At 43.4% G+C, this 57671-nt stretch carries 63 protein-coding genes and 1 tRNA gene (2 of these 64 cut by a window edge); 8 read left to right on the plus strand and 56 right to left on the minus strand.

Annotated features, from left to right (window positions below):
* The 4 genes in view from BM008_RS12520 to BM008_RS12535 are tightly spaced (at most 21 nt apart) and all read right to left on the minus strand, a layout consistent with a single transcriptional unit that may run on beyond the window.
* Positions 1–713, minus strand: the 5' portion of a protein-coding gene (locus tag BM008_RS12520; RefSeq protein WP_091937539.1) for a DNA-directed RNA polymerase subunit D. Its footprint begins 82 nt before the window's first position; 713 of the gene's 795 nt are visible here — the first part of the coding sequence; the start codon lies at positions 711–713; its stop codon lies off the left edge, out of view.
* A gap of 21 nt (positions 714–734) precedes the next feature.
* Entirely contained in the window at positions 735–1118 is a 384-nt protein-coding gene (locus tag BM008_RS12525; RefSeq protein ID WP_091937541.1) for a 30S ribosomal protein S11, read from the minus strand.
* 1 nt (position 1119) lies between these two features.
* Positions 1120–1680 (minus strand): 30S ribosomal protein S4, encoded by a 561-nt coding sequence (locus tag BM008_RS12530; protein ID WP_091937543.1) that lies wholly within the window; start codon positions 1678–1680, stop codon positions 1120–1122.
* Between the two features lie 13 nt (positions 1681–1693).
* Positions 1694–2140: a 30S ribosomal protein S13 gene (locus tag BM008_RS12535; RefSeq protein ID WP_091937545.1), complete on the minus strand. Its 447-nt coding sequence runs from the start codon at positions 2138–2140 to the stop codon at positions 1694–1696.
* Between the two features lie 514 nt (positions 2141–2654).
* On the opposite strand from BM008_RS12535, the gene BM008_RS12540 reads away from it, so the two are divergent.
* The 3 genes from BM008_RS12540 to BM008_RS12550 all read left to right on the plus strand — a co-directional run bounded on the left by BM008_RS12540 (position 2655) and on the right by BM008_RS12550 (position 5320).
* On the plus strand, positions 2655–3155 hold the full coding sequence (locus BM008_RS12540) for a PEF-CTERM sorting domain-containing protein (RefSeq protein WP_091937547.1): 501 nt from the start codon (positions 2655–2657) through the stop codon (positions 3153–3155).
* Positions 3156–3466: 311 nt separating this feature from the next.
* The gene (locus tag BM008_RS12545) at positions 3467–4252 is read left to right on the plus strand and encodes a hypothetical protein (protein WP_143072355.1); all 786 of its coding nucleotides are present in this window, start codon (positions 3467–3469) and stop codon (positions 4250–4252) included.
* A 3-nt stretch (positions 4253–4255) separates the two neighbouring features.
* Positions 4256–5320 (plus strand): disk-shape morphogenesis protein volactin, encoded by a 1065-nt coding sequence (locus BM008_RS12550; protein ID WP_091937551.1) that lies wholly within the window; start codon positions 4256–4258, stop codon positions 5318–5320.
* A 40-nt stretch (positions 5321–5360) separates the two neighbouring features.
* Here BM008_RS12550 and BM008_RS12555 read toward each other — a convergent pair whose 3' ends face one another.
* From BM008_RS12555 to iorA, 37 genes are all read right to left on the minus strand, one after another.
* The gene (locus BM008_RS12555; RefSeq protein WP_091937553.1) at positions 5361–5630 is read right to left on the minus strand and encodes a hypothetical protein; all 270 of its coding nucleotides are present in this window, start codon (positions 5628–5630) and stop codon (positions 5361–5363) included.
* Between the two features lie 86 nt (positions 5631–5716).
* Positions 5717–5803, minus strand: a tRNA-Ser gene (locus tag BM008_RS12560).
* A gap of 9 nt (positions 5804–5812) precedes the next feature.
* Positions 5813–6835: an RNA-guided pseudouridylation complex pseudouridine synthase subunit Cbf5 gene (locus BM008_RS12565; protein WP_091937555.1), complete on the minus strand. Its 1023-nt coding sequence runs from the start codon at positions 6833–6835 to the stop codon at positions 5813–5815.
* A 21-nt stretch (positions 6836–6856) separates the two neighbouring features.
* Positions 6857–7384 (minus strand): (d)CMP kinase, encoded by a 528-nt coding sequence (gene cmk, locus BM008_RS12570; RefSeq protein ID WP_091937558.1) that lies wholly within the window; start codon positions 7382–7384, stop codon positions 6857–6859.
* 1 nt (position 7385) lies between these two features.
* Positions 7386–8006 carry a DUF106 domain-containing protein gene (locus BM008_RS12575; protein WP_091937560.1) on the minus strand — a complete coding sequence of 207 codons (621 nt, stop codon included), beginning with the start codon at positions 8004–8006 and terminating at the stop codon, positions 7386–7388.
* A gap of 22 nt (positions 8007–8028) precedes the next feature.
* Positions 8029–8676: an adenylate kinase gene (locus tag BM008_RS12580; RefSeq protein WP_091937562.1), complete on the minus strand. Its 648-nt coding sequence runs from the start codon at positions 8674–8676 to the stop codon at positions 8029–8031.
* Between the two features lie 10 nt (positions 8677–8686).
* A complete protein-coding gene (gene secY / locus BM008_RS12585) occupies positions 8687–10165 on the minus strand; it encodes a preprotein translocase subunit SecY (RefSeq protein ID WP_091937564.1) in 1479 nt (492 codons plus the stop codon).
* 132 nt (positions 10166–10297) lie between these two features.
* The gene (locus BM008_RS12590) at positions 10298–10741 is read right to left on the minus strand and encodes an uL15m family ribosomal protein (protein WP_091937566.1); all 444 of its coding nucleotides are present in this window, start codon (positions 10739–10741) and stop codon (positions 10298–10300) included.
* Between the two features lie 5 nt (positions 10742–10746).
* Positions 10747–11208, minus strand: a complete 462-nt coding sequence (locus BM008_RS12595) for a 50S ribosomal protein L30 (protein ID WP_091937568.1) — start codon at positions 11206–11208, stop codon at positions 10747–10749.
* Position 11209: 1 nt separating this feature from the next.
* Entirely contained in the window at positions 11210–11845 is a 636-nt protein-coding gene (locus BM008_RS12600) for a 30S ribosomal protein S5 (RefSeq protein WP_091937570.1), read from the minus strand.
* 8 nt (positions 11846–11853) lie between these two features.
* A complete protein-coding gene (locus tag BM008_RS12605) occupies positions 11854–12375 on the minus strand; it encodes a 50S ribosomal protein L18 (protein ID WP_091937572.1) in 522 nt (173 codons plus the stop codon).
* A gap of 2 nt (positions 12376–12377) precedes the next feature.
* Complete coding sequence (locus tag BM008_RS12610; RefSeq protein ID WP_091937574.1) at positions 12378–12836, minus strand: 50S ribosomal protein L19e; 459 nt, start codon at positions 12834–12836, stop codon at positions 12378–12380.
* Between the two features lies 1 nt (position 12837).
* Positions 12838–13227 (minus strand): 50S ribosomal protein L32e, encoded by a 390-nt coding sequence (locus BM008_RS12615; protein WP_091937576.1) that lies wholly within the window; start codon positions 13225–13227, stop codon positions 12838–12840.
* Between the two features lie 9 nt (positions 13228–13236).
* A complete protein-coding gene (locus BM008_RS12620) occupies positions 13237–13770 on the minus strand; it encodes a 50S ribosomal protein L6 (RefSeq protein ID WP_091937578.1) in 534 nt (177 codons plus the stop codon).
* A gap of 15 nt (positions 13771–13785) precedes the next feature.
* On the minus strand, positions 13786–14178 hold the full coding sequence (locus tag BM008_RS12625) for a 30S ribosomal protein S8 (RefSeq protein WP_091937580.1): 393 nt from the start codon (positions 14176–14178) through the stop codon (positions 13786–13788).
* Between the two features lie 10 nt (positions 14179–14188).
* Positions 14189–14341, minus strand: coding sequence for a 30S ribosomal protein S14 (locus BM008_RS12630; RefSeq protein WP_091709280.1), 153 nt, complete (start codon positions 14339–14341; stop codon positions 14189–14191).
* Complete coding sequence (locus BM008_RS12635) at positions 14342–14839, minus strand: 50S ribosomal protein L5 (protein ID WP_091937793.1); 498 nt, start codon at positions 14837–14839, stop codon at positions 14342–14344.
* Between the two features lie 4 nt (positions 14840–14843).
* A complete protein-coding gene (locus BM008_RS12640; RefSeq protein WP_091937582.1) occupies positions 14844–15554 on the minus strand; it encodes a 30S ribosomal protein S4e in 711 nt (236 codons plus the stop codon).
* Between the two features lie 4 nt (positions 15555–15558).
* The gene (gene rplX, locus BM008_RS12645) at positions 15559–15912 is read right to left on the minus strand and encodes a 50S ribosomal protein L24 (RefSeq protein WP_091937584.1); all 354 of its coding nucleotides are present in this window, start codon (positions 15910–15912) and stop codon (positions 15559–15561) included.
* 10 nt (positions 15913–15922) lie between these two features.
* Positions 15923–16321, minus strand: a complete 399-nt coding sequence (locus tag BM008_RS12650) for a 50S ribosomal protein L14 (RefSeq protein ID WP_091937586.1) — start codon at positions 16319–16321, stop codon at positions 15923–15925.
* Complete coding sequence (locus tag BM008_RS12655) at positions 16318–16647, minus strand: 30S ribosomal protein S17 (RefSeq protein ID WP_091937588.1); 330 nt, start codon at positions 16645–16647, stop codon at positions 16318–16320. The genes BM008_RS12650 and BM008_RS12655 overlap by 4 nt, the downstream gene beginning before the upstream one ends.
* Before the next feature lie 5 nt (positions 16648–16652).
* Entirely contained in the window at positions 16653–16964 is a 312-nt protein-coding gene (gene rnp1, locus BM008_RS12660; RefSeq protein WP_091937590.1) for a ribonuclease P protein component 1, read from the minus strand.
* 1 nt (position 16965) lies between these two features.
* Complete coding sequence (rpmC, locus tag BM008_RS12665) at positions 16966–17169, minus strand: 50S ribosomal protein L29 (RefSeq protein ID WP_091937591.1); 204 nt, start codon at positions 17167–17169, stop codon at positions 16966–16968.
* Positions 17169–18086, minus strand: a complete 918-nt coding sequence (locus tag BM008_RS12670) for a 30S ribosomal protein S3 (RefSeq protein WP_091937593.1) — start codon at positions 18084–18086, stop codon at positions 17169–17171. Before BM008_RS12670 ends, rpmC begins: the two co-directional genes overlap by 1 nt.
* Positions 18086–18541: a 50S ribosomal protein L22 gene (locus BM008_RS12675; RefSeq protein WP_091937595.1), complete on the minus strand. Its 456-nt coding sequence runs from the start codon at positions 18539–18541 to the stop codon at positions 18086–18088. Before BM008_RS12675 ends, BM008_RS12670 begins: the two co-directional genes overlap by 1 nt.
* Positions 18542–18551: 10 nt before the next feature.
* Positions 18552–18965, minus strand: coding sequence for a 30S ribosomal protein S19 (locus tag BM008_RS12680; protein WP_091937597.1), 414 nt, complete (start codon positions 18963–18965; stop codon positions 18552–18554).
* 14 nt (positions 18966–18979) lie between these two features.
* The gene (locus BM008_RS12685; RefSeq protein WP_091937599.1) at positions 18980–19693 is read right to left on the minus strand and encodes a 50S ribosomal protein L2; all 714 of its coding nucleotides are present in this window, start codon (positions 19691–19693) and stop codon (positions 18980–18982) included.
* Between the two features lie 11 nt (positions 19694–19704).
* Positions 19705–19953 carry a 50S ribosomal protein L23 gene (locus tag BM008_RS12690; protein WP_091937601.1) on the minus strand — a complete coding sequence of 83 codons (249 nt, stop codon included), beginning with the start codon at positions 19951–19953 and terminating at the stop codon, positions 19705–19707.
* A complete protein-coding gene (gene rpl4p / locus BM008_RS12695) occupies positions 19950–20711 on the minus strand; it encodes a 50S ribosomal protein L4 (protein ID WP_091937603.1) in 762 nt (253 codons plus the stop codon). Before rpl4p ends, BM008_RS12690 begins: the two co-directional genes overlap by 4 nt.
* A gap of 5 nt (positions 20712–20716) precedes the next feature.
* Positions 20717–21730 carry a 50S ribosomal protein L3 gene (rpl3p, locus tag BM008_RS12700; protein ID WP_091937605.1) on the minus strand — a complete coding sequence of 338 codons (1014 nt, stop codon included), beginning with the start codon at positions 21728–21730 and terminating at the stop codon, positions 20717–20719.
* A gap of 566 nt (positions 21731–22296) precedes the next feature.
* The gene (locus tag BM008_RS12705) at positions 22297–22563 is read right to left on the minus strand and encodes a hypothetical protein (protein ID WP_091937607.1); all 267 of its coding nucleotides are present in this window, start codon (positions 22561–22563) and stop codon (positions 22297–22299) included.
* A 5-nt stretch (positions 22564–22568) separates the two neighbouring features.
* The gene (locus BM008_RS12710; RefSeq protein ID WP_091937609.1) at positions 22569–23657 is read right to left on the minus strand and encodes a PASTA domain-containing protein; all 1089 of its coding nucleotides are present in this window, start codon (positions 23655–23657) and stop codon (positions 22569–22571) included.
* 16 nt (positions 23658–23673) lie between these two features.
* Positions 23674–24081, minus strand: coding sequence for a hypothetical protein (locus BM008_RS12715; protein WP_245748042.1), 408 nt, complete (start codon positions 24079–24081; stop codon positions 23674–23676).
* Positions 24082–24152: 71 nt separating this feature from the next.
* Positions 24153–24761 carry a hypothetical protein gene (locus BM008_RS12720; protein ID WP_091937611.1) on the minus strand — a complete coding sequence of 203 codons (609 nt, stop codon included), beginning with the start codon at positions 24759–24761 and terminating at the stop codon, positions 24153–24155.
* A gap of 215 nt (positions 24762–24976) precedes the next feature.
* Positions 24977–26095 carry a VWA domain-containing protein gene (locus BM008_RS12725; protein WP_177188066.1) on the minus strand — a complete coding sequence of 373 codons (1119 nt, stop codon included), beginning with the start codon at positions 26093–26095 and terminating at the stop codon, positions 24977–24979.
* Positions 26096–26418: 323 nt separating this feature from the next.
* Entirely contained in the window at positions 26419–27015 is a 597-nt protein-coding gene (locus tag BM008_RS12730) for an indolepyruvate oxidoreductase subunit beta (protein ID WP_091937613.1), read from the minus strand.
* On the minus strand, positions 27012–28841 hold the full coding sequence (iorA, locus tag BM008_RS12735) for an indolepyruvate ferredoxin oxidoreductase subunit alpha (protein ID WP_091937615.1): 1830 nt from the start codon (positions 28839–28841) through the stop codon (positions 27012–27014). Before iorA ends, BM008_RS12730 begins: the two co-directional genes overlap by 4 nt.
* Positions 28842–29050: 209 nt before the next feature.
* On the opposite strand from iorA, the gene BM008_RS12740 reads away from it, so the two are divergent.
* Positions 29051–30112 carry a hypothetical protein gene (locus BM008_RS12740; protein WP_091937617.1) on the plus strand — a complete coding sequence of 354 codons (1062 nt, stop codon included), beginning with the start codon at positions 29051–29053 and terminating at the stop codon, positions 30110–30112.
* Between the two features lie 256 nt (positions 30113–30368).
* Here the strand turns inward: BM008_RS12740 and BM008_RS12745 are convergent, their stop codons facing one another.
* Positions 30369–31112 (minus strand): PEF-CTERM sorting domain-containing protein, encoded by a 744-nt coding sequence (locus BM008_RS12745; RefSeq protein WP_091937619.1) that lies wholly within the window; start codon positions 31110–31112, stop codon positions 30369–30371.
* A gap of 404 nt (positions 31113–31516) precedes the next feature.
* On the opposite strand from BM008_RS12745, the gene BM008_RS12750 reads away from it, so the two are divergent.
* The 3 genes from BM008_RS12750 (at position 31517) to cca (ending at position 35496) form a co-directional block, all read left to right on the plus strand.
* Positions 31517–32872, plus strand: a complete 1356-nt coding sequence (locus BM008_RS12750; protein WP_091937621.1) for a glutamate-5-semialdehyde dehydrogenase — start codon at positions 31517–31519, stop codon at positions 32870–32872.
* A gap of 46 nt (positions 32873–32918) precedes the next feature.
* Positions 32919–34043 carry a glutamate 5-kinase gene (proB, locus tag BM008_RS12755; protein ID WP_091937623.1) on the plus strand — a complete coding sequence of 375 codons (1125 nt, stop codon included), beginning with the start codon at positions 32919–32921 and terminating at the stop codon, positions 34041–34043.
* Between the two features lie 106 nt (positions 34044–34149).
* Positions 34150–35496, plus strand: a complete 1347-nt coding sequence (cca, locus tag BM008_RS12760; protein ID WP_091937625.1) for a CCA tRNA nucleotidyltransferase — start codon at positions 34150–34152, stop codon at positions 35494–35496.
* 30 nt (positions 35497–35526) lie between these two features.
* On the opposite strand, the gene BM008_RS12765 is transcribed toward cca, so the two are convergent.
* The 8 genes from BM008_RS12765 to BM008_RS12800 form a co-directional block, all read right to left on the minus strand.
* Positions 35527–36363 carry a DNA-3-methyladenine glycosylase family protein gene (locus tag BM008_RS12765; protein ID WP_091937627.1) on the minus strand — a complete coding sequence of 279 codons (837 nt, stop codon included), beginning with the start codon at positions 36361–36363 and terminating at the stop codon, positions 35527–35529.
* A 1-nt stretch (position 36364) separates the two neighbouring features.
* A complete protein-coding gene (locus tag BM008_RS12770) occupies positions 36365–37714 on the minus strand; it encodes an ADP-dependent glucokinase/phosphofructokinase (RefSeq protein ID WP_091937629.1) in 1350 nt (449 codons plus the stop codon).
* 13 nt (positions 37715–37727) lie between these two features.
* Positions 37728–39203 (minus strand): ADP-specific phosphofructokinase, encoded by a 1476-nt coding sequence (pfkC, locus tag BM008_RS12775; protein WP_091937631.1) that lies wholly within the window; start codon positions 39201–39203, stop codon positions 37728–37730.
* A gap of 84 nt (positions 39204–39287) precedes the next feature.
* On the minus strand, positions 39288–40229 hold the full coding sequence (argC, locus tag BM008_RS12780; RefSeq protein WP_091937633.1) for an N-acetyl-gamma-glutamyl-phosphate reductase: 942 nt from the start codon (positions 40227–40229) through the stop codon (positions 39288–39290).
* Positions 40230–40329: 100 nt separating this feature from the next.
* A complete protein-coding gene (locus tag BM008_RS12785; protein ID WP_143072356.1) occupies positions 40330–41676 on the minus strand; it encodes a WD40 repeat domain-containing protein in 1347 nt (448 codons plus the stop codon).
* A gap of 33 nt (positions 41677–41709) precedes the next feature.
* Positions 41710–42786: a WD40 repeat domain-containing protein gene (locus tag BM008_RS12790; RefSeq protein ID WP_091937637.1), complete on the minus strand. Its 1077-nt coding sequence runs from the start codon at positions 42784–42786 to the stop codon at positions 41710–41712.
* Between the two features lie 286 nt (positions 42787–43072).
* Positions 43073–44257, minus strand: a complete 1185-nt coding sequence (gene argJ / locus BM008_RS12795) for a bifunctional ornithine acetyltransferase/N-acetylglutamate synthase (RefSeq protein WP_091937639.1) — start codon at positions 44255–44257, stop codon at positions 43073–43075.
* 11 nt (positions 44258–44268) lie between these two features.
* The gene (locus BM008_RS12800; protein ID WP_091937641.1) at positions 44269–44736 is read right to left on the minus strand and encodes a CBS domain-containing protein; all 468 of its coding nucleotides are present in this window, start codon (positions 44734–44736) and stop codon (positions 44269–44271) included.
* Positions 44737–45027: 291 nt separating this feature from the next.
* Between BM008_RS12800 and BM008_RS12805 the strand changes: the two genes are divergently transcribed.
* Complete coding sequence (locus tag BM008_RS12805) at positions 45028–48783, plus strand: NosD domain-containing protein (protein WP_177188067.1); 3756 nt, start codon at positions 45028–45030, stop codon at positions 48781–48783.
* A gap of 87 nt (positions 48784–48870) precedes the next feature.
* On the opposite strand, the gene BM008_RS12810 is transcribed toward BM008_RS12805, so the two are convergent.
* The 6 genes from BM008_RS12810 to BM008_RS12835 all read right to left on the minus strand — a co-directional run.
* Positions 48871–49329: a hypothetical protein gene (locus BM008_RS12810; protein ID WP_091937645.1), complete on the minus strand. Its 459-nt coding sequence runs from the start codon at positions 49327–49329 to the stop codon at positions 48871–48873.
* 224 nt (positions 49330–49553) lie between these two features.
* Positions 49554–50732: an ACR3 family arsenite efflux transporter gene (arsB, locus tag BM008_RS12815; protein ID WP_091937646.1), complete on the minus strand. Its 1179-nt coding sequence runs from the start codon at positions 50730–50732 to the stop codon at positions 49554–49556.
* A gap of 432 nt (positions 50733–51164) precedes the next feature.
* Entirely contained in the window at positions 51165–51713 is a 549-nt protein-coding gene (locus BM008_RS12820; protein WP_091937648.1) for a ferredoxin domain-containing protein, read from the minus strand.
* Positions 51714–51808: 95 nt separating this feature from the next.
* Complete coding sequence (locus tag BM008_RS12825; protein ID WP_091937650.1) at positions 51809–52861, minus strand: GTP-binding protein; 1053 nt, start codon at positions 52859–52861, stop codon at positions 51809–51811.
* Between the two features lie 126 nt (positions 52862–52987).
* Positions 52988–56809, minus strand: a complete 3822-nt coding sequence (locus BM008_RS12830; RefSeq protein WP_177188068.1) for a PAS domain S-box protein — start codon at positions 56807–56809, stop codon at positions 52988–52990.
* Positions 56810–56894: 85 nt separating this feature from the next.
* On the minus strand, positions 56895–57671 hold the 3' portion of the coding sequence (locus tag BM008_RS12835) for a PQQ-dependent sugar dehydrogenase (RefSeq protein ID WP_091937654.1). It continues 408 nt past the right edge of the window; only the last 777 of its 1185 coding nucleotides appear in the window; the start codon falls outside the window, past its right edge; the stop codon is at positions 56895–56897.

Here is a 57671-nt window from a genome sequence, read left to right on the forward strand (position 1 = left end):
GTGTAAGAACCATCGGATTCCATAGTGAAAATGAAAGAATTTTCATCTTCTGACACAGTAATTGCATCAATATCACAGACTGATGCACAGAGTTTGCAGAGTATACATTTAAGGATGTCGTCGCCGGATATTTCTGCGCCGTTCGGACCAATGTGAATGATATCTTTTGGACATTCCTTCACACATGCGCCGCACTCGTCACAGTTCTCGAACTTGACAACGGGCATATTCTTGTAGCCACATGCCACACCAGCTTGCCATTTAGCATGTTGATGACCATACCCCATGTGGGCAATAGCCTCAAGCACTACTTTCTGGCCTTCCTTCAGATCAATGATAGGAATGTTCTGGTCAGCTGGCTGGACGGTCTCATCAGATGAGACAAAGTCGCCCGAATATACCATTCTCGGACCTTCTGCACTGAGGGTCAGGGATACCTTGCATGCAGGGCATTCTGATCCACATGTGCACTCTTCTACAGGTACGAACTCCTCAATGTTTGTCGTCAAAGGAATAAGGCCAAGCCTTAAAGCTAACTGCTCATCAAAGAGGACTGACGTATTGTTGTAGATGTTCACATCATCGATAGCAATAGTAGGTACATCGGAGAGCGCTGCCCTCCTTATACCATTAGCCAAAGCTGCACTTGCATCTGATAATATGAACTTCGCAGACCTCTCTGACAGCTCAAGTATGTCTACTTCCATTGTCATGAGTTCATATCCATTTAGTATTTATACTCTTCTACCGCCCTTTGGACGTGTACCATCGTGTGGAACAGGAGTTACATCCTGGATCCTACCGATCTTGATACCTGCTCTTGCGAAAGCTCTGATAGCAGCCTGTGCTCCAGGACCTGGGCTTCTCTGCTTGTTGCCACCAGGTGCACGCACCTTGATGTGGACGCCTTCGATGCCCTTATCCTTAAGGGTATCTGCAAGCTGGCTTGCCATCTGCATAGCAGTGTATGGGGAACTTTCATCACGTGCTGCCTTTACAACCATTCCACCAGAGGATTTGGCGATGGTCTCAGCACCTGTGATATCAGTTACTGTGATGATGGTGTTATTGAATGAGCATTTAATGTGAGCTACAGCCCATATTCCATTTGGTGCCATATTATTCCTCCGTTCCTGCTACTGCTGAAGCGATCTGTGCAGGCCTTTCTGGGTGTGACTCACCAGTGAGTGGTGAATTTCCATAATAGTCAATGTTCATCTCATCTGCTTTTGCGATGAGCACACCAGGAATTGTTACTTTCTGACCATTTATTGAAATGTGACCGTGTGTAATGAACTGCCTTGCCTGTTTTGGAGTTCTTGCAAGACCAAGCCTGTATACCTGTGTCTGCAACCTGCGCTCAAGAATTGCTTCGGTCTGAAGTGCAAGAATATCATCGATATTTGCATCAGCTGAAAGGATAGAGAATCTTCTGAGCCTTTCAAGGATCTGATCAGATTCGGTCTTGAGGTGACCTGCAAGTTCTGTTTCTGCAGATTCTGCAAGGATCCTACGTGCGTCTGCCCTGTATCTTCTCAAGATACTGACTGCCTTCCAGAGTTCCTTCTTGTTACGGAGACCGTACTTTTTAAGAAGCTCTACCTCTGTGGCCATCCTGGCTGCCTGCCAAGGGTGCTTAGGAGTATCATAACTCTTTCTCTTTTTACCTGGATATCCCATAAGATCACCTTAATTATTTCTTCTTGCTTACGCCAATGGTTGAGCCACGCCTTCCTGTGGACTTTGTTCTCTGACCTCTGACCTTAAGACCTCTCTCGTGCCTGAGACCACGGTATGCCCTAACCTTCTTAAGGTTGTTCAGGTCTTCCCTGAGGGTCATAATGATATCCTGGCCAAGGAGATGCTTGTCATTTCCGGTAAGTGGGTCTGCAGTTCTGTTAAGCATCCAGGTTGGAAGGTTCTGCTCGAAATTAGCAATAGCTGTGTCGAGCTTTGCAACATCCTCATCAGAAAGATAACCAATGGTCTCTTTCGGGTCGATACCTGTGCTTTCAACTATAATTCTTGATGTTCTGAGCCCTATACCGCGAATACCGGTCAGCGCATACATTACGGGCTGACTACCCTGAAGGTCAGTATTCATGATACGGACTAAGTGTCTTATTTCTTCATCTGCCATTATTTTTCCTCCTTAGGGACGCAAGCGCCCTGTAGCCTCGGAACATAGGTCCCGACACACCCCATCATCACAATGGAGCAGGCATTTCTAAAGATTTTAGAATAACTCGCCTGTATATACTATCTGTCATATTTAACACTATTGTGCAAACGTAAATAGGAATACAAGTGGACTCTCTCTATAGGTTGATCACTTAAATACTTTCCCATATAGGAAAAAGAACATTGTGCCAAAAGATACAAAGGACAATTTTGAAAACAAATGAATGATCAGAAGGAGAACAAGTCTTCAATTTTATTAAATCTGTGCGCACAACATGAGGACTAGCCACTTGAATCCATAAAGAATTATACATATGAGTATTAATATATAAAAATAGCTAATGGCAGAAATCACAAATGTTCAGTAGGTATAAATAGGTCAAATTACCAAATATAAAGTGGGATATTATATAGGGAATTTATTCCCAAAAAACGGGAAAATCCGTACTGACAAGTACGGGGGGGTAAAATAAATGAAGAAATTAGTATTAGTTGCAATAGTAGCTATGATAGCTTTGGTAGGAACCGCTAGTGCTAACTACGGAGCTGACCTTGCCGACAGTAGTGGAGTTATTCTGCCACTGACAGTTTCCCAGGTCGTTGGAACTCCAGTAGATTACAGCATTATATTAAGTGATTTTACCGGAGAGACCGTATATTATACCATAGGATTCAATGATACAGGATTGGACGTGCAGATACTCAAACAAGGAACATATGTCAATGCTGCTAGTTTCACAGACTATGATATTGTACGCGTAACAATTGAACCTGGCGCACAACAGGGTGATCAATTCAGTGCAAGGATCGATGTTTGGAAAGATGATCCATCACAAGTAATAAGATCAGTTACATTCTGGGCATCTGCATCACAGAACTTTAACGCACAGATTCCAGAGTTCCCAACAATTGCACTGCCAGTAGCTGCAATACTCGGTCTTGCATTCTTCATGCAGCGCCGCAAGGAAGAGTAAGTATTAAACTTACTCCCATTATTTATTTTTTGATCATATATAAACCAGATAGCTACTGCTTTAGCTAATGCCACACAATTTAATTGTGCTATTTCAAAATGCACTATAATCAACTGAGACTCTGCAACATACCTGTTAATACGTGGTCTCAAGCTTTTCACGCTGAACCCATACCTTGCAGTTTAGTTAGTGTAAATAAATGATCACATTTAAGCCAACAAATAAATAATCACGCATAAATAAATACAATTGTATAAAAGTTCAACTTATACACAAAGAACATATATTAATAAACCTATTTTATTCCTGAAATGGAATCGAAACTCAGATACTACTTTGGATCGATGGTATTCTTATCTGGCCTTATACTTTCCATAAGTGCAATTGGATTTGCTATAATGGTCCATCTTAGGAGAACATCCGATCCATCGGAAATAATTACCACTTATGGCCTTCTGGGTGTTGGACTTTCCTTCATATTATTAGGCATTAACCTGATGATAAGTCAACGCAGACCTTACGGCGTCTATAGTAACTGGGTAATGATATTCGGGTTCCTGTCTTCAATTTTCGGCGTGATTTTCTTTTCAACGATCTTTTCAGATGCATGGGTATATCCCAATGTTACATACGTATCCTTCGCATATGCATCAGGTATTTGCCTTCTTTCAGGTAACGCATTTGGAAACGCGGTTCTGAGACTCATAGAGGAACGCTCCAGACAATTACTTGAAACAGATCCTATCGATCTGTATACAGAAGAGGATATTGAAAAAGAAGTGGAAAGGACACTGAACGAATCCTTGTCTGATAATACCAGATTCTCTTCATTCAACATGGGTATCAAAGAAGATACAACAAACTTTGTCCATGGAAAAGCATTGAAAGAAATGGCACAGACAAAAATTGAGGTCCAGGATAGTATAAGGGAAGTCGAGTGTCTGCAAAGCACGATCAGTGGAAAGGTCAAAGTGGATGATTATGGCATAGATCTGACAACAAAAATGCTGAGTGCAACCATGAAGCAAAGTGCAGAGATAGAAAATAGAAAGTTATCGAATAAGATCAAAAATAAAATAGACTTTATTAGGAGATAGAACATGGCAAAAGGACTTGATGTAGGAACAATGAATATTATATGTGCAGAGAAAGGGAAAGGAGATTCGATCGCATTTGCACAGCAGAGAAACGCTTTTTTAGAGATGGAAGCTGGAGATCTGGCACAGAATATGCTTGATAGTGCCAAGATATTGTATACCCAGAAGGGCGACACGATCAACGTACTTGGAGAGGATGCATTCAAATTTTCCAATGTATTCAATAAAGGGATAAGAAGACCAATGAAACAGGGAATTATAAGCCCTGATGAAAAAGAATCTATCCCAATGATCAAACTGATAATTGAAAGAGTAATTGGTCAGCCTGAGAAAGATGGAGAGATAGCATATATTTCAGTCCCGGCTGCCCCTGTTGACAGCAAAGTGAACGTACTATACCACAGCAAGACCGTTGAAGCTCTGGCAAGAAAACTTGGTTACGAGACAAGTCTTATCGATGAAGGCCTGGCAGTTGTATTCTCAGAACTCGGAGACTTTAATTTCACAGGCATAGGAATCAGTGTAGGAGCAGGCATGACGAACATAACTGTCGCATACCTTGCCACACCTATTGTATCATTTAGCATTACAAGAGGCGGGGACTGGATCGATGAACAGGTATCCAGTGCAACTGGCGTTGCGATCGAGAGAATTACATCAATAAAAGAAACCGATTTCTCATTTGACTCGGATTATGAGATAGGAAGCGTACAGGGTGCACTTGCCCTTTACTATGATGCTCTGATAACATATATAATTGGAAACCTGAAAAAGAAGTTATCTGAAGTTGCACCGCCTGATGCAGAGTTCCCTATCGCCATTGCAGGCGGCAGCAGTCGTGCAAAGGGATTCATGGAAATGTTTGAAACCAGAATATCTGAAGCAAGCCTTCCAATAAACATCTCAAAAGTGAAAAAGAACAAGTATACACTTTCAGACTCTAAGGACCCTATATACTCAATTGCAAGAGGATGCCTTATCGCAGCTCTGACAAGAGAAGATGCTGAATCAGTAGAAGAAGTTGAAGAGAAAGCCACTAAGGCTGAAAAGAAGGCTGCTGCAGTTTGAGCACCTTCATTTTTCTTTTTTTATCATACATTATTTATTTTTAGAACAACTGTTTTTGAATGTCCTTTAACAATTCCCTTGCTACATGGTCAGCAATTTTCCTGTTCAAAGCCTCTGAAGGATGAACCTGGTCCAGGTTGTTGTTGCAGAGCGGGCATTCTATGCACTCATATAGTGCCATACTGTCATCCACCACGTTGGAAAATGAGATTGTTATCTCTCCCTCACAATCAGGACATGTCACCAACGTTTCGCCACCAGGACCTACATCCATATTCTCTTTTATGTGGAATACCTCTACTTTACTCATAATGTAGCCTCATTCATTGAATAGTATGGAGAATAATTCGTAAGATCATTTAGTAACTAATGTAAGATATAGATTGAAAAAAGTTATGGCGCCGAGAGGGGGATTCGAACTCCCGAGGGGCGGATGCCCCACAAGCTTTCCAGGCTTGCGCCCTACCGCTAGACTATCTCGGCACACGTATTTTATTCTGTGTTATCTGGCTTGCTGTGCCAGCCTTGCGGATAAGTGCCAGCATCTATTATTACTCTTTCGGTCGTAGCCACGATCCCGTGAGTATTTTGAAGCATTTCATCAGTACTCATAAGAGATCTGCACAATGCCACAGCTTCTCCTTTTAAAGTAAAGAGGCAAATATCATCATCTTTGTTGATATTCTTGTCAAAACTCAGTATACCGGGCACCGCAATTGCCGCACCACGGCACACCGCATCTACTGCGCTGTCACGAATAATGACCTTAGGAAGATGTGAAAGACCTTCCTCCATAGGCCGGATAACCTCACGCAGGAATGATTCATCATTCTCTTCTTTCAAGAGAACATAAGCATCTTTCAGATCATGGAGTGTGACAAGAGTGTCTTCCCTGAAAGGACCGGTCTTGGTCCTGCGAAGTTCCTGCATATGAGCACCACAGCCCAATGCAACACCAATATCATGGCATAACTTGCGCATGTAAGTACCCGCCTCACAGCCAACACGCATAAGAACAGACTTTTCCTTTACGTCAAGGACTTCCAGATAATAGATCTTACGCACACGTACCGCACGCTTGACAGCAGAAATGATAGGTGGCATCTGAAATAACGGACCAGTGAAATCCTTGCAGACCCTGCGGACCTTTCTCTCAGGAACCGCCTCATGCAACGTCATCAAACAGATGTATTCCTTACCTGACAAACGAAGAGCAGAAACTGTTTTCGTAGCCCTCCCCAGCATGATCGGCAATACGCCGGTCACAACAGGATCCAATGAACCGGAATGACCTGCTCTGTTCAGCTCAAGAATATCTTTTACCCACGCAGTGACCTCATGACTCGTAGGTCCCGCAGGCTTATCAAGATTTACTACACCCATCTCAATATATTGCTTCATTGGACGTTCGTAAGGAGAGCAACCATGCAAGAGACTTGTTGTTGCCTCAGCTTTATGGACTAGCTCCCTTTTTTGCTCAGAAGGTAAAATACAAGTATCAGTATGAGATCTCATTAGAACCGCCAGAATATATGATCAGAAGTAAGAACTATTATCTATCGCACAGGAAATAATATTTGTTATCTGGAACTGGTCCCATTTCTCTGAATCTATCACAAGGTCATAGACAGACAGATCATTTATCTCAATTCCATGTATCATCTTGTACCTGATAGCCTCAGATGCCTCACGCTCAATGGTCTCATTGAGCTTATCCTCAAAAGAACCACTTTCCCTGCTGACAATACGCTCTACACGAGTATTGACAGAAGCTTTTATCCACACTTTGAGAGCCTTTTCAGCCATGTGACCTGCAAGTCTCCCTTCAAGAATGATATTATCACGGGTATTGGCGATCTCTTTCTGACGTTCATCGATCTTAATATCGATACTATCATCAGATTCGGCCAGTTCACCGAATTCGGCCAGGGTCATACCATATTCCTTCGCAAGGGAACGAAAAACCTCTCCTGCGGAGATCATCCCAAGACCATACTTTTCAGAAAGTAAACGGGAAACAGTGGTAGTTCCACTGCCCGGAAGGCCGCTGATAGTCAGTAACACCTTATACGCCACCGACATCCAGAGCCTTTCTTATCAACTGACTTACAGCCAGTGAAGCAATAAAATACCAGAAGATCCAATGCTGGAACGGGCCGATCAGAGGATCGGTCAGTATTTGTTCTCCCCAGAAAGGGAATACAAGAGAAGCTGCTTCATGGCCTTTGATATAATGATAAGCCCACATGAACAGCGGAAGGGATATTACACTGATGTATGCCATTGGCTTGAACTGCTGCTTTGACATCTCCATCTGGTCGTCCATCATCCCTTTACGCTCCTCTTCCATCTTCTTCATAAGAGCAGTATTGTTAGAAAGCTGGGCTTCCCTGAACTCTTTCTGGAATCCCTTCATCTTTTCCTGCGTATTACGCATCAGATCCCAGTCAATAGTATATTTCTGGATAAGTGATGCATAAAGAGCAGTAATAGAGGCCATTATGAAAAGGACAATGTGGAAATTACTTGCCCCAAGAATGGTCACTACCGGATCCATTATGACACTCATGGCACTTCCGAGAGAGTCTCTGAAGTCCTGCCCAAGTATCATGATACCCACCATTAAGGAAATACCAAAAGCAAGCAGGAATTGATCAAGTTTCTTCTTGAATTGTTCTGTAACCAAGGGATAGCCTCTTTATGTAGTTTTATTTGTATTGATCCATTATCTTACAAACATCAGCAAAGACAGCATCTACAGCACCTGCGCCGTTGACATTTACAAGAAGTCCTGCATTGTCGTAATAATCGATCAATGGTTTTGTCTTATCATTATAGACGGCAAGTCTCTGGCGTATAACCTCTTCCTCGTCGTCATCCCTCTGATAGAGTTCAGCACCACATGCGTTACATACACCTTCCTTCTCAGGAGGGTTGAACATTACATGATAGCTTTCACCACAAGTGCAGCTGCGACGTCCACTGAGCCTTTTAACGAGCTCCTCGTCACTTACCTCGATATTGATAACAGAATCAAGGGGCTTACTTATCTCAGAAAGGATATCTTTGAGAGCATCGGCCTGTGGAATGGTCCTTGGATAACCATCAAGAAGATAGCCAGCTTCACAATCTGGTTCTGTAAGTCTGTTCCTGATAAGTCCTATAAGGACCTCATCAGGGACAAGTTCACCTTTGTCCATGTATTGTTTTGCTTTCAATCCAAGCTCGGTCCCATCACGGACATTTGCTCTGAGAATATCACCTGTAGAGATATGAGGGATATTATAATGCTTTGATAATTCCTTTGCCTGGGTGCCTTTGCCAGCACCCGGTGGGCCAAATAATGCAATATTCATGATATACACCTTATTCTTGTCCGAAGAAGGACCGTACCATCGGATGCATCTCCATCATCTGCTCAGATGCTATATCCTCATACAAACGATATACAATACTTACCGTAAGCAGAAGACCAGTACCACCTGCACCTCCAAGGGTACCAAGCAGACTTGCGACCAATGTAAGGAAACCAATGAAAGCACCACCAATTACGGTTACTTTCGGGATATACCTTAACATGACCTTCTCGATACTTCCGATATTCCTTCTGAAACCTGGGATCTGCATCCCTGAGTTAAATATCTTTTTAGCTGTTGGTTTTGCACCCATTCCCGTCGTCTCGATCCAGAACAGTGCAAACACAATACCTCCTACTATCAGGAACACAGCATCTGTTAATACGTGCAGACCGATCTGCCAGAAAGCAGGAACAGGTGCACCATAACTTGTGAATGATTCCCTTACAAGAGAAGGTATCCAGTCATATGGACTGTGGATTGGAGCCAGATAATACATAATACCATTGATAGGAGTTGAGCCACTGAACTCACCAAGGAATGTTATTCCTTTACTGCTGAGCAGAAGACCTACCATCTGGATATTCGCCTGCAATGCCCTTACAAGGATCATTGGCAGAACTGAAGCATATATGAGTTTTACAGGGAACTTACCCCTTGCACCCCTTACTGCACTATGTGCCAGAGGGATCTCGATACGTGTACTTTCTACATAGACTACAAGCAGGAAGATCACTATAGTACTTACCAATGCAAGTATTCCACCACTTATAAGCATGAACATTATACCATCGCCAGAGAATAGGAAATCTGCTTCCACATTCTGCACGATGTATAACCATTTAGGGAAGAAACCTGTTGGAAGGCCACTTGAATCCGATGTCCAGTTGAAAAGACCGGTAACGATCTGCTGGGAAACACCAGCCACAATGAAAAGACCGACACCAGAACCGATACCCCATTTGGAAACTACCTCATCCATGAAGAGTACCAGTACACCGCCTATGCATATCTGTATAAAGATGATAAATGTAACTACACCAAGGCCTACGCCTAAGGTTGATGCGAGAGCTGCATCCGGCTGGATATAACCACCAGCGATCTGTGGAAGAGCCTCAAGTACTATCATTACAAAGACCATGAACTTCTGTGCGCCCTGGAAGAACGCCTGGTCTGATGGGTTGGACATGTCGAGCTTAATGACATCAGCACCGACCAATAGCTGAAGGACAATGGATGCGGTAACAATAGGACCGATACCCAGAAGCATCAGAGAACCCGAAGCTCCGGCAAAAAATGCTCTATAGGACTCGAACAGGTCGATCGAATCCGCTGACAATCCAAACAGCGGTACATTAGCAAGTGCAAAATAGAGCACGAGAATTCCGAGAGTCCACATTAATTTGTTTTTAAAATGGACGTGCCCCTCTGGACTTGCAACCGCAGGCAATTTATTAAAAATTGGTTCCAAACTATCCTTAAGACTCATTAATTCCACCCTTTGAATGGAAAGATCCATGCAATTATTAGGTAAAGTACACCTAAATAGATCTACACATTAATAAATATGTATGCCTTATCCGCATAGAAATAAAAATAAAATAGGTAATGCCAGATGGCATTACTCTTCTATCTCAGTGCAAGATCCACCTGCACCTTCGATCTTTTCCTTAGCACTTGCTGAAAATTCAGATGCTGTGATTGAAAGCTTCTTGGATACCTTTCCGGAACCAAGTACCTTGTCAATATCTAATACAGCAAGATCGATGACATATGTGCCATCCTGAAGTTCTGCAAAACCGTCTTCAACAAGCTGATCAGCTAGTTCATCGAGTTCACCGACGTTCACAATTGAAGCATCGTTCAGAACCTTCAATGGGCGCTTGAATCCTCTCTGATGTCCACGGAAGTATCCGAGCTGAAGTGCACGTGTAGAATGGTGTTTGTTCTCACCACATCTACCTCTTCCACCACGGTTACCTGCACCACGTCTGTTCTTGGTTGTTCCGCCACCACATGTGCGTGAACCTCTGAACTTCTTTGTGTTGGTTTTCTTAGATGTCATCAGGATCACCTCATCTTCTTCAACAATTTGTTGATGTCTTCACCATGGTTACCCAGTACACCGCCCTGCTGGACCGTTCTCTTCATACCGGAGTGCCCCTTCCTTGGAGGGTGGAGCCTGAATACCGGCTTGAGCTTTGGTACATCTTTAAGGGTTGCGTTACCGTCACAGACAGCCTGTGCAAGAGCCTTGATGGAATCATAGTCTGTATTCTCAGCTACATATTCCTCGGTGAGCCTTACGTCACCCTCAAGTCTTCCACGGTTTGTGAGCATCTCTGCAAGTGTGTCAGCATCAATGACACCATAGGCCACATAGTCCTTTACTTTCTGGATCATTCCTGCATTGTGAGGATTGTCAGCAAGGAGAACACAGTGGTTCACTTTGTGCAGACGGACCATTTTAAGGGTATCCTTGATGGTACCCCTAACATTGACGTCTCCACGTACTCTGACCAAAGCGTACATTTTAAGCCTCCTTGTTCTCCATGTTTGCAGGCATTCTTACAACACCTGAGTTCTCAAGTGCGTTGAATGTAGCCTTTGCGAAGTTCAAGGTTGTCCTTGTGGTACCTTCTGTCCTTGTCCAGACATCCTTGATACCTGCCTTCTCGAGTACTTTCCTTGCAGTGTCTCCAGCAGCAAGACCAAGTCCACGTGGTGCAGGTTTAAGCTCTACAAGAACACTGCCGGCCTTTCCACGTACCTGTGAAGGTACTGTGTGCTCAAGACCGCATGCGCATTCCCATGAACCGCAGCCACGTTTTACCTTGATTATGTTTATCTTTGCATTGCTGATAGCTTTCCTGATAGCTGGTCCGACCTGAACGTCCTTTGCCTGTCCAAGTCCAACGAAACCATTGCCGTTACCAACAATTACAGTTGCTCTGAACTTTACACGACGTCCGGAGTCAGTCATCCTCTGGACCATGTTGATATCAAGAACCTCATCCTCAAGATCAGGTAACAGGATATCGATTATTTGGTATTCCCTTATTGGAAGACCTGACTCTATTACTTCATCCATGGAAGTGATCTGCCCTTCTTGAACGAGTGTTCCGAGTCTTGTCTGTGGAACCCATGCGTCTTCATATTGATATGCCATGTAATCACCTAGTTGAACTCAGCAGAGATCTTTTCCTTAACTGCATCGAACAGTTCAGGCAGATTTGAGTCTTCCATGTACTCTGCTACGTGTTCTCCTCTTACTCTCTCATCTGAAGGAAGGACAGATGAGTCATGAGGAATCTCGAATCCTGCATCTACTATACCTTTAAGGGTTGCATATACACGTGATCCGGATGATGATGCCTGGAGCCCTATGTCAAGAACGCCGTAATCATATCCTTTGCTCAGCGCCCTGTAACCGAATAACAGACCGGTAAGGTAGGCAGCTGTTGTGTTTCCTGTAGATGCGTTGTATCCGTACTTTGCAAGTTCTTTAGAAACTGCAGCTGAAAGGGTTACATCCCCTTCAGGTTTTGGAGCTACAAGCTGGACCTGCATGTGCCTTGAGCTCTTGCGTACTACCACACGGTCTTCCTTTGAAAGGAGTAACCTCAATCTCTGGTGGTAATCAGTACGCCCTTCTCTTCGTCGTCTGAATGCGACTTTATATCTGGGTCCTGTTGCCATGATTATTCCTCGTGCTTAATGAGTTTTTCTGACTCAAGGTGTGCCTTAAGGTGAGCTACACTACGGTATTCTCCACCCTTTGCCTTGCGGTAAACCTTACAATAGGTTGACCTGTCCAATGAGCCATCTGCACGCATTTGTTTAAGTTCCTTCCTCAGAGCACGGATCTTCTTCATCCACTGCTCTTTACGAGGATTACGTGCACCCTTCTTACCTTTTCTCTTACCATGTCCTTTACGGTGACCATACTTACGCTTGGCATCTCTTTCTCTTGCACGACCACGGCTTACACCCTTTACAGGGATGGCCTTGACGCTGCCAGCTTCTATGAGCTCACGGATGTCAGCTCTGGTGATAGCCACTGCAATATCATCTGCTGCTTCAGGGTCGAGCCATACTCTGTGGACCCCACACCCTAAAACTGCTGCAGCAATTCTTTTCTGATTGGTCAGATCGGTCATCTTATTCACCCCTTGTTGGGTTGAGGACCTTTATTGAAAGCTCTGCAGCCTTTGCCTCTATGATAGCCTTCTTTCTTCCGCCAACCTTTGCAGCTATCCTGATAGCTTCAACTTCTGCATTGACAGTGTCAAGCTGTGAAATTGTGCATACAAGGACCTCTGCATAGCCGGATGGGTGTAAACCCTTTACAGCAGCAGGACTTCCATAGCCTACCTGAGCAACAGCACCCTTTGCCTTGATACCCTTGCGCTGCTTACCCTGAAGACCCCTTGGGCGCCTCCAGTTGTCGTCCAGACGCTTGTACTTGTGGCTCTCGGTCCTTTTGAAATCAGGTTTTTTGTGCTTCTGGATCTTCCTTACCTTAAAAAGGCGTTTAATTTTATCATCCATTCAAATCACCTACACTATCTTCTCCACTGTGTATATTCCGTCCTGGAATACACGGGGGTCGAATCTCTTGATCCTTGTTGCCTGCTCGATGTTAGCAGCTGTCTGTCCGACATCCTCTTTGTTGATACCGGTCACAACAACCTCATCACCAGAAGCCTTTACCTTTGACTCACCAAGGATGTTAGCAGATCTTGCCTTTTTCTCTCCAAGGAAATTGCCGATCATTAACTGCTTCCCTTCTACCTTGATCTGCATAGGGAAGTGAGAGTAAACGACCTTCATGCGATATTCGAATCCCTCTGTGACACCTTTGATCATATTAGAGATATGTGATGCAAAGGTTCCGACCATTGCTTTCTGGGTCTTCTTCATGACCGAGGAGTCCACGACCACTTCTGAATCCATTACCTCTATCTTGATACCAGGATACCAGAAGGTCCTCTCGTTCTTGCCTTTCTGACCAGACACTGTGAGAACCTGGCCCTGGAATGTGACGGTCACACCTTCAGGGATAGGGATTATTTTCTTTATTTCTTTTGCCATGCGACATCACTTCCATCAGTACACATATGCAATTAACTGTCCACCAACGTTATTCTCACGAGCTTCGTACTGGGATATTACACCATTTGAGGTTGTAAGTATGAGTGTTCCGAAGTTCTTTGCAGGAAGGAACTGCTTTTCCCATCTTTCGAAGTCTGCAGCACCTACTGAATAACGTGGTTTGATAGCACCACATTTGTTGATCCTACCAATAAGTTCAACTTTATAGATTCCAGCCTTACCATCTTCAACAAACTCGAATTCACCGACATATCCACGGTCCTTCATGACCTTAAGTACGGTACCAATGAGTTTTGATGCTGGTCTTATGACACAGGAATCCTTACCAATTGCCTCTGCGTTCTTTATTGTAGACAGAGCGTCAGCAAGCGGATCTAATAATACCATTTCTTACACCTCACGTATACTTTTCGAATCCCATATCGTGGGCAACTTCACGGAAGCAGTGTCTGCAAAGGTAAATTCCATATTTCCTTACAAGACCCTGTTTTCTTCCACATCTCTTGCATTCGCTTGCTCCTCTTCCAAAGCTCTTTGTGGTTTGTACCATTTATATTACCTCCACGGAGTATTTGTCTTTGAAGAAAGCAATTGTATCCTCTTTTGTGATCTTGTGAGATGTTGGGATCTTCCTCTTGACGATCCTTCTTTTGTTGATCCTGTAACCTGGACGGTTCACAATAACATTGATATCCATTCCAAAGATACCGATGTTAGGATCATACCTCATGCCTGGGAAGTCAGTGTGCTCCTCAATACCAAAGGCAACATTCCCATATTTATCGAACTGGGATGCTCTGAGATTGCTCTCTACTATATTAAGTGCTGTCTTCAGGAACTCTTCTGCACGGTCAGACCTGAGTGTGACCTTACATCCAATTGGCTCGTTCTTCTTGATACCAAATGCTGGAAGAGTTCTCTTTGAATATGTCCTTACAACGGTCTGTCCGGTAATCTCTCCAAGAATGCCTTCAGCATCTACAAGATGCTGACCACTTTCTCCGACACCCATGTGAACAACTACCTTTTCTACTACAGGCGTTCTCATTGGATTACTCAACTACCTCACCACCTAATTTAATATCTGGCTCCTTCTCGCCGATGACGACAACGAAGTCCTCGATGGTCTCAAACTCATAGTCTCCGGAAATTGCGACCGTGTTGTGCTTGGAACTTCTTACAGTGTTGATCTCCTTGATAGTACCGATCTCACCTGTGTGTCTTCCACCAACGATCATAGCAAGGTTACCTACCTCATACTTGATGTGCTTGACAATGTTCTTGTCAGGCAGAGAGAGGATGAGTGAATCCTTTGGCTTATAATCATTGGAACCAAGGAGGTTTGTACCGTCATTGAGGTTAAGCTGTACTGCTCCGCCCTTTATTATGGTCTTACCGTTGATCCTGCAAAGCTTGTTTGCACCTACATCTTCAAGCTTATGAACTTCAAGTCTTCCCTTGCGGTCCAGCAGCATACGGTATGCTACATTCTCGAGAGGGATAGTAATTACATCTAAAAGACCTACAGGGAACCTGAGATCCTTTCTGATAACACCATCAACAAGTATGTTGCCTTCTGAAAGAACGCGCTTTGCTTCTGCGCGGGTGTCTACAATACCCAGCATGTCCCTCAGGAGTACACCAAGAGGAATGCTCTGCTGTTTGTTATGTGGACCCGGTCTTGTTGCGGTGACCCATTTGTTGGATTTCTTTGATACCTGCCAGCTCTTTGGGACAGATATTCTTTTCTGATGTTTGCCCACAAAATCACCTGTTACTGATAACTTCTTCTCTGTGTTTATCCTTCATTTCCAGGGACGTGATCATCACATTTGAAGGGTATACAGGTCTTGCAACCTCTGTACCATCTGCCTTTGAGACAGTTACACCTTCTACAACGATCGTTCCGTGTTTGAGGGATATTGCTTCTACCTTACCAGAGGTTCCTGCATGATCTCCACGCATTACCTTCACAGTGTCCCCAACGATAACGCTGGCACTGCGGCAACCGTATTTGTCACGGAGGTCCTTGGAAAGGGGAGCACCCATGTATTTCTGTTTGATGTGCAGAGGAGCAGTATATCTTGCCTTTCTCTGTTTTCTTGGTTGATTTGATACCATTTTACACACCTCAAACTACCATAGATGCGGTTGTACCGATCTTTGGGAACCTTTCTGCTGCTTCCCTTGCTACAGGACCTTTGATGTCAGTTCCTTTTGGTATACCGTCTGCGTCAACAATGACAACTGCGTTATCTTCAAAGGAAACCCTCAGACCATCTGGACGGCGCATTTCCTGTTTCTGGCGTACAATCACTGCGAGAAGGATCTGCTTGCGCATTTCCGGTGTTCCTTTCTTTACGGAAACCACGCACATGTTACCAACACCAGCTCTAGGATGTCTGTTCTTAACGCCTCTGTAGCCCTTTACGGAAATGATCTCAACTACACGTGCACCTGTATTGTCCACGCAGTCGATCTTAGCACCGGCATTGAGTGCACGTGGAACGGTGGATTTAATTCCCCTCATTCCTGTGCCTCCGCCTTGATTACTACATAGGATTTAGTCTTACTAAGAGGCCTGCATTCAGCCACTGTCACAACGTCCCCTACCTTTGCATCTATGCATGGAGGATTGTGTGCGTGGATCTTGGATTGCCTCTTTTCATATCTCTGATATTTCTTAATTAGCATCTCGTGCCTACGCTGGATGACCACTGTCTTGTCCATCTTGTTGCTGACAACGGTCCCTACAAGGACCTGTCCGCGAACCGGAAGTGCTCCGTGGAAAGGACAATTGACATCGTCACACTCCACTTCGGGAGCTGGGACATCCAATCCAATATCTTTAACCATGATTATTACCTCATGTGTATTTTTCTTATATTCTTTGTTCTGTTCTCAGGTTGTGAGATCAGAAGGTTTCCATCAACTTTAACATACCTCTCAGCATGCCTTTTGGATAATCGGGAAGGTATCTGAAACACAAAGGATGATCCCTTTTTCGGAACCTTTCGTTCGGTCCCGTCCTCTTTGAGAACAATGATCATGTTCTTTGTTTCGTCAACCACTTTGCCGCTCATATCGTTCAATGTCGGATTTGTCGCCTCTATTACCTTTACGTTCGACCCGATCAGTTCATGGAATACCAGTTTAGAAGGAGTGATCTCCAAATCAGATCTCCTTCATCTCTCTCTGGATAGTCTTTATCCTGGCGACGGTCTTCCTGAGTTCAGCAATCCTGCCCGGATTGTCAGGAGCTCCACCAGCTGATGAAAGTGCACGTTCGCGAATGAGTTCGTCTCTCATTTTCTCGAGTTCGTCCATCCTTTCTTCAGGGGACATGTCCCTTATCTCGTTCAATCGAAGAATTGCCATTACTTATCCTCCTTATGGATACGTGCGACTGGGTGCCAGTAGTCATAGCCATCATGCTTATGCTGCCATACACCGTCAACCAGCCTCTTGTTATCATCTTCGACATCTTCATCGTCAGTTACAGGTGCCTCATCTGCATTTGCCTCCTCAACAACTTCCTCAGCTGGAGTCTCTTCAGCAACCTCTGTTTCTACAGATTCCTCGGCAACTTCTACTGCTTCTTCCTCGTCTGCAACCTCACCCTCAGACTCTTTCTCTACAAGTTCTGCGATGTCAGCCTTTGCAGCTTCCGGTGCAACAGCCTCGACCACTTCGGTCTCAACGACTTCCCTTATGTCAAAAGCGTCAGGTAATACTACATCCGGAGGGATGATCCTAACTTTACATCCAAGGGTTCCCAGCTTCTTAACAGCTACTGCGAATCCCTCGTCAACCATATCTTCAGCAGGTTTTCCAGCGTGCTTGATGTATCCGTCAACAAGTTTCTCAACCCTTGACCTTGCACCTGTCAATTTACCTGAAATTACGATCTCACAGCCCAGTGCGCCTGAGTTCATAATTGCCCTAAGGGTATTATGACCGGCTTTCCTGAAATACCAGCCTCTCTCTATGGAAGAAGCAAGGCGGCTTGCCATCATCTGGGCATTGAGCTCAGGCTTCCTGACTTCCTGTGCATCGATCTGTGGATTGTCTATGTCATACATCCTGTCGATATCACGGGTAAGTTTACGGATGACCTTACCAGCCTTACCAATGACCATGCCTGGCTTTTCAGCATATACAGTGATCTGGGTACCCATTGGGGTACGGTTGATCTCCATTCCACCGTAACCGGCTTTGCTGAGCTGTTTTGCGAAATATTCGTCCATTGAAGCTTTTACATAGCCTTCCTGTACGAACTTCTTCTCTATTGCCATTAGCGCACCTCATTCAAAATAATCTCTACATTCACAGTCTCTGTATTACTTGGACTGCCACGTCCACGTGCCCTTGGCCTCATACCATGGATCACACGTCCGCGTTTTGAAGCAATATGTGCAATGTACATGTTATCTGGGTCAAGTCCCTTGTATTCAGCGTTGTTCCTGGCATTCTCAAGGATCTTGAGGAAAGCCTGGGCAACCTTTACAGGGTACCTACCGTTTGCCATTGGACCTTTTCTGTGTCCAGAACCATCGCTGTGCCTCTTGAAAGGAACTGCCTGCTTCATTATGACGACTTCTTCGAGGTATCTCTGTGCTGCAGTTGTACGCATGCCTTTGATCGCTTTACCAAGTTCACGTGACTTTTTAGGGGAGATATGAAGCTCAGCGCCCATTGCCTTAGAACTTACTTTTGGGTCCAATTCGATTGAATATCCAATTCTTGCCATTTATCTCACCTTACTTAAGTGGCACGAACTTGCTTGAACGGGTTGCTCCTACACCAGCGCTACCGTGGGAAACCTTTGGTCTGGTTGGGGAGAACTCTCCGAACCTGTGTCCGATCATCTCAGGCTGTATCTCAAATGCTACAAATGACTTGCCATTGTACACTTCTACATTTTTGCCGACCATCTCAGGGAATATTATGATATCCCTGTAGTGGGTCCTCAAATTGTCTTTACCATCTCTGAGCTGCTGAACAACGTCCTTTCTGCCTTCTGTGTAGCCCCTCTTAAGAGTACGGCGTTCACGTGCAGGCAACATCCCAATAAACTCGTCAACATCCAGAGCCTGGAGTTCTGCTACCGTTTTACCACGGTAGGTATATTCACCTTTTCGTTTTGGTAATCTTGATGATGATTTCTTTGCCATGTACTAACCTCCGGTTAACGCTTTCCGGTCCTGCGTGCTGCTATCTGACCTACCTTACGACCAGGAGGTGCGTTCCTTCCAACAGTTGTTGGCTTACCAGGGTGCTTGCGGTTACCTCCACCGAATGGGTGGTCAATAGCATTCATAGCAATACCTGATACACGAGGATACTTTGCAGCTCTTGTCTTCATCTTGTGGTACTTCTTACCAGCCTTAAGGAAAGGCCTGTCAACCCTGCCACCACCAGCAACGATACCAATAGTTGCACGGCATTTAGGGTTCAACCACTTCATTTCACCTGATGGCATCTGAACAACTGTCTTTCCACGGTCGTGGGATACAACTGTTCCATAGGCACCAGATGCACGTGCGAACTGTCCGCCATCGTTTGGCTTGGACTCTATGTTACAGACCGGGATACCTTCTGGGATCTCTGCAAGAGGCAGGATGTTACCAGGTTTGATCTCAGCTGAGATTCCGCAAGCGATCTTCTCACCTACTGATATACCTTCAGGAGCAATGATCAGGCGCTCTTCACCATTATCAAAGGAAACTTTGACAATAGGTGCTGAACGTGCCGGATCGTGTGTAATTTCGATAACTGTACCATAAACCGTGCTTTCTTCGTCGACACGTGGGTGTTTAAGTGCAGCTTTGAACTTGTGTGATGGAGCTCTGTAAGTTGGAGTTCCACGACCTCTGTTCTGTGATATGATTCTCTTTGTCATTTATGTCCACCTCACATCAGGCCAATTCTGGTCGCGATCTCGTGGGCTGCTTCTGTGCCTTCGAATGTAACGATCGCCTTTTTCAGACCTTTCATTGTGCTCATTGTACAGACAGATTCGACAGGGAACCCGTACATCTTCATTACATCAGCTTTGATCTGCTTCTTGTTCGCGCGGGTGTCCACGATGAACTGAAGTTTGTTATCTTCAAGCAGCATCATTGCCTTTTCTGTAATAAACGGATATTTTATGATGGTCATTCGAACATCCCTCCAAGTGAAGCTATTGCAGACTCTGTCCAGACGGTCAATCTGCCTGCGTGTGTACCTGGTGCAAGAAGTTCAGCATTGAGCGAGTCAACGGATACGACATCTACACCGGAAAGGTTCCTTGCGGACCTCATGAGTGGGCTGTCACAGGTTGCAACAATAAGAAGACTCTTCTTGTTCTTGAATCTCCTTCCACGTACCTTACCCTTTCCTGCACGGATGTTCCTTCCGTCCTTTGCACGGAGTACGTCGTCATATACACCTGCGTTCTGCAGGAAGCTTATGACATCCTTTGTCTTTTCGACGTCCTCAAATTCGCTTGCAGCGACCAGTGGAAGCTGTGCTTCGAATCTGTGACCACGTGCCTTTACGATATCTGCATCAGATGTTGCAGCGATCGCGGAGCGAATAGCCATACGTCTTTCTTTCTTGTTGACCTTCTCAGTTCTATCTGCTTCAGGCTTTGGAGGGTGTGCTCTCCTACCGCCTACAGCCTGAGGAACTCTTGCTGCACGGCTTCCGTTAGCGATCCTTGGGATCTGGGCAACACCTCTTCCTGAGCCCCAGGAATGTGCAGATGTGTCCATACCGGAGTACATCCTTGGACCATATGGCTGGTACCTGTTGGACTGAGCTGCAAGAACTGCTCTTTTGATAAGGTCAGGTCTGTATACCTCGTTGAATACCTCAGGAAGGTCAATGTCTCCCTTGGCATTTCCTGATAGATCTATAATTTTTGCTGTAACCATTCAGTTCACCCCTGCTTGGACTGTGTGCTTACGTGAACGATCTCTGGTTCACCCATAGCAGGTACTTTTGACCTCATTGGGTCTCTGAGCCTTACAAGCCTCTTTGAAGGTCCTGGAATGCTGCCCTTGATGAGGATATATTCACCACGTACAAGACCGTAGTTAAGGAAACCGCCTGCTGGAGTGATATCTCCACCATCTTCGCCTACCTTAAGGATACGCTTGTTGTATTCGGTTCTCTGGTGGTAACCCATCTGACCCATCTGTGGTACTGTCCATCTGACAACTGCTGGATGCCATGGACCGAGGGTACCGATCTGCCTGAGACTACCCTGACGTGAGTGCTTGTTCTTCTGCAGGTTGATACCCCATCTCTTTACAGGACCCTGGGTACCCTTACCGGTTGTAATAGCTGCTACGTCTACGAATGTGCCTTCGTTGAAGACATCAGTGATCTTGATCTCTGAACCGAGTACGGACTTTGCATACTCGAGCTTTGCCTTCACGTCAGATCCACTTACTGCTGTTTCCATGATATCAGCGTTCTTCTTAGGAACACCAGTGAGCTTCTTTGGTAAAGTGTATGTGATGACTTTGATATCTGAGACCTTGCCCTCTTCTACAAGAGCGTCGATCTTTGCCAGAGCTTCATCTGTGTTTGATTCCTTTGGAAGGGTAATTGTCTTCCCAAGGCCTTCATCAAGATCAGCTGCCCATGCTTCAGAAAGAGCCTTCTCACCATCTGTAGAGCTACCGTATGCACGAACTGCAGCAACACGTACAGCAGGAGTTTCTACTACAGTTACAGGAACTGAGATCTCCATGCCTTCTGTAAGGCTGTTCTTAACGTCGTCGATCATTACCACATGGGTCATACCTACTTTATAGCCTGCAAAGTCCTGGAGCTTTGATTCTCCAGCTGCCTGCGGCCATGAGTTGAACCTTGGTATGTGGCTTTTTGCTCTTACGCGTGGACTGAAAGCGAGTGATCCTCGTTTTGGTCTGTGTCCTTTTGCCATTATTATTCTCCTAATTTCACATTTTCTTCTTGGCAGGTCTATGCAATTTTGCATAGGCCAGTTTACGCGAGAAAGTCAGGCAGGAACCGCAAATAGAAATGAAGTGGACATGATAGGGCGGACTCCACGTACCCTCATGGTACGCATTCAACGCCAAACCTGTACATTCCTCCAGTCATCAACGGACCTTAGCATGCCATACGGCATTACTGAGTGGTCATCTCGAAAAGATTTAAACATCCCAGTATTTTAACACATTGTTGTGTAAACGGGCATTCTTGAAGAGGCCCAATTATACTTCATGTTAAATCCGACTTTTTCGCACTGTAATCTTAATACATCCAGATCATCATATCTCTATGTAATCTACGTTGCGCCATTAAAGGGAGATATCATATATAAAGCCTTTGCAAGAATATCTACTAAAAAAAGAAATGAGCCTAACTCATCATCACCTGCATCAAGGAACATTAACAATGACTATACGTAACTGATACTTTTAATATAGTGCAGATACAGCGACACTACCTACGTATGAGATTCTAATTTCAGCAATGCATAATTAATTACTTATCAGAAGTATCTGGAACCTTAGAAATGCGCTTTACAACTTTCCTGACAGCCCTCCCCCTGAAATTAACGCCACCCACGACCAGGACACCAGGTTTGCGTTTAATAATCTCTGAATGGTCACTATTAAAAGTAGCTATTATACTTTTGTTTGCAACGACCTCAACACGCCCGCCTATACTTACAAGGACTTTAAGGATACCTTCTATCTGAGAGGGGGTTGCATTATCTGCAACCCTTATCAGATGTGATTCAACAGGCATAATGATCACGTTCTGGAAATGGACTTTCTGATAGGAGACAGAACGGATGTCTGTTTGGCAGCAGATATTTTAGAAATGGTCTTTGCGCCATTATTATTAAGTGAAGCATTGACCACGCCCCCTCTTCCAGAGACAGCTGCAAATTCTACTTTTTCACTTGCAACTATAACATCGATAGAAGCACCGATATCAGCATAATCCCCGGCAACTACAGACTGACCTATGACCGTGCCAGCCTTCAAAGCATCTGCCTGCTCTGTTACCCTCCCAATAGTAAGCTTACTTTTTGCCAATGCACTCCTCGCAGAGACAAGTGGCATACCTACAAGATCAGGGACCGGAACTGAAGTTATCTTTGATATCACCAGATCCACGGCATCGCCTGGCCTTGCAACAGAACTTCCCGATGGGATCTGTGAAAGCACAGTACCCTGTATCAAATTACTTTCCTTCTCAATAACCTCACCCTTTGCAAATCCGGCATCCTTTATTATAGATACTGCCGAGTCCATATCAAGTCCCACAACATCCGGGACATCAATAAGGTCAGTGAGAACTGATCCCTTTGACGAGGAACTGATGGTAAACTCTACCTCGCTCAAATTGGCAGCAGGGATCACATCATCTGCCTTAGGTAACTGAAAGCGCAGTTCATTGTCCCGGACAGCAAGGTTCGTCCTGAGCTTTATATTCATTGAACTGATACTGTAATCCACATTTGATGAAGTGGAGTTCATGGCGCCATCCATCTCTTCAAGAGAATCACGAAATGCCATTACAAGATTGGACGACGTGAGTTCCGGCCTTGTACGTGAAAGCTGTTCCAACTGCTTTTCAACTTCAGCTTTCTCCCTTAGTATTTCCTGCACCCTGTTGTCAAGGATAGCATAATCCTGCTTCAAAGTAAGGTTCTCACTTTTCAATAATTCCAATGACCCTTCTTTTGATATGAGCTCCTTTTGGATAGATTCATATGTGGATTCCACATCTTCAATTGCTCTCTGAACCAGAGTATAGCTCTGTTTCTTAGATGCTGCTGTTGTTGACCGGTTCAAACGATCAACATTCTTCCTGAGTTCTGTAATATCGGCCATCCCCTTCCCCCAATGATCATTCTTCCACTACTTTAGAAGAAGAAGGAACCGACACGATCCTGGCCTTGAGAACACTTGAACCCTTTACATCGTAAGAATTAAGAGAATTATATGAAGCGTTCAGTGGTGCTGCACTAAGAACACGCTTATATCCCCTTATACGGTTCTTTGAATCCCTTTCTTCCTCATACTTCATGGACAGGGCCATCTTAAGCTCAATATCAACTTCTGGTATATGATACCATGTCGCTTCAATATTATAGTCCTTAAGTGCCTCATCGCCCTCAAGCTCTATCTGAGTATCAATGGAATTGCGGTCGAGCGTTTTCTGAGTCTCTGCAATAGATTTCCCCATCTCGCTCAATATTGTAGAGAGAGGACTGACAAGTACCTCTTCAATATTCACGTTGCTACTGGATGGCAATATGCTACCTCCTTCAATGGTCGTAAAAATAAATTATCAACGCAGCAATTCCTGCATTGATATTACCTTAATTACTCAGCTGCCTCTTTCACGCGGACTGTAGGAACAGCACGTTCTGGAGGTGGTACTGGCTTGAGGGTAGTTCTCAGAAGACTCGTACCCTGTTCATTGAAGGTGTATTTGGACTTGTAGGTAGCATCATATGTCGATGTATATGCAACATTGGTAGTGTTCTCTGCACTTACCTTGGCCTTTCCAAAGAGGAGACCTGCAAGACCACTTGACTGGTAACTACCTTTTATCTTCGATTCGTTTGTGAACTTGAATTCCCTGCCATATTTCTTTTCTGTAGAGAATTCCCTCTTCATCGAGATGGTCATCTTTACTTCGATAATGGATTCAGTGAATTCATAGAAACGTGGTTCTAAGCCATAGGTCAGCAACGACATTGGCTCATCGTTCGTTACAACATCTGTTGCTGTAACGTTACCATCCTCATCCACGGTTTCTTCTATATAGAGAATTACACTCCCTACATCCAGTTCTGTCTCTGCAAGGGCCTGTGCTACATTGATAGAGTTCATATCAAGAGCTGTCTGCCCCTCTGCGATGGCAAAGGCCATCTCTTTTATCATATCTCCGAATGGAACATCTAATAATCTTTGTCCAACAGATACCATGTTAAACCTCCCACATTATGGTTACTATAAATATAGGTCGATATAAGTTAAAGGCTTTACTAAAAATAAAGTACCAAATATAAAAATAAGAGTGAATATATTAGTGCCATCAAAATAGTACCAGCATTACCGAAAAATCATATTCAAATGAGCATTGAATATATTGAAAATAAGGCACCATCTATACTAAAAAATAGAAAGAGAGAAAGAATACTTTATTCTCTCTTACTGAATACAAAAGCCAGTCCTACAATTGCGATCATTGGAATCGCTACTGTGGGGAATTCTGGAATTTCCTCACTTGGTGGAATATTTTCGCCGACAGAAATGTATGCCTGAGGAATACCTACAGATCCTGCATCATTTCCTTCACTGTCATCATAATTGACCACTGCATCAGGAACAACATCAACAGGAAGCCTGTTTCCAATCTGATCACACTTTGCTTCGAAGGTCAAAGTGACTGTTTCATCAGCAGACATATCAGGATCCTTATCACTTAACTCTCCAATATTGAGCCATGTAATTGTTGTAGTCCCAGTGATCGGATCCTCATATATGCTATCAGGAATAACATTGAATGATCCTTCATCTACAATATAAGCTTGAGTTATTTCAATGACATCTACATTATAAGGAATCGTAGAAGCAGCCACCTCAGAGTATATATCCTGATAAATGGCATCAAGGTTAGCTGCAGTTGGAGCTGGGTAGTAAGCTCCTCCTGTCGTAGTAGCCATATCCATTAAGCCTGCTGTGTCAACAGATGAACCCAGCCCTATACTATAAATCGTGTATCCTGCGGTTGCAGCTGCTACAGCAGTATCGTGGCTATAGGATCCTGATCCATCACTAAGGAAAATAATTATCTCTGCAGATGATCCGGACCTTGCATTTGCATTTAAAAGATTTATTGACTCTGTCAGTCCTACATTGAGATTTGTGCCTCCACTATGATCAACGGCATCTATTCTTGTCTTGAGATATGCAAAATCATTGGTCAATGCTTCTGAAAAATCAATGTCACTATCCCAACTTACAACACCTGCTGTGTCCTTAGTTGAATCCATCTTATCAAGGAAAGCTTTTGCAGCATCCAATCTAAGGTTGTTAGGGTCACCATAAGAATAACCCATACTTCCAGAACTGTCTATTGCAAATATAACATCCATTGGTACAGACGTTGTAGTAGCACTACCTGCACCTGTTACCTCAATAGTCACTGTAGTAATTTCATTACTGCCACTTCCAGCAATGTTGATACTTGTTGGTGATGCAGTCTTTGTAACAGTAGGTTCTGCAATAACAGCACTTGCGCTTACCACCCCAACCATAGAGATAGTAACGATACATAAAATAGCTATCAAGAACATATCTTTCGACAGCTTATTAAATTTGCTTATTTCAATCATAAGTCATACTCCACTATACCGTACCGTGTATGAAACCAGATACTCCATACATGTAATTGATCATGCAATGAAAATAGTATCATAGTTCCGTAACAATATTTCAGATTACAACTCTAGTGTATAAAGATTTCTATATTGTTATTTGTAGATTAGTATAATAATTAAAAAATAGGGAGTTTTGGATAACCAAAATCAATCAAAAACTTAGTAACTACAAAAAAATAAACATATAGGATGACCAGTAGTCATCCCTGAGTTATATCCCTACCCATCTCAAAGGCACGGACATTGATATCCACGGTTTTCGGAGGAACAAGTTCCTTCACACATTCCTTCAGAGTATCCGGAGATATCGGAAGATAATTTGATATTGCACCTACCATGACAACGTTCATGGATTGAGGATTACCTGCCTCTTTTGCAAGTTCAGTAGCATTGAAAGCTTTTACTTCATGGGTCTCTTTGAGCTTTGCAATGATAGCATCAACATCAGGATAAGAACAAAGTCCGGAGGTCACAGTAACCGGAAGTATAGGATCTGTGTTCACTATTATAGTCCCATCATCAGAAAGGAACTCAAGATACCTGAGAGCCTCACTTGGTTCAAGTGCAAGTAATACGTCAGCACCCTTCATAGGGATCATGGAACCGAGCTCACAGCCAAGTCTGATATGATTGACAACCGAGCCACCACGCTGTGCCATTCCATGAGTCTCTGCTGCACGAACAGACAGGTCTTCCTTCACGGCAGCTTTGCCGATAATATCTGACGCAAGGATAGTACCCTGTCCACCTACACCAGCGATCACAAGGTCGAATTTGGAAATTCCTTCTGCACTCATTTCTTCACCTCCGAGATAGCATCGAACTTACAAAGACTGGCACATACTCCACAGCCAGTACACATTGAATTAATAGATGCCTTTTTGGTATCTTTGTCAAACTCAATGGCAGGACAACCCAGATTCACACATAACCTACATCCCACACATGCATCTGCATCAATGGTGAATGGCTTTCTGCGAAGACCTGAACGCTTTGCATCTATGACACATAATTGTTCTGTGATAACAACAGATGTGCCCTTGAACTCCTTTGCCCTTTTGAAGACTTCTTCGGTCTGCTGAAGGTCATAGGGGTCTGCCTTTTCAACGAAACCTGCACCCAGGCTTTTACAAAGTGCAACCAGATCAACTTCAGAGGTTTCCTCACCAGTAGCAGTCTTACCCATTCCAGGGTTTGGCTGGTGACCGGTCATTGCAGTTATGCGGTTATCCACTATAGTTACTGTAATGTCAGCTTTATTGTAGATAGCATTGAGAAGACCATTCATTCCGGTATGGAAGAAGGTTGAATCACCAATTGAGCAGCAGATAGGTTTTTTCTCCCCTGCCTGATACATTCCACTTGCCACGGTAATACTTCCACCCATACAGAGTGTTGTATCAACTGTACCGCTCTGGATACCAAGTGTGTAGCAACCAATGTCACTTGGGAAAATAGCATCCTTGCCATAGACCTTTTTCATGACATGGAAACTTGCCCTGTGAGAACATCCAGGACACATGACAGGAGGACGCATTGGAAGATCGATCCTGCATGCATTATAATCGAAGTCCTCAGCAACTTCAGCAGGAACATCCGGCCTTTCAAGTCCGAGAACCTCTGCAAGAACGTCAGAACAGATATCGGTGTTCAGCTCATAAACCCTTGGAACAGGGCCCTGAAGCTTACCGATCACTTCCACAGTTGAACCTGTTTCCTGTGCAATTATCCTGACCTGCTCTTCGACAACAGGTTCCATCTCCTCGAAAATGAGGACACGTTCAGTGCTCTCCAGAAGAGTACGTATCTTGTTCTCAGGAACAGGATAGGTTCCGATCTTAAGGAATGATGCGTTGATGCTCTGTTTGATTATGGCTTCCTTTGCATATACTGAAGCGATACCTGATGCGATCACTCCAACATTTGCACCATCGCTTAGTTCGAGTGAGTTCCATGGAGAGTTCTCCAGCCCTTCCTGCATGGTCTTCTGTACCTCAAGCAGACGTACATGCTGCACCCTTGCATTCTTCGGGACCATGACCCATCTTTCAAGCTCCTTCACGAACTCTGCTACAGGTCTTGTCTCGTTCACAGGCCCTAGCTCCACATCGGATTTACCATGTGAGATACGCGTTGTAGGTCTATAGATAACAGGCATCTGTACCTTGTTAGAAAATTCAAATGCAAATGACATCATGTCCTTGGCTTCCTGTGGTGTGGAAGGATCAAGACATGGTATAAGTGAGAATTGTGAGTATCTGCGAGTGTCCTGCTCGTTCTGTGATGAGTGGCATGATGGATCATCTGCAACGATAATTACCATGCTGCCCTTTACACCAGTATAAGCCAGGGTCAGTAACGGGTCTGCTGCTACATTAAGTCCGACATGTTTCATTGTGACAACAGAACGGACACCGGTCATTGCAGCACCTGCAGCCACTTCAAGTGCAACCTTCTCATTGACCGACCATTCTACATAAAAATCCCTTTCTTTCATTGCTGCCAGTGTACCGATGATCTCAGATGACGGTGTTCCCGGGTATCCGGATATGACCTGCCCGCCTCCTTCAACGATACCGCGTGCAATTGCAACGTTTCCCAGCATGTACTCGCGTGTGCTCATATTGATCTCCTGCCAAGTCATACAAAATGATCATTGATAAAGATATCTAGAAGAATGTGGCATGTTAACATGTATCACTGCATGATGATTTAGTGAGAAATAACTGAAATACAAAAAGGAACTAACAAAGCTACTAACGGCTTCCTGTAAAGGTTTATAAGCTTACACACTAAACTGTGAATATAGTTCTCCGCAGGAGATGATCATCCATGATAACGATTCGTTTTTACAGGATCTATGACATTGGACTGGATATCGACCTTGACTGGCTTGAAAAGGAACTTGCCAGCAGCTTCAGCACGGCAAGAGCAAGTTTTGTGCGTGTCAGACCTACATCCATTATTATGGAGATACCGCCACTGCTTATCAGACTTGGACAATGCAGTGTGGAGAAGGAAGGAGAGAACTTTGAGTTCTCTGTTTTCGCACGTATTTTCCGTGTTGGTGCTATCAGCCTGTGTTTTGCTTATGAGAAAGAAGATGCGGACTTTGAATTCCTCGAGAACACGGCACTTTTATTCTCTGAACAGGAAGGACTTGAGGATCTGTTCCTTTCACATCTCAATACTCTGGCAGATATACTCAAACCGCATATCAGAGGGTTTTCACTCAGCCCGGATTTCTTTGAAGATTATACCATTTACCACATGGACCGGATGGATGATTCCATTGACCCGATACCAATTCTTGCAGGCGAGAAAATTGACTTCTCACCCCAGGTGAGAGAGGAGATCCTCAAAGGTTCACATAGTTATACTAAACATGACCGTGCTATTTTTTCCTGGGACTCTGCCCTGATCTGCGATCCTGAAACTCCTACAGACCTTTTTGACCTCATTGAGTTTGCAAATGTACAGGTCTTTGAGCTGCGTTACTACGACAGGGAACTGAGCAGGAGCATGGAAAAGATGTACGAGGATATCGCCTTTGCAGATAAACTCTCGTTCTTCAAAAGAAGACAACTCTACAGGACAATTATGACACAGCTCATGCAGGACAATGCAGCCCTTTCTGAAGTCACCGAGAAGGTCAACAACCTTATCAAGGTCACTGAGGACGTATATTATGCAAGGGTATATGCAACTGTCCTGAAAACGCTACGAAGCGAGCAGTGGAGCGAGAGTGTGAATCGTAAAATAGACATGATACAGGACAATTATTCAATGCTCTCTGATGAGGTCAGGATCGAGCACTCCAATTATCTTGAATGGATAATTATTGTGCTGATCGCTATTGAGATCGTTATGGCTGTGGTGGAGAGGATCGTTTGAGGGTAAGTGAAGAAAGAGTGCTTTTTGGAGAAAATACATTGCTATATCAACAGCCTGTACTCACGTGTTCTCATGTTGATATCCTGCCAGGTCATAAAAAACGATCATTGATAGAGATATCCAAGAAAAGCACAATTCTGTTAGTATGTAATATGCCTGGATATAAATATAGGAATAAAAAAGAAGTGACACTTTGTTATTAAAGTGTCAAAAATGAAACATAGGACATTAGCTACAGAAGTTCTTTTGTCCCCTATTATTTTCTACGCTGGATGAATACCATCAGACCTATTATTGCCATTACAGGAATAACAATAGATGGGAACTCCGGGATCTCAGTATTGCAGCCACCCTGTCCGCCACCTGCTGTACCGCTGGTATGGGTTTCACCACCATGGTCCTCAGTGCTATCACTTCCACCACAATTACCGTTTCCTCCTGAACCGCCTCCCTGTGAATTCATACTGACATCCACAGTAAAAGCATCTCCTGCAATGATCTTTCCATTACCATAAAGTTGCCCTCGTATCCTGAAATCAACCTTGCCTTCAAGCGTAGCATCATCGCATGCATCCTTCAGATAATCAAGGACATTGGTATTCACGATCACAGTCTTCCCTTTTGGATTCACATATTGATACGAGAACGGTGTATCGTACAGCTCCTGCCTGTAATACATCAGGACCAACTTGTCATCCTGTTCATTTATTTCGGGATTGGGTTTTACCATCTGTAGTTCACCCACATCCACATAACCAGGAATGCTTCCAGCAGGCAGGTCGATCATTATCCTGAGAGAATCAGGCTTTATTTCTCTTATATCATAATTACCATTTGTATTGAAGATCTCAACTGCAAAATATGGTGCTTTGGAATTCAGCATCAGAGTATCAGGAGAGATTATGTAATCCACACTTTCATCTGCTATAGCAGAGCCCGTACACATGAACAGAAGCAGGAACATAGTCCAGACTATGCATGTTGATCTTTGTTTACCCATATTGTACCTCCAACCCAATGTTCATACTTAGACTTATCAAAGTATGATCATCAGTAACAAATATGTTTTAAATATATGAATATAAATTTTACTGAGTATATGTTGATAAATATAGACATAGAGTGCATAGAAGTAGAAAACATAGATAGTAACCCATTTGATCCAGATATGAAAGCTAGAAATGAAAATCTAAACAATAGAAATAGATAGATGATATTTTTAATTTAAATACCAGCAAGAAAATATTGAATGATCAGGGAAAACAAAAACAAAATACATTTTTAGGACATACTTGCATAATCGACAAATATAAAACCAAAGAACTATGTGCAATATCACTATATTAGATAATAACTTTTAATAATCCTACATCACTCTTTTAAAAAACCCAAGGTGGTTTATTCATGGTTCTGGAAATTGAAGAAAAGGTCATTGAAGCAAAGAAGGCATCCATTATACTTGCAAGTGTCAACACGGACACAAAGAATGCTGCTCTTGAAGCAATGGCACAGGCACTTGACAATAATCGCGATAAGATACTTGAGGCAAACCAGAAGGACGTTGAGACCGCAGAGAAGCTGAAAAGGAAAGGCGAACTTTCCCAGGCCCTTGTGGACAGGCTCAAGGTCAACGACAGCAAGATCAGTGGAATGATAGATGGTATCCGTGATGTTATCAACCTCGAAGACCCTGTAGGCAAGACAATAGATGCTCTTGAACTCGACCAGGGACTGGAACTCTATCAGGTAAGCTGCCCAATAGGACTTATCGGAGTCATATTCGAAGCACGTCCTGATGTAGTGCCACAAGTAATGGCATTATGCCTCAAAAGCGGGAATGCCACCATATTCAAAGGCGGAAGCGAGGCACTTAACTCCAACCGTACTATATTCGACCTGTTGAATGAAGCAGCAGAATCCGTGAAAGGAATGCCAGAAGGTGCATTCCAGCTAATGGAAACAAGAGAAGAGGTCAACGACATCCTCAGTATGGATGCATACATCGATCTGCTCATTCCAAGAGGTTCCAATGCATTCGTAAAATACATGCAGGACAACACCAAGATACCAGTACTCGGACACGCCGACGGTATCTGCCACGTATATGTCGATGAAGAGGCTGACCTCTCAAAGGCATACGAGGTCTGTTTTGACTCAAAGGTACAATACCCTGCCGTATGTAACGCAATGGAAACACTCCTTATCAACGAGAACATCGCAGAGAGATTCCTGCCAAAGATGGCAAGGATGTACGATGAAGCTGGCGTAGAGATGCGTTGCGATGAAGCTTCTTTTGCTATACTGGAACAGATAGACTTCCTCAAGAGCATACTGAGAGCTACCGAGGATGACTGGAAGACCGAGTACAATGACCTGACACTCTCTATCAAGATAGTAGGATCAATGGAAGATGCCATCGAGCACATCAACCACTACGGATCCCACCACACAGATGGTATCATAACCGAGAACGACCTTAAAAAGAAGAAGTTCACCGACCTTATCGATTCATCAAGTGTGATGCTCAATGCGTCCACAAGATTTGCTGATGGATTCCGTTATGGAAAAGGTGCGGAAGTAGGTATCAGCACCAACAAGATCCATGCACGTGGTCCTGTAGGAATGGAAGGACTGCTCATCTACAAGTACATCCTTGTAGGCAACGGTGACAAAGTAGCGGACTATGCCGGAGCGGACGCAAAGAAATTCACACATCGCAAGCTCAACAAGAAAGCTTCATCCACACTTTCAGGAAACTGAACCTGAAGAGAACAAAATACAGGAAATGACATAAGGAGCATCACTTTTGACAGACAGGAAAGAGCTCTTCAGCGATGTAAATAAGATAGTCATAAAGATCGGCACCTCATCCATCAATACAGAAGATGGAAGACTTAACCGGCAATTCATGGAGAACATGGCTGCACAGGTAGCAAAGCTTCATGAAATGGGAAAGAAGGTCATTCTTGTAAGTTCAGGTGCGATCGGCATAGGCATCGATATACTGGACTTTGACACAAGACCAAAGGAGATACCTGTCAGGCAGGCATGTGCTGCTGTTGGCCAGGGCGTCCTTATGCAGGAATGGGGAAATTCCTTTGCAAAACATAACCTGAAGGTCGCCCAGATCCTCCTTACCTATGAATCATTCTCTAACAGGCTCACCTATCTCAACCTCAGGAATAGTATATCCACTCTCCTGAGCTATGGTGTCATACCTATCATCAATGAAAATGACAGTACCTGTGTAAATGAGATCGAAGCCACTTTTGGTGACAATGACAAGCTTTCAGCAATGGTTGCAAGCAAAATGGAAGCTGATCTCCTGATAATACTTTCTGATATTGATGGGCTCTATGACAAGAACCCAAAAAGGAACGATGATGCAACGCTCCTTAGCCTTATCGAAGAGATAACACCAGAGGTTGAAAGCTATGGTGGCAGCCCTACAAGCATGAAGGGCGTAGGTGGCATGAGAACAAAGATCGAAGCCGCTAAAATATGTAACATGTCAGGATGCTATCTCGTGATCGCAAACAGCGCCACAGAGAATGTTATCACAAAGATCCTCAGTGGTGAAGAGATAGGCACACTTTTCCTTGCTAACCAGGATGTACACAAGAACAGGATACGCTGGATACTGCTCTCCAAGTCATGTGGTTCCATCGAGGTCGATGCAGGAGCAAAAGAGGCGATCCTCAACAGCATGAGCCTGCTACCATCAGGAGTTACAGGCGTTAATGGCGATTTTGACAGAGGAGAGATCGTTGAGATCATGTGTGAAGGAAAGGTCTTTGCAAAAGGCATCACCGACTACAGCTCCGAGGAACTGGAGAAGGTCAAAGGCCAGCATACCGACATGATAGCTGATATCCTTGGTTACAAGAACTATAACCATGTCATAAAGAAAGAGAACGTAGGTATTTGCTAGGTCATTGTTCATTTTAACCCTGGCAGGGTGCATATCCTAACCTGTGACGTTCATTAATTTTTTATAACTTGTATCTAATATTTAGAATTAAATCATAAGGTCAAAAATGACACTGGAAGAGAAGATACTTGCCAGGATCAAGCCCAGTCCTGAAGAAAAAAAGAAGCTTGAAGAAGTAGCCTCAGAACTGCTTGAGAAGGTAAGCAAAGCAGCCAGGACCCTGGAGGTAAGTGATATAATTCCAAAACTTGTAGGCTCTGCTGCAAGGAACACATGGATATCCGGCACTCATGATCTTGACATCTTCATATCGTTCCCTGCTGATACCAGTCGTGATGATCTGGAAAATAACGGCCTTCTAATTGCACGAGAAGTTGCAAAGGAAGGAGAGAACATAGAAGAACGTTATGCAGAGCATCCATATCTGAACATGCACTATGGCGGATTCGATGTGGACCTTGTCCCATGTTTTGCTGTAGATTCTGCTTCTGAGATAATATCAGCCGTGGACAGGACACCTTTTCACAACGAATTCATAAAAATGGCCATACCGGGTCGTGAAGATGATGTGCTCATCATGAAACAGTTCATGAAAGGCACCGGAACCTACGGTTCAGAGCTTCGTACACAGGGTTTCTCAGGATACCTCACAGAGCTGCTGACGATCCATTATGGATCATTCCGCAACACCCTCAGGAATGCATGTAACTGGAAACCGGGACTTACTATCGATATGCTGGAACATGGGAGCATCAAGCATAAGGACCCCCTTGTTGTGATCGACCCAACCGATCCAAAAAGAAATGTTGCAGCTGCGCTTTCCATGAACCAGTTCGCAAGGTTCATAGATGCTGCCAGAGAATACACAGAAGAGCCTACAGAAGAATTCTTCTTCCCAAAGCAAAAGAAAGCAATGAAAGATGATGAGATCATCGATATGATAACATCAAGGAGAAGTTCCTTCGTTGCGATCTGTTTTACTCCACCCGACCTTGTGGATGACATACTATACCCACAGCTGGATAAAATGGAACACTCTGTACGTTCACTCTTCGAAGAATACGAGTTCCAGGTGCTCAACTCGGGCTACTGGGTAAATGAAGAGGCAATGATCCTGATAGAACTTACCACATCCCAGCTACCTCTTGTTAAAAAACACAGAGGTCCGCCTGTATGGGCATACGGACATGCAAAGGGATTCAAGGACAAGTACATAGGTTCAGATGAGCTATTCTCCCTGTATCTGGAAGATGGATTCTACGTTGCAGATATCAGGCGTAAGTTCAGCACAGCAAAAGAACTACTTGAAGGAAGAATGCACCACTGTTCACTTGGGAAGCATCTTGGAAAAGCAGTGGAATCAGGATTTACTGTGCTTGAGAACACAGATATTGCTAAGATCAACGACCCCGGATTCAGGCGTTTCCTCAGAAAATGGGAACAAGGCAAATAAAATCCCAACCATTGCCCATCAAATTAAGGTTCAGAGACCTTCAAGTCTTTTCTGATAGAAGAAATACTGCTGTGCATAGCCACAGTAGTGTCCAAAATACATTCGACCCCATTTACCGATCTTGCTCTTTGTGGCATTTCCATTGAAGAACTCATGGTCACCGTAAACTGTCTTCACGACCTTTTCCACATGAGTATCCACAGGGAATGCTTCCATTTTTTCAAAAGCAAAGAGAAGTATGCAGTCAGCAACCTTTTCCCCTATACCCTCAAGGAACATCAATTTCTGTTTTGCGGACTCATAGTCCAGTTTGAAGACATCATCAAGAACAAGAGTTCCACTGTCTACATGTCCTGCGGCTTTAATTACACGACCTCCCCTGAAACCAAGCTTGCAGGCTCGCAGGTCATCGTCACATGCATGGACAAGTGAATGAGGTTCAGGAAAACTGTAATAGCCTTCTCCAAGATCATTACCATAGTTACTGCACATCATAGAGATCGCCCTTTTGATGTTAGGGATGCTCCAGGCAGTTGCAAGCATATACGAAATTAGACATTCCCATGGGTCCTGCCTTATGAGACGCAGCCCCATGTACTTGTTTATTGCCTCATCCATGAACTCATCTTTGTTCACTTCCCGAAGGATCGAATCGAGGTCATCGTCAAAGCGGAAATAGTTCTCAAAGAAGCTTTTCGGCAGCTTTGAATCAACGGTAACCTCACCTGTATCATCATCCTGCTGTAACCTTGCAACATCGCCGTTCACTACCCCGGTCCACCAGCCATCGATAAAGTCCCACCGGAAAACCTGCCCACAATCAAGAGTGTAGTTCAGGTTGAAGTTCTCTGAGAAAAGAGTATACATATCAGGAGTTGAGTTCAAGCTCCCTTAAAAAAATAGCGGCCGATATTGTGTCCCCAAGTCCCACAGTAGATACGGGCTCATCACATATCCGGGTCGGAACAATGGTTACCTGATATGAGTTATATATCCCACAGACACCACTACAGTTCCATTCTTCCTCCATGTGCTTTGCCAGTCTTATTGATGCTGCCTTACCAGGATCGCTTTCCCTGATCCCACCGGCCATATCCAGCAGTTCATCCCTGTCCGAAAGCTTTCCTGAACATGCGAAAGCTGCTGCACACTTCACACCGAAATCCATGGCCTGTATGATAAGTTCAGGATCATCTTCATCCATGCATGAGACCGAAAGCACGAATTCCCTTGTATGCACCAGCATCCTGCAAAGCCCGTGATCATTACAAAGAACTATTGCAGCTTCTGCTATTGCCACAGGGTCCATTCCAAGTATTGGTTTGGGATCCATGTCATTGACCCGTGCAAGGATCGCAAGTTCATCCTCGTTCATACCTATCCTGTCAACCACGGGAGAAAGTGTCGAGAATGCGTAGGAAGCTATATTCTCAGAAGAGAAATGCCCCATTTCAACATGGAGGTGAAGATCTGCCCTTTTCTTTTTCCAATCTATGAGCTGTGCAAGGGACTCATCCACCCTTGTTTTGTAGTCACCATCATCCAAATCCTCCTGAAGCATATGGTAACCCGAAACTATAGCACCATCCATCTCTTCTGCATGTTCCAGAGAATATTCTCTGAAATGCTCATCCATGTAAAGTCTGAAATTAAGAGGATCATATGTTGCTATGAAACGATTCTCTCTGGGAACAGATATCCTTTTACCTGACAATATGAATGTGTCACCCTTTTTGAAATCGAAGACAAAATGAATTAGTTCCTGCCAGGATCCCCCTGAATGAAGTATATGTTCCAGATCACTGCTATTGTACAGTTTACCCTTGTAAGGATGAAGGATCGCCTTTCTGGAAAAGAACGATGCCTGGAGTTCGGTCAGGCTTGCAACATTGGGTATGACCTTTGTAGCTCCAAGTTCAGATAGAACATTGGACATTATTCCCATATTGCCACCCATTCTCATGAACGACCTTTCGAGAAATGTCTCTTTCAACCACTCGAACACATTACTGTCATGGATAAGCCACTCAGCACCTGTTCCATCACGCATACATATAACAAGACCTGCAAGGAAATCGGATACTGAAGATATTGAACCAGTAGGATCGTTCATCTTTTCTGGAATATTGTCATGAACTTCAAGCATCCGGGTAAGCTCTTCACAGTCTACGTGAACTATGGAATCTATATTCGCATTGTAAGCACAGAGAATATTCATCAGTTACTCCGTATCAGCATATGTTGATCTTTGGCATCCTGGCGAGCAATGCAATAAAAGCACCTGCAGATATCGCATCACCAATGCCAACTGTCGCCACGGGATCTTTAACGACCTTTGAAGGGACTATCACCAGACCGTGTCCTTCCGCACTGATACAGCCATCTTCGAAATCCTCAGATGAACAGATACCACGCCTTACGAGATATTTCTCAAGTTCCAGAAGGTCATCATATCCCTGATCATAGACAGGAACACCAAGTCCTACCGAAATATCATCGATGTTTGTAACAGAACCAAGGGTAGCCTGTGTAGCTGCAAGGGCTGAAGCAAAAAGAAGAGCTTCCCTCTGGATGTTCGCATCCAGAGGATGATCCTTTGAGACTACGCAGATATAGTAGCCAAGTGAATGGATGTGGACCCTCTGGAGTTCAAGCTCCTTTAAAAGCTTGACAGCTCCTTCATAAAGAGAGACAACACTATCCTCACCTTTGTTGATCACTGAGTATGCCAGCTCCTCATATCCAAGTACATTGAGTGCATTGGCAACCTCTACCGTATCAAGTCCAAGGGAAGTTACATGCTTCTTAACGATCTCAGTGAGAAGAGCTTTACGGATCACCTTGTTCTGTATGGAGGTGAATTCCACATGTATACGCATCTGGGGATTACATCCTTTCAGGCGCTCGATGACATTCACGGCTTTTTTGACATAGTCAACATAGGTGGTTCCATCCTCATATTCCTCTTTGATCATCTGATAACCGGCAAGTATGGCACCATCGATATCTTCCCTGATCTCATCCAGTTGCTCATACATGTCATTGCCCATGTCGATACGTAACCAGTTCGGTCTTGAGGACACTATGAGACGATTGTCCCTTGGAACCTCGAAATCTTCGCCAGCACAACTGAATCTCATACCCTTTGAGAATTCGATTATCCAGTTGATCTTGGGTTTCTGCTCAGGGTCGAATGCTTCCTTCGGGTGTTTTAAAATAAGTTTTCCATCCTCGATAACAGGATGTTTGAGATGAGGAGAATCAATGAAATATTCCGCCTGCTCTCTTGAGAGCCATGGAACATAGGTGATAACGTTCTTCACACCAAGGTTGACCAGAAGATTGGACATGATTCCGGCCTGACCGCCCATCCTGGCAGAATCAAAGACAAGATTGTCCATGAGCCACTCATGGAGATCTGTGGTGTATGTCGGCACCTCGGCAGCTTTGCCATCCCGCATGGCTATGAAAAGCCGGGCCATGAAATCTGTCGGGTCCTTTATCTCTCTCGGATATTCAATTATCCTTTCCCGGAGATTCTTATAACCAATTATACTTACGAGCTTTTTGATCTCATCTACCCTGATATGTTTCATGGCATCAACATTGCTGTTATAAGCCACGAACACTCCCTGCACATTCCCAATATGTTCCTTCACATTGAAAACAGCTTCCTCATACCGTTTCTCCCAATCGGCGATATCCATTATCTCACCCAATGGATATAAATTATGTTTAGAGAGTATTTATATGCGATGGATGAGGGGAAATAATAGAAAAAATAGGTGGTTTTAGAGGAGACCGGTGGTCTCATCCATACCAAGCATAATGTTCATATTCTGTATCGCTGCACCTGATGCGCCTTTGCCTAGATTGTCAAGACGGGATATTACCTGTATCTGATTATCATTACCGTAGATGTAAAGGTCCAGATAGTTGGTGTCGTTGCTTCCCTGCACATCAAAAGCATTGTCCACAAGATCATCTGCCTCATCTGGCACATGGACACGGATAAAGATAGAATCTCCGTAGTACTTCTGATAAAGTTCATACAGCTCATTCTTTGTCACAGGTTTCTCCAGCCCATTAACAGACAAAGGCAATGTTGCTGCAAGTCCTCTTGGGAAATTGGAAACCACTGGCATAAGAATTGGTTTCACGTTCAGACCCGAATGGACCATTATCTCAGGAACATGCTTATGGGTAAGCCCAAGAGCATACTGCCTTGGAGCCTTATAGGCACGTTCTTCTGTGGTCTCATAGGTCGCGATCATCTGTTTCCCGCCACCAGTATACCCGGTTATGGAGAACAGAGGAACTGCTGTCTCCCTGGAAACTATCCCTTCTTTCACAAGAGGATAAAGAGCTGCAATAGAAGCCGTAGCATGACAGCCCGGATTGGACACCTTGCTTGCACCGATGATCTTTTCCCTGTGTTCAGAAGAGAGTTCAGGCAAACCATAAGCCCATGCTTCATTTATACGGTTGGCTGTGGATGCATCGATGATCTTTGTATTCGGATCTGTGATCAGACCCACTGTATCCTCTACCGCCTCGTCCGGCAGGCACAGGAACACAAGGTCTGCCTCGTTGAGCAACTGAGTCCTCAATTCCCTGTTGTGGCGCTCCTCATACGGAATCTCAAGTATCTCAACCTGCGGATGCTTTGCCAGACGCTCATTAACCAGTAAGCCGGTCGTTCCATGTTGACCGTCCACGTATATCTTGTACATTATCTTCCTCAGATACTCTGATAGATTATATTGTTATTCTATATTTCGGCTCTGGAATGTTCTTCATCATTTAGAAGTGTAGTTAAAAAATATTAGAGGACTATTCTTCAAGCTTTTTCCTTCTTTTTGGAGCCACAAAGAGTATGATAAAAAGAACCATAATAGAAGTGACTACAAAAGCTATTCTGATGATATAAAAAAGTGTATCCAATGTATCCTCTATATACTCATTTTCCTTTATGTCCTGAAAGTCCCAGAGGAAAACAGCATCACTTTTTAGCATCGTACTATAAACTTCAAAATAAATTCCATCTTCATATGCATTTGAAAATGCCTTCTCAGCTGATCGATAGTACTCCGAACTCTCCGAAAGGTCTCCACCGTTTGCAAGATAAGTCATGTTTGGAGAGAAAGAAACACAATCAAGCCAATAAGCATTTGAGCTCATCGAAAAGTCTGCAATCTTTTCTTCGTTATCAACATCCCATACAACCATATTGCCACCGTAAACAACTGCAACGTATTTTCCATCTGGAGAAAGGTCATATGAAACAAAATATTCATCCATACCATACTTTTTAAAGTCACGATATAGGTTTCCATTTGTGGAATTGAATACCTTTATTGAATTCGTACTTCTGGAACGACCAGCAAATATGTTTCCATCATCTGAAAATTGGATCTCTTCGAGAGAACCTGTGTTCACACTAAAACTGGGAGTTTCATTTTTCCAATCCCAGAAAATAGTTTCTGAAGATGTTTTCTCGTTATAGTAATTTACAGCAAGATAGTGACCATCTGGAGTAAATACCAGTGATGATACCTCTTCATTATTGCTTTCTAAAAATGATGCTGACGCTTGTGATGATATGGACCATATTTTTACGACATTGGTCCCGCTGGAGATATTGTTGTAATAAGATGCTGCAAAGTACTTTCCATCAGGGGAAAATGCCACATTTCTTACAACGTTATTTTTCATTTCATATTTCAGATACTCACCTGTTTCAAAATCCCATAAGTAGATATCTGATATAGAAATTCCAGGATTCTCACGTTTACGGTGTTCCTTGGTGTATGATTCAAAATCAAATAAAGTCCCTCCAGTCAAAACGTATTTTCCATCAGGAGAGAATTTCACAGAATGCACATGTGTTCGATCATGTTTGCCAAGAAGGGATACCAAACGTTCTTTTTCTGTTACATTGTTGGGGTCAGATATGTCCTCTCCTGTCTCTAGATTCCAGATAAGGACATATCCTGAATAATCCCCAATAACAAGAAAGTTTTCATCAGGAGAAAAATCCAATGTCGCGATATTGACTATAGATGGATAAGAAACCTTGACAGGAATTGGTTCATCTGTGGCAGACACTTGAGGTAAGAATGCTATAGCTACGAGCAATACAAACAGGAAAAACATTAATTTGTTTATTTTATTGCACATGCGAATGTTTCCTTAAGCCATAGAGTAAAAAAATCACTCATAGTAACTTTCTACAATCTCCGTGAAATTATAGATGAACACCATGCCCTCATCAAACTTGGTTCCTACTAAATACCTGGAGTCTTCAGTAGCTTTAAGTCCAACTATGATCTCTTTTCCGTCAGCAGAGAAAATTGCTGCATTAAAATTATCTACATAGTCCAGCTTGTAACTTTTAGTCCTAAGAATCTGCTTTTCCGAAGATATATCCCATACAATTAAAGCAGATGGATCAACTGCCATCAGGAATTTACCATCCGGTGATAAAGAGAGATCATAAGGCATATCTGCGTCATAAAACTTACTTTTTACCTCGTACGAATCAGTATCCCATACAAAAAGTCCCCTACCATCCCCATTTTCCCCTGCCAGAATGCTACCATCTTTAGAAAATTGCAACTTAAATGCAGAAATTCCATCCAATGTTGTCTGAGTTGCTCCGGTCTCTGCATTAAAGAAAACGATGCTGTCTGCACAGTCTTCATGACCTTCAAAACTTATGACTACAAATTCACCATCAGGAGAAAATACAAGGGATTTTACTCTATAATTGTCGCTAATAATAGATTTTTCAACCTCACCTGTTTCCGTATCCCACAAGTTAACAGTACACTGACCAGACCCTTCTCCTATTTTGTAAGAAGATGCATAATATCTCCCATCTGGAGAAAAAGCCACATAATTTATTAGATTATTTTCCATATCATGTGCTCTAACAGTGGTTTTATTTTCTACATCATATAAGGTAAGGTGAGACTCGAAAAGTTCAGGATTATAATAATTAGAATATACCAACAAATATTTGTTGTCCGGTGAAAACTCCAAGCCTGCTGGATTGTATGGTTCATTTCCTAAAATATCGATGTCCCCACTGTTTTGAACCCCGTTATAACCAAATGATCCTGTTTCTTTTGTTTTATTCCACAACATAATAGATCCATCAATAGCACAACCAAATGCAACATAGTTATTATCTGGAGAACAATCAATACCACTTATCCTACCATAGTCATATGCAACCTTTTCAGGAATAAAGTCATCCAGTGACTCAGCAGGAGTTACACTATCCAAGAAACCACTTTTGACATCAGGAAAAAGGCTAGCTAAGATAATAAATATGAAAATAAGTCGGGCTGTCTTCATTTGTGATTCCATGATATGTGATCCGGTTTCATTTGATCTTATGTTGAAAAAAGCAATAAGAATTACTGAATATTGAAACTATTTTCAACTCTACATACCAGAATACATTATATATTTATTTCGATTTGCGTTTATTCCAATCAGTAATGGATGAAGAAGAGAAAAACAATAAAAGAACCACAGAGGGAACACTCCCTCAAACTATTAATGAAAATCAGGTCGTATACTCAGCATTGATCCTGACATAATCGTACGTCAGGTCACAGCCCCATGCTGTGGCACTCTCGTGACCCATTCCGAGGTCAGTTATGATGAATATCTCATCCTCTGCCATGATGGACTTAAGCTGAGAGAGTGTTTCCTCGTCGTTCTTCACGACCTCGCCGTTCTTTACCAGTTCCACGACCTCGGTCCCTGCTGAGAATGAGAGTGAGATCTTCGTCTGGTCCATATTGGCACCGGAATATCCTGCTGCAACTACGATACGTCCCCAGTTCGGGTCCTGACCGAATATGGCGGATTTGACCAATGGAGAGCGAACTATCGACTTAGCTGCAAGACGGGCATCCTCCTGTGTGGCTGCTCCTGTAACTTTGGATTCTATGAGCTTGGTAGCTCCTTCGCCGTCTATGGCTATCATCTTTGCAAGCTCGGTAAGTACGAGGTCAAGACCTGCCTGAAGGTCAGTGATCTCAGGAGTGATGCCGGACTGTCCTGTGGCTGTCAAAAGAACCATGTCGTTGGTGCTTGTGTCACCGTCCACGACTATCATGTTGAAGCTCTTATCAACAGCAACCGTAAGACATGACTGTAATACATCCGGGTGGACCTCTGCATCGGTGTAGATAAATCCAAGCATGGTTCCCATGTTCGGCTCGATCATACCCGAACCCTTGGCAATACCTGCAATGCGGATACCACAGTCCATCTCAATGGCTATCTCCTTTGGCACAGTGTCGGTTGTCATGATAGAACGTGCTGCGCTCATGCTGGCATCGGCGTCCTCACCCATTAAGTCCAATACCTCGCCCAGATGAGTGGTTATCCAGCTTGTGTCAAGCTTGCGTCCCACAACACCTGTGGAAGCCACACCGATAAGTTCTTCCTCAGTTCCAAGTTTGGATGCAAGTGAAGATGCCATGATCCTTGCATCAGCAAGTCCCTGAACACCTGTAAAGGCATTGGCATTGCCACTGTTCACGATAACACCGGAAAGCCTGCCGGTCCTATTGATATGCTCTCTGGTGACCACCAGTGGAGCTGCAATTACTTTGTTCCTGGTGTATACTCCGGCAGCGTTCCCTTCTGCCTGAATGATAGTCAGTCCCATCTTTCCGGGTTTAATGCCACCGGCACGCACGCCTTTTACAGCACATATACCGCCTTCAATGAATTTCATGATATTCCTTCTTACAATTTTCCAAGACCGTTAATGATGTCACCACGTGTGACAATTCCCACAAGAGTTCCGTCCTCATCCACAACTGGAAGGCGGTTTATCCTGTGTTTGCTTATGACAGTGGAAGCATCCTCTATAGATGAGTCAGGACCAATTGCATAAACACTCTTTGTCATTATCTCCTTGATCGGTTTTGAACCCACATCCTCAAGCATATCCTTGGTCTCCTCCCAGTTGAGCAGTTCGCGGAGAGGAACCTCAATAACCTCAAAAGGACTTGGTAACCAGAGTCCCCCATGTTCTGGGATCTCAAGCAGTTTAAGGATATCTCCTTCGGAAACTATTCCAACTACCTTTCCACCATCAACAACAGGAAGACCACTAACACTTTTTTGCTTCAGGAGCTGTGCTACCTCACGAATAGGAGTTTCAGAGGAGCAAGTAACAACTTCAGTGTTCATTACATCTTTTACGTCCATGATTATACCTTACTTTACTATGATATTTCAGGATTTGCACCTTAAGGAAAGATCACACCATCCACATGATCTCTTCCCTGTTATCTGAGCATATGATGAAAAGTAGTTTTTGTGTATAATGCTTGTGCTTTGGAAAAGCGGGAATATGTAAAGAAGTGACTTCCGGGTCTATTCATAACTGAAATGAGCAGAGATACAGTCAAAACATACTACATAATAGCAGAAAGTATATAATTGATGTATTAAATAATGCACTCAATATATTATAACAGATATATACGAGTGTACATTATGAAAAATAAAGGGACATTATTATTAAGACAACTTATCATAGCGACGATATTGCTGGTGTTGTCCTCATGCATCTGGACAGGTTCAGCAGCAGAATTAATGGTTGGTGACGGACAGACATATTCGAGTATCACTAATGCACTTGCCATTGCAAACAACGGTGATATAATTACCGTAACAGATGGCACATATGTTGAGAACATAGACGTTAGCAAGGAAGTAACCATCCGCTCTGAGAATGGCTCTGCAAACACAACAGTTCAGGCCGCTACAAACAGTGATGATGTGTTCTATGTTACTGCTGATCATGTAACCATCAGTGGATTCAATATCACAGGTGCAGATTCAGCTTGCGGTATTTTCCTTGTGTCTGCAAGCAACAATACACTAACAGACAACAAGATATACGGAAATGACAAAGGTGTCTACCTGCATACTTCTTGTGACTATAACACCCTGGACAATAATATTGTAGATTCGAATATCAATTATGGAATATGGGCAGATGAAACATCGAACTGGAATGAGTTTACAAACAACTCTCTCATTAACGACACTAGTGGTATTTACATCAAAGAATCAGAACATAACATATTAATAAATAACACTGCCACTGAAAATGTAAGAGGGATCTATCTATTATCATCCGAAAATTCTACTGTCATTGACAATTATCTGTATGAGAATAATTATGGTATATACTTTAGTTCTTCAGGCAACAATACTCTAACAGGTAACAATGCAAGTTCAAATTCTGTTTACGGTATTTATCTATACACTTCAAACAACAACACTCTGACAAACAGTATTGCTAATAACAATAATTTAGGCATTTACCTGGATTCTTCAAGCAACTATAATGATCTGACAAATAACACTGCCGCTGGAAATACAATCGGAATCCATCTATTATCATCCGAAAATTCTACTGTCATTGACAATTATCTGTATGAGAATGATGAGGGTATTCGCTTGCATACGTCAGGCAACAATACTCTGACAGGCAACAATGCAAGTGAAAATGGTTACGGAATTTGCCTGACATCATCAAGCAACAACACTCTAACAGACAATATTGTCAGTGGAAATGATTATAGTGGTATTTACTTGCAGACATCAGGCAATAATACTCTGACAGGCAACAATGCAAGTGAAAATTCTGCTTATGGTATTCTTCTACACACTTCAAGCAACAATACTTTGACAAACAGTACTGCCAATAACAACAATTTTGGCATTTACCTGTCTTTATCAAGCACCTATAATGATCTGACAAACAATAGTGCAAGTGGAAATGATTACGGAATTTACCTGTCATCATCAAGCAACAACACCCTGACAGACAGTACTGCTAATAACAACAGTTATGGCATTTACTTGTATTCTTCAAGCAATGATAATGACCTGACAAATAATAACGCCAATGAAAATACTAATTATGGAATTCACCTGTTATCATCAAGCAATAGTACTTTGACAAACAACAATGCCAATAACAACAGTTATGGAATTTACCTGTCATCATCAAGCAACAGTACTTTGACAAACAATAGTGCCATTAACAATGATGTGTATGGAATTTACCTGTCATCATCAAGCAATGGTACTTTGACAAACAACAATGCCATCAACAATTCAAACGGGATCTACATATACTCTTCAAGTAATAGCAATATGACAGAAAATACCATGTCAGCAAATTCCTATAATCTTGAAATTGTTGATCCTTCGTCAGAATATCAACATTATGACATCGATACGAGCAATCTTGTTGATAATAAGCCTGTATATTATCTTGTAAACCGTTCTGATATGACAGTACCTTCTGAAGCAGGAGTGGTGTATGCAATTAACTCTACCAACATCACTATTAATGGAGCTGAGATCGGTAATGAATACTATGGTATCTATTTCCTGAATACCGAAAATTCCACCATTGAAGATGTTACGGTCTCAAATTGTTACCAGGGCATCTATCTTGAGTCTTCAGGAAATAATACACTCAGAGGCAATACCGTCACAAGCAATGATGACGATGGTATCCATCTTGAATCTTCAGAAAATAATACACTCAGAGACAATACTATCACAAGCAACGGTGACAATGGTATCTATCTTTATTCATCAGGAAATAATACACTCACAGGCATCACTGCCACTGAGAATCGTGATTATGGCATATATGTTTCCAGCTCAAATTATAACTCGTTTATAAGTAATGTATTAAGTTCTAATGAATATGGGATATACCTGTCCTCATCAAGCAACAACGACCTCAGGGAAAATGATGCAAGTTCAAATGCAATGTATGGATTTTATCTATATTCATCTGACAATAATACTCTGATAGAAAACATTGCAAATAACAATGAATATGACAGTAGTTATATTGATATCAGGTCTATGTTTGTCAACTCTGTGATAGAACCTACTGGAGCCATATCCAGCGGGACTGCAACAGGCTTCTGCATTTTGTATTCAGACAACAATATCCTTACCAATAACAGTGCCAATTACAATGTTGGTTCCGATGCTGTCCCTGTAGATACAGCTTTGAATAGTGTTGTAACCCCTAATGTTGCTTCAGGTTCCATTTATTCCTGTGGTTTCTATCTTGAGTCAGCAGACAATACAACCCTCACAGACAATACTGCAATAGGAAATGATGACTATGATATCTATTCCACATCCTCCCCGAACTGTACTGTTGATAAACTTGTACTGACAGGAGATTCCATGCAAATGTCTTTCATCACAGATAGTTATATAACTGCAATAAGTGGAAATGAAACAATTTCCTATACCCTTTCCGGTAAAGCCAATGTCAATGGCTATGTGGATATTGGTAATGCAAATAATGTCAATGCAACGTTCTTCTATGACGATTCAGGAATGAGCAGTTCCGCTGAATCATCCATAGCTTTGTATAGACTGAATGGCAGTGCATGGGTAGCGGTTCCAAATACTTCACTCAACACATCAGCAAATTATATATCTGTGAATCTGACCGATCTTGGATATAGTATAGAGATTATCGCAATTGAAGACTATACAAGTACTTTCGGACTCTTCAGGGATGCTCCAAGCTCTTCAAGTTCCGGTTCAGATGGAGGTTCTGTAGCTACAAGGGTAAGGTATGAAGGAACGATAACTGACCTTTCTCTTGGCGATGATGGAAAAGTAAAAGGTGATACAGTTGTCAAGTCATCTGATGCTAAGACAACACTGACATTATACAAAGGAACTAAGGGTGTTGATCCAAATGGCGATCCCGTTAGCAAGATCATAATCACTACACCTGCATCCCTTCCATCTGACACTCCAAAGGAGGTACTTGAATCAGGACTTTATGTTGACTTCGGACCTTCTGGAACGACATTTGACAATAAGGTCATGATCAATATTGATTTCGACCCGGCAGATTTTGAAGGTAAGACACCGGTGATATACACCTACACATCTGAAGATGGATGGATAGCCCTGGAAACAACCGTAGACTGGGAAAATGGCAGAGCAACAGCCTATACCACACACTTCTCACTGTATGCGGTGTTTGCATCAGATGAAGTGGAAGGAACAGATGACCCTGTGATCAAGACTGAAGAAGACACAGAGGAAACATCTACAGTTCCGCAGGAAGACACAGAGGATGATGAAAGTGGTTATGGATACCTCTATGGACTACTGGGAATAGGAACTGTCACAGCTCTTGGGATCGTATATGTAAAAGGCCAGAATGGTAGAAGAGGACTTTAAAGTCCTCTCTTTTCTTTAATGCTAAATAAGAACAAAGGATCAATATATCCTTTGATCATCATTTTTAAGGATCAGCTTTTCTAAAAATCAAAATCCGAACAACGATGTTACATCCATTACCACGCTGGCAACAGTATATTTCACGGTACTTGTAACACCTACAGGCTCTACAACGATCTCACCATTATCCTTTGCTGCGATGAACTCTGACAATGGGTCTGATGATCTTAGAACGCTCCTTATTGTAAATTCATTTGCACCTACAACCATAGTAGCATCGAAGTCCTCATCATCATCAACCTCTTCAAAACTAACTATAGATGCATCTTCTGTGACCGCCTTCACATAGACCTCATCACCGTCGTCAGTGACGATCACAAGTTTGATGACCTCATCACCCAGAAGAGATACAAGGTAAGATGGGACCGAGTCCACGTTCGCATTATATTCATCTACATCATTTTCAAGATCCTTGACTATATCAGCACTTGCCACCGGCATAAGCAGCATCAGAAATAACATTGATATTATGAGTATATGTTTCATCCACGTCCTCCATTTTTGATATGTCTTTATACCCCCTAGTGTCACATAGAGATTATGTGAAATACCCTGAGCACCCCTTACATACCAGTACGCCATCATTCTAATTATACATTTTTGACAGTAATTAAAATATATAGCTAATGTTGAAGAGTTGATGTACTTAATTCAATATATAGATGCCTATAATACAGAACCTGGCCATATCCAAAAAAGGAAAAGGAGGGTCAGCTGAACCATCCCTCTGTTCTCAGACATACTCTCACAAGCATCAGCATCACAGGCACCTCGATAAGAACACCCACAACAGTTGCAAGAGCAGCACCTGATGAAAGCCCGAACAGTATTGTAGATGTGGCGATAGCCACCTCGAAATGGTTCGATGCTCCGATCATTGCAGAAGGAGCAGCATCCTTATAGCTTAGTTTCAGGAGCTTTGCAAGCACATATCCAAGAGTGAAGATGAACACAGTCTGGATGAAAAGTGGAACAGCGATCCACAGTATGGTCAATGGCTGTGAGAGTATCGTCTCACCCTTGAAACTGAATAGCAGTATCAGTGTGACAAGAAGTGCTGTAATGGTCACTGGTGTCAGCAGATGGACAAAACTCGTATTGAACCATTCCTCACCTTTCGTCCTGATTATCATCTTCCTGGAAATATAACCTGCTGCAAGCGGAAGTGCAACATATATCCCTATTGACAAGGCCAGTGCCTGCCAGGGCACAGGAAGCTTTCCAACCCCTAGCAGGAAACCTCCCAGAGGACCGTAAAGGAAGAGCATTGTCAGTGAATTGATAGCGACCATCACAAGCGTATGGCAGTCATTTCCACGTGCAAGGAAACCCCATACAAGTACCATTGCAGTACATGGAGCAATACCCAGAAGGATACAGCCTGCAAGATAACTCCTCCATAGAGGGATCTCAAGCATTTTAACACCATCCTGAAGCACAACAGTACCTTCACCATAGCTCGCGCCAACAGGAAGGTCGAGTCCGAATGGCATCTTCACAAGATCTGTTGCTTCAGGACCAATGAACCCGAGAAACAAAGTTCCCAGGAAGAATATCGAAATAAGATACATGGTGAACGGCTTGATAGCCCAGTTGATGAACAGTGTAAGCCCTACTGGCTTCAGGTTCTGTCCTGCTTTGAGCACTTCACCAAAGTCTATCTTCACCATGATCGGATACATCATGAAAAAGAGACAGATGGCTATAGGAATAGAAACCACTGGTGCTTCATCCACATATATTGACAGGCTGTCAAGGTATAGTGCAACCCCTGGTGCGAACCTACCCAGAAGGATCCCCGCAACGATACAGAGGATCACCCAAACGGTCAGATACTTTTCAAAGAAAGCAAGGCCTTGCGGCTCCTTAGTTATGCATGCTTTTGCCATAGAACTTATCCCCACTGATGTTCTTTTTGCAATACTAGATACAACGGCATAAGGATTTATAAGGATTGTTCTAAAGGCAAAAATAGATAATTTATCTAAATTCAGATAAGCAGAGATATTGCATACCGAACCACAAGACCTAGGTCCCCATCACTTCTTCCAAAATATAAGCCTCAACATTACCTGTCATTGGAGTATTTAAATTTTATTTGAAATGCAAGGACTTTTATAGGAACAGGCCGTCCTGAAGCCGAGGACTATTTTTCAATAGTACCACCCCCCCAAACCCCCAATTGAACACTGATAATGATTATCAGTGTTCTTTTACATAATTGACCTTAAAAGAGAGATCTTTTACAGTTGTTATAAATAACACCGCTTTTTTACAGATATCCTAACGATCGCCTACCTCGTAGACGGTCTGACGGCCATTCACCTAGTGGATGGCCTGTCAAAGAAGATGTTCTTGCCCTTTACACTCAAGGGAATTGCCATTGCAACATCTGCATCTATCATATCATAGTAACATGCAGCAGCACCAGCTGAGTACAACACCCTGTTGTCCACACACAGATCCTTTGCCTTTGCAGCTGCAGAGCCAACAGCAATTCCAAGGTCCATGTATTTGATCATACAATGAGGACCTGTGAACTCAACCTTTACCTTCTTGTGTTCTATCATTTCCTTGCAGGTCTCAAAACCACATGCACCACAATTAAGTGAACTCACACCTGAAGACTTCAGTCCGATAAGCACAAGGCTATCTGCATCCCTTACATTCTTTGCATCACGCATCAGGAACTTCATGCCCTTGATATCACTGAGCTCTTCCATTTTATCCGCAAGCTGCATTCTTTCATCATCATGAAGAAGATATGTAACGATATCATCGACACCTTTTCCTTTTGGTGCGGTCCTTGCAGCTACAAGAATGGTCTTTGCAAGTGGTCCGATCACATCGAGTTCAGCATTCTGTATCATAAAAAGAGAAATGCTTCAATGATATTTAGTCATTAAGATAGAAAAGATGATGGCAGGAACATAGAAGCAGTTCCTGTCATGAAATTAGTGTACGATCATAGCTCAAGAGTTATGATATTTGGTTCATCATGAACCTCTGAACTTATCTTCTCAAAAGAGACACCTTCCTTTTCCAGTGTCTCCTGAATACTGCCATCCACGATATCTACAAGTTCCTCTTTAGGGACCTTTGTCACAGCACTCAGGAATTTGAGGTGCTCCTCACCATCACCGAACTCATCAAGGATCTCAATGACAGGTTCACCTTCAGAAGAGGTCAGACTTCCCTTTATAAGACCTTCCTTGAACTTGAAACTGAACTTAATATGACCTATAAAATCAGGATTCAACTGTTTTACCTTATCTTTGATGTCCATCAAAAGATTCACCAGCATCGTTGTGACCTTATCAGGATGAATGTCCTCTGCCTGTATGGAATACTCACCTGCATACGTGCCAACACCTGACACTTCCATTGAATTGAGATCCTCACGTTCCTGGTGAATCTCACTTTCACCCGTGAGCAGGTCCATGAACCTTTCAAACTTCTCATCAGCGTTCTTTGCAGAGAACTCAACAACGATCGCATCCGGATTTATCTCCAGTACTTTCTGCGTTGAGGAAGCTATGGTTTCCCTGTCCACTAGATCTATCTTATTGATACAGACGATCTCAGACTCCTTTATCTGGTTCTCAATGAACTTTGGTATCTGCTCCCATTCAACACCGAACCTGCTTGCATCCACAATAGATACAACAGGTGAGAAAGACACTTCTCCCAGATCCATAAGCTCGATATGTTCCTTGATCTGCAGAGGGAAAGCGATACCTGTGGGTTCGATTATAACAACATCCGGTTCATAATCCTCGATAATGGTCTGAAGGGTGAATTCCATGCTGACCTTAAGTGAACAGCATATACAGCCACTGGTGAGTTCTTTTGTGACAAGACCGCTACTTGAGATGGTCTCACCATCCACTCCAACCTCTCCAACCTCATTTACGATTATGGCTATCTTATGTCCCTTATCGATCAGATGTTTACCAAGGTTCCTTAAAGTAGTCGTCTTTCCACTACCAAGAAAACCACCTATGATTATCACTTTCATTATTTCACCATGATTAGCAGATATAAGGAGTAAAGGATGTTCACTGACCTTATATTGATCCCGGAACGGTCAGTATCCTGATATACCCTATACTAAAAGGAATTACAAATAAATAGCCATTGACGATCAATCAGGAACAGAATGCTGCTGTAAAGGCAGACGGATGTGTATCGTTGTTCCTTTACCTTCTTCACTTGTGACATGAATGTCCCCTTTATGATCCTCGACTATCTTTTTACAGATATAAAGACCAAGCCCGGTACCTCCATATCGTCTTTTTTCCGAGGAATCAACCTGATAGAACCTCTCGAAAAGTTTTGGGATCTTGTCTTCCGGGATGCCGATCCCCGTATCTGAAACTTTCAGGTACATGGAACCTTCGGAAGTATGAGCTGAGATCGTTACTTTACCGTCCTGAGGTGTGAATTTCACAGCATTGTCTATTAGATTGACAAAGACATCCATCATCTTATCGCGGTCAGCATACAATAACGGTAGCTCACCCTGAATATCCTTAACAAGCTCAATACCCTTGCTCTCTGCCTGAAGTATGAGGTCCTGAATGGAATTACTGATAACATCCTGTATATCTATATTGTCGAACGAGTAGTTCAGCTTACCGGACTGCGCCCTGCTTAGATACAGCAGCGAGTCCACAAGTCTGCGAAGCCTCTCAGAGTTACGGATCACGGTGTCTACTGCCTTCTTTTGCTGTTCGTTCACAGGACCCAGGGTCTCATCTGCCACCAACTGGCTGTAACCCTGTATAGATGTAAGTGGTGTTTTGAACTCATGGCTCACATTGGACAGGAAATCATCCTTCATCTTATCAAGGGATTTCAGTTCTTCGTTAGCTGCTGAAAGCTCATCGTTTGCTCTTGAAAGTTCATCCGCATACTCACGCAGCTTATCCTCTGCTCTCTTGCGCTGGATCATCCTCCACATGCCTTCCATGAACAAGGTCAATTGCCTGACGTCAGCATCATTGTATTCCTCTTCCTTGTTCGCAACACCGGCATCCCCCACTATTTTCTTGCCATCGACTATCGGGATGCCCATGTAGCGCTGTATCGTTATATGGCCTTCCGGATAACCATGTTTCAACGGATTTGGAGCCTGGAAATCATTGACAATGATAGCTTTTCCCTGCCTTACAGCTTCTCCCCAGACACCTGTACCGGCAAGAGAATACTCCAGTTTCTTACCCTTGACCCTGCACTCTTTCATGATGTTCTTCGACCAGGAGTAAACAGTAAGTGTCTCACCATCATCGTTCAGGAAAGCAACATAACCTATCTTGCTCTGAGTGAGCCTGACCGCTTCTTCCTGTACGAAATCGGCTATCTCCTTTAACGAGATATCCGACATCTGGTTGATCTTCCAGAGGGCCTCAAGGCGTGATTCGTCAAGTCGCAGGGCCTCCTCTGCCTTTTTCCGCACAGAGATATCACCAAAGATACCAATACCACCGAGGAAGGAACCATCATCACCAATATTAGGACTGTAATCTGCCTTGAGATAGACATCCTTACCGCTTATCACTGTATGATATCTTCCTTCAAAATGGCCTACCTTTCGGGAAAGAACATCATCCACAGCCTTCCTCATGAGTTTGTCCTTTATTCCGGCAACCATGTCAAAGCCAATGACATCCTCTTTCTTCTTCAGACCTATTATATGCAGAAACTTCTCATTGCAATGGGTCACGATACCATTGGAATTGAAATGGAAGATACCAAGAGGTGAATTCTCAAAGATAAGGCGGTACTTCTTCTCAGCCTCATGAACAGCTTCTTCGGCCATTTTCCGTTCTGTGATATCCTGTAATGCTCCAGTGACGGTCACGACCTTACCATCTTCGATCATTGGATTTCCAATTGTTCTAACCCATTTGTGCGTACCTTTGGCTGTGATCATTTCCAGTTCAAGGTCGTAAGATACACCTTTTTCTACGGCTTCATTGACAGCCTTTTCAATACGCTCCCTTGAATCCGGTGTGTAGAAACTCAATCCCAATTCAACATCAGTAGGAGTTGAAGGATCTAATTCATGGATCGTTGCAATTTCAGGCGTCCATGTTCCCTTACCAGTAGCAGCATCAAATTCCCAACCTCCTATTTTGGCTATCCTGCTAACCTCATTAAGAAGAGCTTCACTTTTTTGCAGTTTATCTTCAGCAAGTTTACGCTCGGAGATATCCTCAAAGACCCCAATTCCACCAAGGAATGTACCATCTTCTGCAATATTTGGACTATAATCCGCTTTGATGTTGATCGTGATATCGGTCGTAACTGTGTGGTATGCTCCTTCAAAGTGACCGACCTTCCTTGAGAAAACATCAGAAACAGCTTTTTTCATGTCCTCATCTACGATCGAGGCAATAATATTGAAGCCTATTACATCCTCTTTTCTCTTGAGTTGCATTATTTCCAGGAACTTTTCATTACAATGGGTAATGATACCTTTCTCATCGAAGTGGAATACACCGAAAGGGGAATTCTCAAAGATCATGCGATATTTGGCTTCAGATTCCAGAGCAGCTTCTTCGGCTTTTTTCCTGTCTGTGATGTCGATCACAATGCCCTGATAATAAGCAGGACCACCACTCTCATCCCTGATCAGATGGGACCTTTCGGTCACCCAGCGAACTTCCCCTGATTTAGTGAGGATACGGTACTCCTTGGAGAAGAACATCTTCCCCTCAACCTCAAGCTGGAACACATCGTTCTTCACATGTTCAAGGTCATCGGGATGGATCATATCCCTGTATTTCATGTTCCCGGATGTGAGATCATCTGGAGCATAGCCGAACTGTGCTATGTTCTCTGATACGAAGACCACGGGCCAGTCTTCTTCTGCGCTCCACAGGAAAGCTACAACCGGACTTTTCCTGTAGATATCTTCCTGTTTCTCGATGGACTTGAACTTGTCCTTCAATGTCCTGTGATCTACCTTCTGCTCCAACAGTTTACCGATGGTCCCAAGCATACCCCCGTAATTACCTTCATCATCAGTAAGTGGAAGCAGGAATCCACTGTGGTAAATGAACTGCCCGTCCGGTTTGACGAAGGGGAAGATGTCATAGTTCCTTGACCTGAGACTATCTTTTGCTATCTGGAAGATATCGACAAATCCAAGCTCACCTTCGTCCTTGTGATGAGGGATGAAACTTGCCAGTTTCTTTCCTATAACTCCTGACCGGTCCAATCCTGAAATGGATTCCATTCCCTTGTTGAAGTAGACCACATTGTCATTCTTATCTACCACCCAGACACCGGTCCACACGTTCTCGAGCATATCATCCGTTAAATGTGTCTCTTTCTGTATGGTCTTACATGAGGAAGAGCTCTGGAGCAGGGTCCATCTGCCATTCTGCTGTATGATAGTACCGTCGTGCATTCCGATGATATCTATTATCTCCGAGCGGGTTCGTGCTTCCAGCAGGAAAGCGAATATAGCAACGATACCTTTCATCTTTATCAGGTCCATTGCCTTCTTTTCGTATTCAACGAACCTGTCCCAGGCATCATCACCCACAATGGTGAACTTATCGACTATCCTCAGTCCCTTGTAGCCTTCTGCTATTGCAATGTTGTAAAGCTCTTCCCATTTATTGAGGTCCATTTCAGAGACCGCACCCTCACCTGCAATATAGCACTCGTTACAGGCTGTGAGCATGAGCTGACCATTATCCAGATATTTTTCAACATCAAGACCTGCGCCTTTCAACATTTCCTTTGCGCTGTCCTGATCAAGCTGGCCGGAAACACCCCACAGACAGCACTCGTTGTTCCTGAATCCTGCTTCAAAGAAAGCTGCCACTATGTCAACGAACTCTTCAGTGTTCTCATATAACAGGGAGAAATAGCTACCCTGCGTCATGTCCTCAACGAAGTCTATGTCCGAATCGATGTTGTGTATGCTGATGTTATAACCCCTGAATGACAATAATTGTTGGTCTGTGATATGAATTGATATTAGTAAGAGCATTGAGCTCTTATATTTTACTTACCTCAGCCGTGCCGGACATTGATCATCCTGCATAGTATATCCTGTATATCTTCCCCGCATTGTCATCGCTGACAAGTAGTGAACCATCATCTGCAACTATCACATCAACTGGTCTGCCGCTTATGGTAGCAGCTCCGAGCCAGCCTGTTGCAAAGTCACTTACCTCACGGGTATCCATGTCTATACTGACCACCTTGTAACCGGTAGGGTCCTGACGGTTCCATGAACCGTGGAAACAAACAAAGAGATCATCTTGATACTCTTGAGGGAAAGTTTCACCATCGTAGAATGTAAGTCCCAGTGGAGCTGAATGGGCCTGGAGATCAACAAAGCTCGGGATCTTCCCTGTATCATTGCAGGGATCGCCTGTGTATTCACTGTTATTGAAGTCCGTGTCATAGATGTTCTGACCATAACACGTTGGCCATCCATAGTCGCCGCCTTCTGTTATGAGATTTACCTCATCCGGTGGCAGGTCATCGCCAAGCCAGTCCCTGCCGTTCTCTGTAGCATATAGCTCACCTGTGACAGGGTGGAATGCCAATCCCACTGAATTACGAAGACCTTTTGCAAATACTGTGAGGTTACTCCCGTCAAGGTCACTTTTTGATATAGCTGCCCTCATCTCGTTCGATTCATAGCATACGTTACAGGAAGAACCAACACTCAGGTAAAGCTCTCCATCATGTATCTTCACTGTCCTTGTGTAATGCCCGCCTGTTGGAAGCTTATCGATGATAACTTCCAGACTTTCATCGTCTGCCACAAGGTCCCCATCATCATCCCTGACTCTGATCAC

It is taken from the genome of Methanolobus profundi (assembly GCF_900114835.1).
In the GTDB taxonomy this organism is placed as follows: Archaea; Halobacteriota; Methanosarcinia; order Methanosarcinales; family Methanosarcinaceae; genus Methanolobus; species Methanolobus profundi.

What these genes read in the sequence shown, in the direction of transcription:
- BM008_RS12525 (WP_091937541.1), bottom strand. Translation starts at nt 1,118, where the DNA reads ATGGCACCAAATGGAATATGGGCTGTAGCTCACATTAAATGCTCATTC.
- rpl3p (WP_091937605.1), bottom strand. Translation starts at nt 21,730, where the DNA reads ATGGCAAAAGGACACAGACCAAAACGAGGATCACTCGCTTTCAGTCCA.
- BM008_RS12530 (WP_091937543.1), bottom strand. Translation starts at nt 1,680, where the DNA reads ATGGGATATCCAGGTAAAAAGAGAAAGAGTTATGATACTCCTAAGCAC.
- BM008_RS12610 (WP_091937574.1), bottom strand. Translation starts at nt 12,836, where the DNA reads ATGACCGATCTGACCAATCAGAAAAGAATTGCTGCAGCAGTTTTAGGG.
- BM008_RS12805 (WP_177188067.1), top strand. Translation starts at nt 45,028, where the DNA reads ATGAAAAATAAAGGGACATTATTATTAAGACAACTTATCATAGCGACG.
- rpl4p (WP_091937603.1), bottom strand. Translation starts at nt 20,711, where the DNA reads ATGGTTACAGCAAAAATTATAGATCTATCAGGAAATGCCAAGGGAGAC.
- cca (WP_091937625.1), top strand. Translation starts at nt 34,150, where the DNA reads ATGACACTGGAAGAGAAGATACTTGCCAGGATCAAGCCCAGTCCTGAA.
- BM008_RS12730 (WP_091937613.1), bottom strand. Translation starts at nt 27,015, where the DNA reads ATGAGTGCAGAAGGAATTTCCAAATTCGACCTTGTGATCGCTGGTGTA.
- BM008_RS12725 (WP_177188066.1), bottom strand. Translation starts at nt 26,095, where the DNA reads ATGGTTGGGGTGGTAAGCGCAAGTGCTGTTATTGCAGAACCTACTGTT.
- BM008_RS12750 (WP_091937621.1), top strand. Translation starts at nt 31,517, where the DNA reads ATGGTTCTGGAAATTGAAGAAAAGGTCATTGAAGCAAAGAAGGCATCC.
- BM008_RS12785 (WP_143072356.1), bottom strand. Translation starts at nt 41,676, where the DNA reads ATGTGCAATAAAATAAACAAATTAATGTTTTTCCTGTTTGTATTGCTC.
- BM008_RS12670 (WP_091937593.1), bottom strand. Translation starts at nt 18,086, where the DNA reads ATGGCAATAGAGAAGAAGTTCGTACAGGAAGGCTATGTAAAAGCTTCA.
- BM008_RS12770 (WP_091937629.1), bottom strand. Translation starts at nt 37,714, where the DNA reads ATGAATATTCTCTGTGCTTACAATGCGAATATAGATTCCATAGTTCAC.
- arsB (WP_091937646.1), bottom strand. Translation starts at nt 50,732, where the DNA reads ATGGCAAAAGCATGCATAACTAAGGAGCCGCAAGGCCTTGCTTTCTTT.
- argC (WP_091937633.1), bottom strand. Translation starts at nt 40,229, where the DNA reads ATGTACAAGATATACGTGGACGGTCAACATGGAACGACCGGCTTACTG.
- BM008_RS12650 (WP_091937586.1), bottom strand. Translation starts at nt 16,321, where the DNA reads ATGAGGGGAATTAAATCCACCGTTCCACGTGCACTCAATGCCGGTGCT.
- BM008_RS12820 (WP_091937648.1), bottom strand. Translation starts at nt 51,713, where the DNA reads ATGATACAGAATGCTGAACTCGATGTGATCGGACCACTTGCAAAGACC.
- BM008_RS12555 (WP_091937553.1), bottom strand. Translation starts at nt 5,630, where the DNA reads ATGAGTAAAGTAGAGGTATTCCACATAAAAGAGAATATGGATGTAGGT.
- BM008_RS12720 (WP_091937611.1), bottom strand. Translation starts at nt 24,761, where the DNA reads ATGGTATCTGTTGGACAAAGATTATTAGATGTTCCATTCGGAGATATG.
- argJ (WP_091937639.1), bottom strand. Translation starts at nt 44,257, where the DNA reads ATGAAATTCATTGAAGGCGGTATATGTGCTGTAAAAGGCGTGCGTGCC.
- BM008_RS12810 (WP_091937645.1), bottom strand. Translation starts at nt 49,329, where the DNA reads ATGAAACATATACTCATAATATCAATGTTATTTCTGATGCTGCTTATG.
- BM008_RS12535 (WP_091937545.1), bottom strand. Translation starts at nt 2,140, where the DNA reads ATGGCAGATGAAGAAATAAGACACTTAGTCCGTATCATGAATACTGAC.
- BM008_RS12800 (WP_091937641.1), bottom strand. Translation starts at nt 44,736, where the DNA reads ATGGACGTAAAAGATGTAATGAACACTGAAGTTGTTACTTGCTCCTCT.
- BM008_RS12540 (WP_091937547.1), top strand. Translation starts at nt 2,655, where the DNA reads ATGAAGAAATTAGTATTAGTTGCAATAGTAGCTATGATAGCTTTGGTA.
- secY (WP_091937564.1), bottom strand. Translation starts at nt 10,165, where the DNA reads ATGAGTCTTAAGGATAGTTTGGAACCAATTTTTAATAAATTGCCTGCG.
- BM008_RS12765 (WP_091937627.1), bottom strand. Translation starts at nt 36,363, where the DNA reads ATGTATACTCTTTTCTCAGAGAACTTCAACCTGAACTACACTCTTGAT.
- BM008_RS12745 (WP_091937619.1), bottom strand. Translation starts at nt 31,112, where the DNA reads ATGGGTAAACAAAGATCAACATGCATAGTCTGGACTATGTTCCTGCTT.
- BM008_RS12705 (WP_091937607.1), bottom strand. Translation starts at nt 22,563, where the DNA reads ATGCCTGTTGAATCACATCTGATAAGGGTTGCAGATAATGCAACCCCC.
- BM008_RS12685 (WP_091937599.1), bottom strand. Translation starts at nt 19,693, where the DNA reads ATGACAAAGAGAATCATATCACAGAACAGAGGTCGTGGAACTCCAACT.
- BM008_RS12565 (WP_091937555.1), bottom strand. Translation starts at nt 6,835, where the DNA reads ATGAGATCTCATACTGATACTTGTATTTTACCTTCTGAGCAAAAAAGG.
- BM008_RS12545 (WP_143072355.1), top strand. Translation starts at nt 3,467, where the DNA reads ATGGAATCGAAACTCAGATACTACTTTGGATCGATGGTATTCTTATCT.
- BM008_RS12605 (WP_091937572.1), bottom strand. Translation starts at nt 12,375, where the DNA reads ATGGCAACAGGACCCAGATATAAAGTCGCATTCAGACGACGAAGAGAA.
- BM008_RS12625 (WP_091937580.1), bottom strand. Translation starts at nt 14,178, where the DNA reads ATGGTATTATTAGATCCGCTTGCTGACGCTCTGTCTACAATAAAGAAC.
- rpmC (WP_091937591.1), bottom strand. Translation starts at nt 17,169, where the DNA reads ATGGCAATTCTTCGATTGAACGAGATAAGGGACATGTCCCCTGAAGAA.
- iorA (WP_091937615.1), bottom strand. Translation starts at nt 28,841, where the DNA reads ATGAGCACACGCGAGTACATGCTGGGAAACGTTGCAATTGCACGCGGT.
- BM008_RS12740 (WP_091937617.1), top strand. Translation starts at nt 29,051, where the DNA reads ATGATAACGATTCGTTTTTACAGGATCTATGACATTGGACTGGATATC.
- pfkC (WP_091937631.1), bottom strand. Translation starts at nt 39,203, where the DNA reads ATGGATATCGCCGATTGGGAGAAACGGTATGAGGAAGCTGTTTTCAAT.
- rplX (WP_091937584.1), bottom strand. Translation starts at nt 15,912, where the DNA reads ATGGTATCAAATCAACCAAGAAAACAGAGAAAGGCAAGATATACTGCT.
- BM008_RS12595 (WP_091937568.1), bottom strand. Translation starts at nt 11,208, where the DNA reads ATGTACGCTTTGGTCAGAGTACGTGGAGACGTCAATGTTAGGGGTACC.
- BM008_RS12590 (WP_091937566.1), bottom strand. Translation starts at nt 10,741, where the DNA reads ATGACATCTAAGAAAACCAACACAAAGAAGTTCAGAGGTTCACGCACA.
- BM008_RS12825 (WP_091937650.1), bottom strand. Translation starts at nt 52,861, where the DNA reads ATGAAAGTGATAATCATAGGTGGTTTTCTTGGTAGTGGAAAGACGACT.
- BM008_RS12550 (WP_091937551.1), top strand. Translation starts at nt 4,256, where the DNA reads ATGGCAAAAGGACTTGATGTAGGAACAATGAATATTATATGTGCAGAG.
- BM008_RS12690 (WP_091937601.1), bottom strand. Translation starts at nt 19,953, where the DNA reads ATGACCATCATAAAATATCCGTTTATTACAGAAAAGGCAATGATGCTG.
- BM008_RS12620 (WP_091937578.1), bottom strand. Translation starts at nt 13,770, where the DNA reads ATGGCAAAAGAAATAAAGAAAATAATCCCTATCCCTGAAGGTGTGACC.
- BM008_RS12580 (WP_091937562.1), bottom strand. Translation starts at nt 8,676, where the DNA reads ATGAATATTGCATTATTTGGCCCACCGGGTGCTGGCAAAGGCACCCAG.
- BM008_RS12675 (WP_091937595.1), bottom strand. Translation starts at nt 18,541, where the DNA reads ATGGCAAGAATTGGATATTCAATCGAATTGGACCCAAAAGTAAGTTCT.
- BM008_RS12655 (WP_091937588.1), bottom strand. Translation starts at nt 16,647, where the DNA reads ATGGTTAAAGATATTGGATTGGATGTCCCAGCTCCCGAAGTGGAGTGT.
- BM008_RS12600 (WP_091937570.1), bottom strand. Translation starts at nt 11,845, where the DNA reads ATGGCATATCAATATGAAGACGCATGGGTTCCACAGACAAGACTCGGA.
- BM008_RS12635 (WP_091937793.1), bottom strand. Translation starts at nt 14,839, where the DNA reads ATGAGAACGCCTGTAGTAGAAAAGGTAGTTGTTCACATGGGTGTCGGA.
- BM008_RS12615 (WP_091937576.1), bottom strand. Translation starts at nt 13,227, where the DNA reads ATGGATGATAAAATTAAACGCCTTTTTAAGGTAAGGAAGATCCAGAAG.
- BM008_RS12710 (WP_091937609.1), bottom strand. Translation starts at nt 23,657, where the DNA reads ATGGCCGATATTACAGAACTCAGGAAGAATGTTGATCGTTTGAACCGG.
- BM008_RS12680 (WP_091937597.1), bottom strand. Translation starts at nt 18,965, where the DNA reads ATGGCAAAGAAATCATCATCAAGATTACCAAAACGAAAAGGTGAATAT.
- BM008_RS12630 (WP_091709280.1), bottom strand. Translation starts at nt 14,341, where the DNA reads ATGGTACAAACCACAAAGAGCTTTGGAAGAGGAGCAAGCGAATGCAAG.